Raw genomic sequence first — 56,308 nt, 5'->3', positions numbered from 1 at the left:
GCATCGCCGCGGGAATGCCGAAGAACGCCAGCAGTTCGTCGTCCCAGGTGAGGGTGCTGAGGTTCATCAGCAAGGTGCGGCTGGCGTTGGTGACATCGGTGAGGTGCAGCCCGCCGTCGACCCCGCCGGTGAGATTCCAGATCAGCCAGGTCTCCATGGTGCCGAACAGCACCTCGCCGCGCTCGGCGCGCTCGCGCAGACCCGGGACGGCGTCCAGCATCCACCGCAGCCGCGGCGCCGCGAAGTAGGTGGCCAGCGGCAGGCCGCACAGCTCGCGGATCCGGTCCGCACCCGGCCGTTCGCGCAGCTCGCTGACCAACTCCTCGGTCCGCACGTCCTGCCAGACGATGGCGCGCCCGATCGGCATCCCGGTGCGGCGGTCCCACACCACGGTGGTCTCACGCTGATTGGCGATGCCGAGCGCGACGATCTGGTTGGCGGCAACGCCGGAATCCCGCATCGCCTGCGGCACGATCCGCTCGACGTTGCGCCAGATCTCCAGCGCGTCCTGCTCGGCCCATCCCGGGCGCGGATAGTGCTGCTGATGCGGGCGCTGCGCGACGCCGACCAAGCGGGCGCGCTGGTCGAACAGGATGCAGCGGGTCGAGGTGGTGCCCTGATCGATGGACAGCACGTAACGTTGCGTCATCGGCGGCCGCCTTCAGTCGAAGTCCGCCAGTCACCGGCCTGCCGGAACTCAGTGCGGCGCACCGAGATCCCTCGAGACCGCCCGTGCGGCGTCGAGGACGTAACCGACCAGCGCCGGCCGGTGCCGCAACTGTGCGTCGCACAGTCGATCCACCCGGCCGGTGATGCCGATGGCGCCGACCACGAGACCGCCGGGCGCCCGGATCGGCGCGGCGATACCCGCCTCGCCCGACCGGAATTCCTCGGTGTCGCCTGCCCATCCGGCCTGCCGCACCACGGCCAGCGCCCTGGCCAGCGTGGCTCGGTCGACGAGAGTGCGGTGTGTGAGCGGAGCCAGTTCGCGTCCGCGTACCGTGGCGGCCAGGTCGGTGTCGTAGGCCAGCAGGACCTTGCCCAGAGCAGTGGCGTGCGGGGGCAAGAGTTCGCCGAGCTCGAGCGCCTGCTCGGTGTAGTCCGGCCGGAACACATGGTGGACCACCACCACCGCGCCGCCGATCGGGGCACCGATCCGCACCGACTCTCCGGTGCGCGCCGCGAGGGCGTCGGCCCAGTTGATCGCCCGGGAGCGCAGCTCGTTAGCGTCGAGATAGCTGGTGCCCAGATGCAGCAGCGCGGCGCCGAGCTGGTATTTGCCGGTTGCCGAGTCCTGCTCGACGAAACCGACGCCCTGCAACGTGCGCAGAATGCCGTGCGCGGTCGGCTTGGCGAGATCGAGCGCACCCGCGATGTCGCCGATGCCGAGACGACCGGATCCACGGGCCAGCAACCGCAGCACGGCCGCTGCTCGCTCGATTGATTGGATCGGACCTGGCATGTCGGGAAACCTCTCCGGCAAGTGACGATTCGACAATGTCGAATCTTCGGTAATACCTGGGTCACATCATTGAAACCCAGTGTGAGCTGCGCCATACATCCTCCTAGCGAGTCGGACGGTAGTGGCGCCGAGGTCTGGCAACCAGCCGAGCCATTCGGCATTGTCGAATACGAGCTATGTCCGACTCGGTAATCCCGCCGTAATTTCCGTTCACGCACGGTCGCGCCCGCGACCTGCGGGGCGAAACGGAGGCTCAACGATGAACTTCGGCTCAATCTTCCTCAGCGAAGCACTCGGTACGGGAGTGCTGCTGCTGCTCGGGGTCGGTGTGGTCGCGAACGTATTGCTGGCCAAGTCCAAAGGACAGGACGGCGGCTGGCTACTGATCAACTTTGGATGGGGGTTCGCGGTGCTGGCCGGCGTTTATGTCGCCTACAAGACCGGCGGCCACCTCAATCCTGCGGTCACCATCGGCATCCTGTTCAGCGGTGCCGACGAGTACGCCTCCGGTATCGCCATCTCGGGCGCCACGACGCTCGCCTATCTGAGCGGTCAGCTGGCCGGCGCGTTCCTCGGCGCGACCGTTGCCTACCTGGCCTACAAGCGCCACTTCGACGAGGAGACCGACGAGGAGAAGAAGCTCGCGGTGTTCGCCACCGGCCCCGCGATCCGCGCCTTCCGCTGGAACTTCGCCACCGAGGTGATCGGCACATTCACCCTGGTCCTGGTGATCCTCGCGTTGGGACACACCCCCAGTGGACTCGGCCCGGTCGCGGCGGCGTTCCTCGTCGTCGGCATCGGCGCATCGCTCGGCGGCCCGACCGGATACGCCATCAACCCGGCTCGCGACCTCGGTCCGCGCATCGCGCACGCACTCCTTCCGGTCAGTCAGCCCGTGCCGGCCGATGCGGCCCGGGTTCCGGTGGGTGTCGGCGCCCGCTCGTCGGTCGAGTCGCCCGACGTCAGCGCCGAACCGACCCGCAAGAACTCCGACTGGGGTTATGCCTGGGTGCCAGTGCTCGGCCCGCTGGTCGGCGGCGCGCTCGCCGGTCTCGCTGCGCAGTTCCTGTTCTGAATCCATTTCCGACAGCAGTTTCTCGAAAGGACCGCGATGACCAAGTTCGTCGGCGCCATCGACCAAGGCACCACGAGCACCCGCTTCATGGTGTTCGACCACAGCGGCAACGAGGTTGCCCGCCACCAGCTCGAGCACGAGCAGATCCTGCCGCGCCCGGGGTGGGTGGAGCACGACCCGACCGAGATCTGGGAGCGCACCCGCGCGGTCATCCAGAGCACCCTCACCAAGGCCGATCTGGTGGCGAGCGATCTGGCCGCGGTCGGCGTCACCAACCAGCGCGAGACCACGGTGGTGTGGAACCGCAAGACCGGGCGGCCGTACTGCAACGCCATCGTGTGGCAGGACACCCGCACCGATCGCATCGCCTCCGACCTCGAGAAGGCCGGGCACGGTGACACCATCCGGCGCAAGTCGGGCCTGCCGCCGGCCACCTACTTCTCCGGCGGGAAGCTGCGCTGGATCCTGGACAACGTCCCGGGTGTGGCCGAGGACGCCGAGCGTGGCGACGCGCTCTTCGGCACCACCGACACCTGGTTGCTGTGGCAGCTCACCGGCGGCGTGGACGGCGGGGTACACGTCACCGATCCGACCAATGCCAGCCGCACCATGCTGATGAATTTGGAGACGCTGGACTGGGACGACGAGCTGCTGTCGATCTTCGGCATCCCGCGCGCGATGCTGCCCGCCATCGCGCCCTCGTCCAACCCGGAGCTGTTCGGGACCACCCGCGCCGACGGTCCGTTCGGCGGTGCGGTGCCGCTGTCGGGTGTGCTCGGCGACCAGCAGGCGGCCACGGTGGGGCAGGTCTGCTTCCGTCCTGGCGAAGCCAAGAACACCTACGGCACCGGCAACTTCCTGCTGCTGAACACCGGAACCGAGATCGTGCGGTCGCAGCACGGACTGCTCACCACGGTCGCCTACCAGCTCGGCTCGGACAAGCCGGTGTACGCGTTGGAGGGTTCGATCGCGGTGACCGGCTCGGCAGTGCAGTGGCTGCGCGATCAGCTGGGCATCATCTCCGGTGCGGCGCAGAGCGAATCGCTGGCCCGGCAGGCCGAGGACAACGGCGGGGTGTACTTCGTCCCGGCGTTCTCGGGGCTGTTCGCGCCCTACTGGCGTTCGGACGCGCGCGGAGCCATCGTCGGCCTGTCGCGCTACAGCACCAACGCTCACCTGGCGCGGGCGACGCTGGAATCGATCTGCTACCAGTCCCGCGACGTCGTCGAGGCCATGCAGGCCGACTCCGGGGTGAAGCTCGACGTGCTGCGTGTGGACGGCGGCGTCACCGCCAACGAGCTGTGCATGCAGTTGCAGGCCGACTTCCTCGGTGTGCCGGTGTCGCGGCCGGTAGTCGCCGAGACCACCGCGCTGGGCGCCGCTTACGCGGCGGGGCTCGCCGTCGGCTTCTGGAACGACACCGACGAGCTCGAACAGAATTGGAACGAGGCCAAGCGCTGGACTCCCACCTGGTCGGAAGAGCAGCGCGAGCGCGGCTACGCGCGCTGGAAGAAGGCCGTCTCCCGCACCCTCGATTGGATCGACGTCGACGAATGAGGGGCGACGTCGGCCTATCCGAGAACTCCTGAGTGGAGTCAGGGGTTCGAGTCCCCTCAGCTCCACCCGCTGGCGAAGCCAGCAGGTCATCGACCTGCTGGCTTCGCTGCTGTGTGGTGGTTCAGCTCCTGGCGATGGCCGTGGGACGCCCCGAACTGTTCGGTCGGGAAACCGCGCTGATCACCAGGGAACAGGTCGGCACCCACCGCGCGGGCTGGTTCCAAGTCCAGCCGCTGTGGGATCAGGTGTCCTGATCGGCGACGCAAATAGTTGAATCCGACGTCAGAATTGAATACGGTCGGTGATCGAAACAGCATCCGAACACGAGGTGGGCCACGGGATGGAAACACACGATCTGCTGGACCGATGGCTGCGGCTCGGCAGTCGCCGAGTTGCGACGAATGGGATCGAGCTGCGCGTCGTCGACCACGGCGCAGGCCCCGCTGTGGTCTTCTGCCATGGTTTCCCTGAGCTCGGATTCTCATGGCGCCATCAGGTCTTCGCGTTCGCCGAGGCGGGTTTCCGTACGCTGACCCCCGATATGCGCGGGTACGGCGGCAGCTCTCGCCCGGACCGGATCGAGGACTACGACATCACCGCCCTGTGCGCCGATCTGGCCGGCCTTCTCGACGAGTCGGGTCTCGATGACGCGATCTTCGTCGGCCATGACTGGGGCGCGTCGGTGGTATGGCAATTCGCTCTTCGGCATCCGAGCCGGGTGCGGGCGGTGGCGGGCCTGAGCGTTCCGGTCACGCCGCGCTCCTCGGCGCCGCCGATGGCGATCCTGCGGTCCCGGCTCGGCGACGACTTCTACATGTGCTGGTTCCAGGAGCCGGGCGTAGCCGACGCCGCGCTGGCGGCGGACGTCCGGCGCACGCTGCTCCAGGACGACGTCATCAGCGCTCGCGATCTCATCGGCGCCGAGCCCGCGGTCCCGGACTGGACGAGCGAAGCCGAATTGGGCTATTACATCGAGGCTTTCACCGCCACCGGCTTCACCGGCGGGCTCAACTACTACCGCAACCTGGACCGGAACTGGGAGCTCACGGCAGACTTGGCCGACGCCGAGATCGACAAGCCCGCCCTGTTCATCGCCGGATCGGAGGATCCGGTCATCCGATTCACCCCGACCGCCAAGATGACCGCGGTGCTGTCCGACCTGCGCGGGTCGATCATCCTCGACGGTGCGGGGCACTGGATCCAACAGGAACGGGCGGCCGAAGTGAACGCCGCCCTGATCGACTTCGCCCGCAGCCTCGGCTGAATCGAATCGACCGGAACGGCAACAGCTTTCGGCGGGCCGGTCCGCTCGGGTGGCGGCGTCGCGAAATCGCTACGCCGCCGCCAGGCAGCCGCTCAGTTCCGCACGCGGGACGTCCTCGGGCGCAATTCCAGCACGCCGTACTCGGCGAATCCCAGCGACCGAGCTCGCGCAATCGATTCGTCCAAGGCCGCGGCGACGACGGCCTCGAACTCCGCCGGGCGCCGAGACACCCGATCGACGTTCATCGTCAGAAACTCGAACGAGCTCGCGACCTCACCGAGGGTGCGATTGACCAGGTACGAGATGCCGCGCATCACCTTGTCGGTGCGTCCCAGATCGCAGACGTGCACCGAAACCTCGTGACCCACCAGCACTTCCCGGTAGTAGGCGACGTGCTGCTCCATCGCGAACATCCCGAACCTGCCCGACTCGCCGTAGCCGAGCGCACGGTGCTGCTGCCACATCGCCTCGCCGTGCAGCCGGAAGTAGTGCGCCACATTCATGTGCCCGTTGCTGTCTTCGAAATCCGGCGGGATCTGCTTGGTGAACGCGGCGGGAACCGCGAGTACCTGGGCGATCTCCGGTCGCACCGCCGCCATGTTCACCCGCCTCACCGAGATCCGGTCTGGATGGCCTGCCGGTAGCGCTCCGACAGCACCGGCGGAAATCCCAGGCCGCCTTCGATGACCCGGATCGCCAGCGGCGAGACCAGCGCGCGCAGGCGTGCGCACCCGTCTTCGCCGATCGCCTCGTACGGATGGACCGCCAGTTCGTCGGTCCGATCCTCGATCCACTTGCGCCGCGCGGCGCCGTGCTCGGTCAGCGCCAGATCCTCGTCCGTCACCCAGCCCCTGGCACGGAGCCGGTCCACGCCGGAAGCCCAGTCCTGCTCGCTCCAGGATCGGCTCGCCCGCAGCACTTCCGCCGCGATCTCCCCGGTCGCGCTGTGCGTGATCAACGCCTCGATGCCGTCGAGCCCCTCCGTGGCGAGCAGGGCCACATGGGCATCACCTCGGTACTCCCGCAGCAATGTCTGCGCGTGCCAGAGCACCAGGTGCGGCTCGTCGGGCCAAGGCAGCGCCGCGTGGGCCGCGAACAGCGGACGTCCCTGGGGCCGCTCGCAGGCGCGTTCGGCGGCGCGCCGGGCGAGATCGGCGGCCTCGCGCACTTCGGCGCCGGTGACGTCATCGCCCCATACCTGCCGGAGCGACCGATCGGCGGCAGCAAACCGGGCGCGCAGGATAGCTGCGGGAGAGGCGATTTCCCACGCGGCGGGGAGGACGGCATGCACCGCGACCGGATTGAAGTTGAAGAACGCGGCGACGGTGACATCGGCCGCCACCGGGCCGAAGGCAGCGGACCTGGAGGCGAAGTACATCATCCGAAGATCCGTGATGCCCAGGTCGCGATACGCGCCGGGACCGTGCGGGGTGAAGTAGATCATGCCGTGGATCGGCTCGAGGGCGCGGAAGGTCAGGCGAGCACTGTGCGGGGAGACCGTAGTCAAGAGACTGCTCCGATATCTGATCGTGCTGGAAACTCGCCTTCGATAGTTACCCGAATCCGATGTCAAGTTCAAGAGTGCGGAGCTGTGGAAACAGTGCCACGCCGAAAGGTCAGCCGTCCCGCTTCCGCGCGCCGACGATGCGCAGGCCGAGGTCGACGTAGTAGTCGCCGATCTCCTCTGGCGACCACCGGCCGTCGTCCCGGTACCACCGCGCGAGGTCGATGCCGAGCGAGAGCAGCGCGATCGCCGCCATACGCGGATTCGGGTTGTCGAAGACGCCCGCCGTGACGCCGCGCTCGATGAGGCCACGCACCTCGCTGTCGATGACGCGCCGGACCGCTCTGATCTCCTGCTGGTGTTCCGGGCTGAGCGCGGTGAGCTCGTAATTGATGACCCTGGCCACGGTGTGCGCGCGGGCATGGTGGATCGAGAAGTCGCGCATCACTGCGATCAGCTGGTCTACCGGGTCGTCCGCCGAGGCGATCGCGGCCTGGATCGTGGCCAGGGTGTCCCGATGGCCCGCCAGTGAGACCTGATAGAGCAGCTCCTCCTTGGAACGGTGGTGCACGTAGATCGCCGCGGTGCTGAGGCCGGCGATCGATGTGATGTCGCGGGTCGTCGAGCCGTGGAAGCCACGCTCGGCAAACGCGGCGACAGCGGCCTCCAACAGCCGTGCTCGCGTCTCGTCGGCGCGCGAGCGGTCTTCTGATCCGGTCACCGGCCCAGTCTCGCATCCGCCCGCTCGAAACCGGCGGACCGGTATGGTCCACAGGGCCGTACCGCCGAGCAAAACGCCCGCTCACGGGCCGCGACGAGTATTGAATCTGAACTCGAATTCAACTACGCTCGGCTGCGAGCAGCAGTACTCGACCTGCCGGATACGTGCATTCAGCGCTCGGCCGTGCCGCCGACAGCTGCACGTGACGCCTCGTCCGGCCGCGCCCGGCGACACGGAGCGAAAGGGAATCCCCCATGACCAGTCCGACAACCGCACCCACCGAGCAGCACGTCCGGGCGACCGCCGTGCTGTTCGACTTCGGGGGTGTGCTGACGTCCAGCGTCTTCGACGCGTTCCAGTCATTCGGCGAGTCGCTCGGCTGCGATCCCCGCTTGCCGCTGCGCCTGTTCAGCGACGACGCGGAGGCGAAGGCGCTGCTGGTCGAGCACGAAGAGGGACGCATGCGCGAGCGCGAGTTCGAACAAGGCTTCGCCGCGCGGTTGCGCGCACACGGCATCGAGGTGGACGGAGCCGGGCTCGTGCGCCGCATTCAGTCCGGCCTGCGCGCCGACGACGCCATGATCGAGCTGGTGGCCGAAGTCAGGGACGCCGGATTCCGCGTGGGGCTGCTGTCGAACTCGCTCGGCGACGACTGCTATGCCGGTTTCGATCTCGCCGCGATGTTCGACGCCGTCACCATCTCCGGCGAGGTCGGCGTGCGCAAGCCGTCCCGGCGCGCGTACGACATCGCCTGCGCCCGTTTGGATGTTCAGCCCGGAGCGGCCGTCATGGTGGACGACCTGCCGCAGAACGTCGTCGCGGCCGAGCGCGCGGGGCTCACCGCCGTGTTGCACCGCGACGCGGCGGACACCGCTCGGCGGCTCTGGGCCGCTCTGGGCCGGCCGTGAGCTGATCGAAAGCCTTCCCGCAGGTCCCGCCGATTGCGATCGGGCCGGGCAGCGGTTCACCTACTTGATCGACGCCGTCGACCGCCACGGCCGCCATACCCGCGGCACGATTCAGGGGCGAGACACCTGCGGGACCACTGCGGTCATCGCCGCCGAGGCAGTCACGCGGCGGTTGGCCGCGGGCGACACCGCCGCCGGAGTGCTCACCGCAGCACAAGCATTCGATCCCGTCGGCTTTCGCGGCGCATTGTCCGGCCACGACCTGAACTGGACGATCCGCCGGACAGGTGAAAGCTCTGGTGACCGTGCGGACGAGGCCCCGCGCGGTGTCGCGCGGGGCTCCGGATGCGCCGAATTCAGAGTGCTAGCGCAGCTCCCCGACCTCGAGCAGGCCGAAATAGGCCGTCATGCCGTGCATTCCGAGCGTGCCGAGCCACGTCAGCCCTGGCGCGACGGCCACGTCGATCTTCTGGACGCCGCGAGTCACCGCGCGGCACGACCTCCAACGCCTGTCGAGCGACCCGCCCGACAGGCGAGTTCTGATCTCAGAGCGCTCCCAATTCGGGATCGCCCGCAGGCAACGCGTCGAAGACCAGCACCTCGGCCGGACCGGTGAGCGCGTCACCCAATGCCGCACCGACCTCACGCAGCGCGGCGCTCTGGCCGTGGGTGCGCAGCGCTTCCTTCGACGCCCACTTCTCGATCATCACGAATCGACCTGGTTCGCCGATCCGTCGGTGCAGTGCGTACAGCAGACAGCCAGGCTCGGCGTGCACGGCGGGCGCTGCCGCCCGCAACGTCTTCTCCACCAGCTCTTCCTGGCCAGGCTTCGCGAACATGGTCGCCACCACCACGCAGGGTTCGGCCATCGTTTCCTCCTCTTGGAGTGGGTTGTTTCGGTACTTCCGTGCGGCTACTTCCGCTTGCCCCACGAGGGGTCGCGGCGACGCAGCTCCATCTGGGCGATGGTGCGCTTGTGCACCTCGTCCGGCCCGTCCGCCAGGCGCAGCGTCCGCAAGTGTGCGTACATGCTCGCGAGGGGGAAGTCTTCGGAGACGCCGCCACCGCCGTGGACCTGGATCGCCCGGTCGACCACCTTCAGCGCGACCTCGGGCGCGGCCACCTTGATCGCGGCGATCTCGACACGCGCGTTGCGGTTGCCGACGGTGTCCATCAGATAGGCAGCCTTGAGCGTCAGCAGTCGCGCCATCTCGATCTCGATGCGTGACTCGGCGATCCAGTCCTGGATGTTGGCGCGGTCGGCCACCGGCGCACCGAACGTCGTACGCGATTGTGCCCGATCGATCATCAGGTCCAGCGCCCGTTCGGCCATGCCGATCGCGCGCATGCAGTGGTGGATGCGTCCGGGCCCGAGCCGGGCCTGGCTGATCATGAACCCGTCGCCCTCGCCGGCCAGAAGCGCGGTGCGCGGCACCCGGACGTTCTCGAACACCACTTCCGCGTGGCCTTCGCGGTCTTGATATCCGAAGACGGGTAGGTTGCGCAGGACGGTCACGCCAGGGGTGTCGATCGGGACGACCATCATGCTCTGCTGGCGGTGCACGGGCCCGTCCGGATCCGTCTTGCCCATCACGATGAGGACCTTGCAGTTCTTGTGCAAGGCGTTGGAGGTCCACCACTTCCGGCCGTTGAGCACGTACTCGTCGCCGTCGGCCTGCATGCGCAGCTCGATGTTGGTGGCATCGGAGCTGGCGACCGCGGGCTCGGTCATCGCGAACGCCGAGGCGATCTCGCCGTCCAGCAGCGGCCGCAGCCACGTCTCCTTGTGCTCGGGAGTGCCGAACAGCGTCAGCACTTCCATGTTCCCGGTGTCCGGCGCGTTGCAGTTGGTCGCCTCCGGCGCCAGATGCGCGCTGCGGCCCATGATCTCGGCGAGCGGCGCGTATTCCAGGTTGGTCAGACCGGGCCCCCACTCCGGGTGCGGGTGGAACAGATTCCACAGACCGCGCTTGCGCGCTTCGGTCTTGAGTTCCTCGAGAATCGGCGGATGGAAATGCGGATCACCGGACTCCGTCATTTGCGCGTGGTAGATCGACTCCGCGGGATAGACGTGCTCGTCCATGAAGGCGAGCAAGTCCTCCTGGTATCGGCGCGCTCGCTCCGAGAACTCGAACATGGCAACTCCTCGTTCTGACTGTTGGCTTCCTCCGCACCGTACTTGAATTTGACATCGGATTCAACTTTAGGTCGTGCGGATTCCGGGTACAGACACGAACGGTGCCGTGACATGTCATGTCACGGCACCGTTCGATGGATAGGTCGCCAGCTGCGGCTCAGTCGCCGACCCGGATGAGCGCCTTGCCGAAATTGCGGCCCGCCAGCATGGCGCGGAACGCCTCGGGGGCGTTCTCCAGCCCGGCCACGACGTCTTCCCGGTAGCGGACCGAGCCGCCGCGGATCCAGCCCGACATGTCGCGGAGGAAGTCCGCCTGCCGAGTGGGGATGAACTCGTCCTGGATGAAGCCGCGCACCGTCAGGCTCAGGGTCAAGATCTGCCGCATGAATCCGGGCAATCGGTCGGGGCCCTCGGGCAATTCGGTGGCGTTGTATTGCGCCACCAGGCCGCACACCGGTATCCGAGCGAAGCGATTGAGCAGCGGCGTGACGGCCTCGGCCACCTTCCCACCGACGTTCTCGAAATAGACGTCGATGCCATCCGGCACGGCCTCGGCGAGCCGCTCCGCGAAGTCCGGCGCACGGTGATCGACCGCGGCGTCGAATCCGAATTCGTCGAGCAGAGCGCGGCACTTGTCGGGTCCGCCCGCGATGCCGACGGCACGCGCGCCCTTGATCCGGGCGATCTGCCCGACCGCCGAACCGACCGGCCCGGTGGCCGCCGCGACGACGACGGTCTCGCCGGGCTGCGGGCGACCGATTTCGAGCAGGCCGCCGTACGCGGTGAACCCGGGCATGCCGAGAACGCCGAGAGCGGTCGAGATCGGCGCGGACTCCGGATCGAGCCTCCGTACGTGGCGGGCGGAGGCGACGGCATGGGACTGCCAGCCCGAGTACGACAGCACCACGTCCCCGGGCGCGAGCGAATCCGCCCGGGAGTCGATCACCTCGCAGACGGTGGCGCCGACCATCACGTCGCCCAATTCCACGGGAGCGGCGTAGGACTTGGCCGAGCTCATCCTGCCCCGCATGTACGGATCCAGCGACAGGTACAGCACACGCAGCAGCACCTGACCGGTGTCGAGTTCCGGTAGATCGACGGTGACGAAGTCGAAGTCGCTGTCTTTGGGCTCGCCTTCGGGCCGGGCGGCGAGTCGGATCTGGGTCGATTTCATGGATTCAGTCCTCTCCCAGTCGTAGATCGATGAGTTCGGCGAGCACCGACCGGTGACGGCCTGGGCTGCCCAGCCCGATCTGGTCGGCTTTCGCCCGCTTGAGGTAGAGGTGCGCCGGATACTCCCACGTCATGCCGATACCGCCGTGCAGCTGGACGGCTTCCTCGGCGGCCAGGACCGCGATATCCGCGCAGTAAGCGGCCGCGACGGCGGTAGCGACAGCAGCGTCGGGGTCACCGGCCGCCAGGGTGCCCGCGGCGTAACGTGCCGCGGCGCTTGCGGTCTCGATGTCGACGTAGAGGTCGGCGAGCCGGTGCTTGAGCGCCTGGAATCCGCCGACCACGCGCCCGAACTGCCGACGCACCTGGAGGTAGTCCACCGTGGTTTCCAGGCACCGGGACGCGACGCCGACCTGTTCCGACGCCAGCAGCGCCGCGCCCGCGTCCAGACCGGTCCGCAGCGCGGCGATTCCGGACTCGGCGTCGACGACGACCCGCCCTGGTACGGACTCGAGGGTGACGTCGGCGAGCTGGCGCGTCATGTCGAGCGAGACGACCGGCGCGACCGCCGCCGCTGCCATCGGAATCGCGTGAATCTCGGTGCCCGCGCCGGTCTGCACCGTGGCCAGCAGCACATCGGCGTCGAGCACGCCCGCGACGCTCGTGACGCGTCCGGTCAACCGTCCGTCCGGGTCCTTGGCGAAAGTGGGCACATCCGTCGCCGAGGCGGCGGTGAACGGCGCGAGCAGCGCCACCGTGCGCTCGCCCTCCGCCAGCTGCCCGATCAGATCGGAATCACCGGCGAGCAGGATGGTCGCGGCGATCACGCTGTTGGTGAGGAACGGGACGGGCGCGACGAACCGGCCGAGCTCTTCGAGAACGACGGCCGCGTCACGGGCGGAACCGCCCACGCCGCCGCGGTCCTCGGGGACGAGTAGCCCGGCGAGTCCGAGATCGCGAGAGAGCGACTTCCACAGGCCGGGCGTCAACGCACGGTCGCCTTCGTAGGCCCTGGCCACCGCGGCCGGATCGCAGTGAGTGGCGAGCAGGTCGCGCACCGCGTCCCGCAGCGAAGCCTCGGTGTCGGTGTCGAGCAGCAGGATGTCGTCGCTCATCGGCTGAGGTCCTTCCAGGCGATGTCCTTGTCCGCGCGCGGTTCGACCGGCAGACCCAAGACCCGCTCGGCGACGATGTTGCGCAGGATCTCCGAGGTTCCGCCTTCGATCGAATTGCCTTTGGCCCGAAGGAACCGGTAGCCGGCGCTGCGCCCGGTGAAATCGACCCGGTCCGGCCGCACCATGGTCCAGTCGTCGTAGCGGAGACCGTCCTCGCCGAGCAGTTCCAATTCGAAACCGGACAGCTGTTGGTTGGATCGGGCGAAGGAGAGCTTGAGGGCGGAGCTTTCCGGGCCCGGCTGTCCTCCGGCGACTCGCTGGCGCAGCTTCGTCGCGGCCAAGCGCGCTGCTTCGGCCTCGACCCAGAGTCGCAGCAGGCGGTCGTGCAGTTCGGGGGTGTGCTTGCCGGGGTTGTCCCGCCAGCTGCGCGCGACGACGCCGAGTACACCGCTTTCCCGTGGCATGGCGCGCCCGCCGATGGAGACCCGTTCGTTGTTGAGGGTCGTGGTGGCGACGCGCCAGCCCTCGCCCTCCTTGCCGAGCCGCTGGGTGTCGGGGATCCGCACGTCGGTGAGGAAAACCTCGTTGAACTCCGCTTCACCGGTGATCTGACGCAGCGGCCGCACCTCGACCCCCGGATCGGTCATGTCGCAGATGAAGTAGGTCAAGCCGGAATGCTTGGGGCGGCTCGGATCGGTGCGAGCGAGCAGGATCGCCAGCTGCGCCTTGTGCGCGACCGACGTCCACACCTTCTGCCCGTTGACGATCCAGTCCGCACCGTCCCGGACCGCCCTTGTACCGACCGCCGCCAGATCGGAACCGGCGCCCGGCTCGCTGAACAGCTGACACCAGATCTCTTCGCCCGCCCACAGCGGACGCAGGAAGCGCCGCTGCTGCTCCGGTGTGCCGTAGGCGAGGATCGTCGGAGCCGCCATGCCGAGGCCGATGCCGTTGAGTTCGGCGTTGTTGCCCGGGGCGCCCACTTGCTCGAACAGACCGTCCACAAAGGGCTGCATTTCCCGGTCGAGGCCGAGTCCGCCCAGCCCGACCGGGAAGTACACCCAGGCCAGTCCAGCGTCGAACCGGGCGCGATGGAAGGTCACCGCGTCCGTGGTCGACGGATCGTTGTCGGCGAGGACCGCGTGCACGCGCTGACGCAGGTCGTCTAGAACAATGTCGGTCATCGGTTGTTCCCCTCGAGGGCTTCGATTCCGGTGCGCAGCAGCGTTTCGACCCCGGATCCGACGATCTCGAAGCCGGATCCGACGGTTTGCCCGTGCAGATGGCGGTAGTGGATCCCTTCGAGGATCGCCGCCAGTTTGAAGGCAGCCAGCCCGAGATAGAAGCCGAAGTGCGCGAGGTCGCGGCCGCTGCGTTCGGCGTACCGGTCGAGCACTTCGGCCTCGGTGAGGAAGCCGGGCGCGAACGCCACGTCGCTGACGCCGGGGACACCGAGCTCGCCGAGGCGCTGGTACAGCAGCAGGAGCGCCACATCGGTGAGCGGATCACCCAAAGTCGCCATCTCCCAATCGATTACGGCGACAACCCGGTCCTCGGAGTCCACCAGGACGTTGTCGAGCCGGTAGTCGCCGTGGACGATGCCGTCCGGAGACTGCGGGGGCTGCTCGGCCGCGAGCTTGCCGTACAGCTCGTCCGCGTCGGGCAGGTCCCGGGAGTAGGAGGCGTCCAATTGCTTCTTCCAGCGGTGTACCTGCCGTGCGAGGAAGCCGCTCGGGCGTCCGAAATCCGCGAGCCCGACTTCGGCCGGATCGACGGTGTGCAGATCGGCCAGTGCGTCGACCATTCCGGTCGAAATGGTTCGCGTCCGGTCCGCGCCGATCGTCGTGAGCTCGGCCGCCAAGCGGTAGGGCGTGCCGATCACCCGCTCCATCAAATAGAACGGCGCGCCGAGGACATCGGGATCCTCACAGAGCGCGTAAGTGGCGGGAACGGGAACGTCAGTGTCGGCCAGCGCGGTCATGACCCGGTATTCCCTGGACATGTCGTGCGCGGTCGCCAGCACGTGACCGAGCGGCGGCCGCCGCACGATCCACGCCGATTTGCCGTCACTGATCTCGTAGGTCAGATTGGATCTGCCACCGGCGATCAGGCCACCCGTGAGCGGCCCGGTGAGCAGACCCGGCTCCACCTCGGCCAGCCAGGCCGTCAGGCGATCGACATCGAGGCCGGGCAGATCCGTGCCGTTGTGGTCGGTCATCAAGGCACCAGCACCGCTACGGTCTCGGCGACGCACGCGGGCTTGGCGGCCCCATCGATCTCGACGGTGACGCGGGTGACGGCCTGGTATCCCAGTGTCCCCGGCGCGAGCGAGATCAGCTCGGCGCCCGCGCGCAGCCGCGACCCCACGGGAACGGGCGCGGGAAACCTGACCTTGTTGGCGCCGTAGTTGACGCCCATCGACAGTCCCTCGACGGTGTAGATCTGCTGAGCCAGCATCGGAATCAGCGACAGCGTGAGGAACCCGTGGGCGACGGTCGTACCGAACGGTCCCGCCGCCGCTTTCACCGGGTCCACGTGGATCCACTGGTGATCGCCCGTCGCATCGGCGAAGCGGTCGATCTGCTCCTGGGTCACCGTGTGCCAGTCGCTGTATCCGAGGTGAGTTCCGATGGCCTTCTCCATGTCGGCCAAGCCCTGGAATACCTTCATCGGTCGCTGTCCTTCCGTCCTAGCACCGAGGTCCGCCGGCCACGTACACGACCTGGCCGGACACGAATCCCGCGCCCTCGCTGGCCAGGAACGACACGGTATGGGCGATGTCGTCGGGCGTTCCAGCGCGAGCGACCGGGATCTGCGCGATAACCACCTTCTTGAAATCCTCGAAGGACACGCCCATGCGTTCGGCCGTGGCCGCGGTCATGTCCGTCTCGATGAATCCTGGCGCAACAGCGTTGGCGGTGACACCGAACTTGCCGAGTTCGAGTGCGAGAGTCTTGGTGAAGCCCTGGAGACCGGCCTTGGCAGCGGCGTAGTTGGCCTGGCCGCGGTTGCCGAGCGCCGACGTGCTGGAGAGGCTGACGATCCGGCCCCACCCCTGCTCGATCATGTGGCGCTGCACCGCGCGGCTGCACAGGAACGCGCCGCGCAGGTGCACGCCCATGACGGCGTCCCAATCGTCGACGGTCATCTTGAACAGCAGGTTGTCGCGCAGGATGCCCGCGTTGTTGACGAGCACCGTCGGGGCGCCGAGTTCGGCGACGACGCGATCGACGGCCGCCGTCACCGCGGCTTCGTCGGCCACGTCCGCGCCGACGGCGAGCGCGCGGCCACCCGCGGCCACGATCTCGTCGGCCACGGGCTTGGCCGCGGCCTCGTCCAGATCGAGGACCGCGACGGCCATGCCGTCCGCGGCGAGCCGTCGCGCGACGGCCGCGCCGATACCGCGCGCCGCGCCGGTGACGACGGCGGTTCGCGGAGTCTGGTTGCTCATGATGTTCTCCTCTGTGATGCGTGTTCGATCAGGGCGCGTAGACGACGCGGCCCACGGTCTCGCCGTCGGCGAGGCGCTGTACGCCCTCGGCGATGCCGTCCAGCGTCAGCCGTTCGCTGACCAGCGGCCTGATCGCGCCCTCCGCGGCGAGCCGGGTCAGCGTCCGATGGCATTCGGCGACCGCCGCCGGTTCGTAGGCGTTGTACAGACCCCAGTGCAGGCCGACGATGGAATAGTTCTTGACCAGCGCGTGATTCAGTGCGGCCGTTTGGATTTCGCCACCGGCGAAGCCGACCACCAGGATCCGGCCTTCGAAGGCGACACACTTCGTCGACCGCGCGTAGACGTCGCCGCCGACCGGGTCGTAGACGACGTCGGCGCCCCGGTTGTTCGTCACCTCTTTGACGACCTCGACGAAATCCTGCGTCCGGCGATCGATCACCACGTCCGCGCCGAGCTTCGCGGCGTATGCCGCCTTCTCCGGACCGCCGACGACGCCGATCACCCTGGCGCCCGCGGCCTTTCCGAGCTGGATGGCGGCGCTGCCGACGCCACCGGCCGCCGCGTGCACGAGCAGGGTCTCCCCCGCTTTCAGGCCGGCGCGGCGATGCAGCCCGAACCATCCGGTCTGGTATCCGATGTACAGCGCGGCCGCTTCGGCGTCGTCCAGCGCGGGCGGCGCGGGGAAGGTCTGCGCGGCGTCCATCAGAGCGAATTCCGCGAAGCCGCCGTGCGGCAGCGCGGTTCCGCCGATCACACGATCGCCGACCTCGATCCCCGAGACGTCGGATCCCACGGCGACCACTTCACCGCACACCTCGACACCCGGCGTGAACGGCAGTGGCGGACGAACCTGGTAGAGGCCGCGACACATCAGCACGTCGGGGAAGTTCGCCGCGGCGCCGGTGACGCGGACGAGCACCTGGCTCGGACCGGGATCGGGTCGCTCCACCGTGTCGAGCCGCAGCACCGCGCCCGGCTCGCCGAGTTCGTGAACGCGCCACGCCTGCATCGTCGTCACGTCAGACACCGCCGGTGAGGGTGATGCCGCCGTCGACGACGAGTAGTTGACCGGTGAGCCAGGCGGCGTCCTCGGAGAGCAGGAAGGCGACCACGCTGCCGATGTCCTCGGGCACACCGAGCCGCTTGAGCGGATAGGCCGCGGCGACCTCGTCCTCGCGGCCCTCGTACAGGGCGGTGGCGAACTTCGTCTTCACGACGGCCGGCGCGACCGCGTTGACGCGCAGGTTCGGGCCGAGTTCGACGGCGAGTTCCTGGGTGATGTGGGTCAGCATCGCCTTGCTGGAGCCGTAGAAGCCGATGCCGGGCGCCGGCTTCAATCCGGCGACCGAGGAGACGTTCACGATCGCGCCGCCGTGCTCCTTCATCCACGCCTGGTACGCCTGCTGCACCCACGAGAGAGCGGCCAAGCAGTTGACCTCGACGATCTTGCGGGCGGCCTCGAGCGGCAGCTCCACCATCGGACCGAAGACCGGGTTGATTCCGGTGTTGTTGACGAGCAGATCCGCGCTGCCGAAGGCCTCGATCGCCCGCTCGACGGTTTCGGCCTGGTGGGCGACGTCGTCGGAGCGACCGGCGACGGCCAGCGCCCGCTCCGGACCGCCCAGCGCCTCGACGGCCTCGTCGAGCGCCTTCTCGTTGCGGGCGGTGATGACGACCTTCGCGCCCTCGTCGACCAGACGCTGGGCGATGCCGAGGCCGATGCCACGGCTGGCGCCGGTGACGATGGCGGTCTTTCCTTCGAACCTGTTCAAGGGTCGGTCCTTTCCAGTGTTGTCCGCGGTCACGACAGTCGTTCGAGCACCATGGCCATGCCCTGGCCACCGCCGACGCACATCGTTTCCAGGCCGATCTGCTTGTCGTGGAATTGCAGCGAGTTGATCAGCGTGCTGGTGATTCGCGCGCCGGTCATCCCGAAGGGATGGCCCACCGCGATCGCGCCGCCGTTGATGTTGAGCTTGTCGAGGTCGACGCCGAGCCTTCTGGCGGACGGAATGACCTGTGCCGCAAAGGCTTCGTTGATCTCGACCAGGTCGACGTCGCCGATCGTCATCCCGGCGCGGGCCAGCGCCTGTTCGGACGCCGCGACCGGGCCGAGTCCCATGATCTCCGGCGACAGCGCGCTGACGCCGGTCGAGACGATCCGCGCCAGCGGCGTCAGCCCGAGTTCGGCGGCCTTCGTGTCCGACATGATGACGATGGCCGCGGCGCCGTCGTTGAGCGGGCAGCAATTGCCCGCGGTGACCGTCCCGTCAGGCCGGAACACCGGTTGCAGCGCGGCGACCTTGTCGAGCGTGACTCCGGCGCGCGGGCCGTCGTCGGCGGAAACGACGGTGCCATCCGGCAGCGTGATCGGCGTGATGTCGCGCTGCCAGAAGCCCTTGACGAGGGCGATCTCGGCCAGATTCTGGCTGCGCACGCCGAAGGCGTCCTGCTCCTCGCGGGTGACGCCCTCGGACTGCGCCACGTTCTCGGCGGTCTGGCCCATCGCGATGTAGACGTCCGGCAGCAGGCCGTCGAGCCGGGGATCGGCCCACTCCTGGCCTCCCGCAGCGAGTTTCGCGGTTCGCTCGACAGCGTCGTCGAACAGCGGGTTCTGGGTGCCGGGCAAACCGTCCGCGCTTCCCTTCCCGTAGCGGCTGACGGTCTCGACACCGGCCGAGACGAACACGTCGCCCTCGCCCGCGCGAATCGCGTGCAGCGCCATGCGGGTCGTCTGCAGGCTCGACGAGCAGTAGCGGTTGACCGTGGTGCCAGGCACCCCGTCGAGGCCGGCGAGCACCGCGACGATCCGGCCCAGGTTGAAGCCGGACTCGCCCGCGGGCTGGCCGCACCCGAGCATCAGGTCGTCGATCGCGGACGGATCCAGCTCGGGGACCTTCGCCAGCGCCGCCCGCACGATCTGAGCGGCCAGGTCGTCGGGCCTGATGTCCTTCAGCGAGCCCTTGGCGGCCCGCCCGATCGGCGACCGGGCGATGGAAACGATGACGGCTTCGGGCATGGCCCAACCTTTCTGCGGAACTTACTAAGCGCTTACTTTCCACCGCCACCTTGCGGGACGGCTGCCGCCCCGTCAATACCGATCACCCCGGAAAACTCCTGTGACTTGCCTCACGAAAGGGGTGAAAGACCAGGTCATATCGCGAAAACGGACCCGATGTTGAACTCGAATTCAGATTTCGCTAGCGTCACCGCGACACGGCCGACCACGCGGGCGGTGGGCCTCACCCGGCCGAGCCGCGCCGCGGCAGCCACGAAAGACCCCCGAGAGGAGTCAGCGGTGAGCGTCGTACTGACCGAATTCGCCGACGGCATTGCCACCATCACGATCAACCGCCCCGAAGCGCGCAACGCGGTGAACCGCGCGGTCGCCCAGGCACTGGCGGACGCGATCGACGAATTCGAAGCCCGGCCCGACGTCGCGGTCGGCATCCTCACCGGCGCAGGCGGCACGTTCAGCGCCGGGATGGACCTCAAAGCCTTCGCCGACGGCGAGCATCCGGTCTTGCCGGGACGCGGATTCGGCGGCCTCACCGAGCGACCGCCGGCGAAACCGCTCATCGCCGCCGTGGAGGGCTGGGCACTGGCGGGCGGCTTCGAGCTCGCGCTCGCGTGCGACCTCATCGTCGCGGCCACCGACGCCAAGTTCGGTCTTCCCGAGGTGAAACGAGGCCTGATCGCGGCAGGCGGCGGCGTCCTGAGGCTGCCGAAGACGCTCCCCTATCAGCTGGCGATGGAGATCGCCCTGACCGGTGACACCCTCGGCGCGGTCCGCGCGCACCAGTTCGGCCTCGTCAACGCGATCACCGAACCCGGACAGGCCATCCGGACGGCCGAGGCGCTGGCCGCCCGCATCGCCGAGAACGGACCGCTCGCCATTCGCGGGACGAAACAAGTTCTCTCCCAAGCCATTCGATACACCGACGCGGACGCGTTCCGAGCCCAGCTGGATATCGTCCGCACCGTCAACACCTCGGCGGACGCGCTCGAAGGAGCGCGCGCGTTCGCCGACAAGCGCCCGCCTGTCTGGCGCGGCGCCTGATCCGCGCTCAGCCGGCCGCGGCTCCGATGCGCGCCGCGTTCACCCACAACCGGGTAGCGGTGCGTACCAGCTCGTCGATGCTCGCCTCCTCCCCCAGGACGAACGCGTAGTACGCCATCCGGCCCACCATGCCCGACAGCGCTCGCGCCGCCTGGTGCGGATCGAGCTCGGGATCGGCCAGCCCGCGCTCCTGCAGCTGCGCGATCGAGCGGGCGTTGCGCTCCCAGAAGGCGCGGCTGCGCCGCCGGCGAACCGCACGGAACTTCGGATCGATGGCCGCCACCTGATCGAGGATGGCCATCAGCTTCGCGTTGCGTTTGTACGTCTCGAAGTAGGCCCGGTTGCTCGCCTCGATGACCGCGGCGGGTGAGGCCTCGTCCGGCTCCAGCCGGGGCAGGCCGGGGTGCAGCATCTCGTCCTGGGCGAGGTCGAGCACCGCTTGCAGGATCTCCTCCTTGCCCGCGAAATAGGTGTAGAAGGACCCGGTCGAGCACTTCGCTTCCGCGGCGATGTCGGACAGCCGGGCCTCGAGATAACCGTCGCGTTCGAACACCGTGCGAGCCGCGGCGACCAGCGCCGCGCGCGTTCGCGCACCGCGCGCCGTGCTCGGCGGGTCGCGCAGGACCGAGGTATCGGCGAGCGAGGGGATGCCCTCCGCCGCGACGTCGTCCGGGGTCGTTCTGGTCATCACTCCGCCGTCTGCAAGAGGGCGGCCTGGTAGCGGCGCATGCCGCCCAGCCACCTGTCGTAATCCGCCCCTTTGCCGCGGTACATCTCGAGCACCTCGGGGTGCGGCAGGATCAGGAAGCGCTCGGCGTCGACGGCCTCCAGCACCACCGTCGCGACCTCGTCCGGGCTCAGCACCGCACCCGCGGTGGTGACCGCCCTGGTCGCCGCCGCGCCGAGCGCGTCTCCGGACTCGGCGCCCGCGCGCAGCAGCTTCGTCTCGACACCCATCGGGCACAAGCAGCTGACCCGAATTCCGTTGTCGCCGTAGGTGACCGATAGCCACTCGGCGAACCCGACGGCCGCGTGCTTGGTCACCGCGTACGCGGCCGAGCCGATCTGGGTCAGCAGGCCCGCCGCCGAGGCGGTGCTCACGAAATACCCTTCACCGCGTTCGAGCCAGCCGGGGACCAGCAGCTGGGCGGCCCGCACGTGCGCGTTGACGTTCACATCGATCGCGGTGTCCCAGCCCGCGTCGTCGCCCAGTCCGACCGGTCCGACGACGCCCGCGTTCGCGAAGTACAGGTCGACCGGCCCGAACTCGTCCTCCGCGCGGGCGATCAACCCGCTGATCTGCGCCGGATCGGACACATCCGCTCCGACCGCCACCGCGGAGCCGGGGGCGTCTTGCGTGATGGACCGAACGAGGGACTCGGCCGCGCCGGCGTCCAGATCGGCGACCACGACCCGCGCACCCTCGCGCACCAACAGCCGCGCGATCGCGCCGCCGATCCCGCCGCCGCCACCGGTGACAATTGCCGTTCTTCCAGCGACCTTCACGAACATCTCCTTCCGGGATTCCCCTGGCGCGCGCGATCACCCGTCGGCCACGCCGGGCCGAGCATCCAATAAACTTGAATCCTACGTCAAATTCAAGTTTGGGCAAGGGTGGCCGACGACAGAAAAGGAGCTGGCACACGGCCCGGGCATCGCCCGGCAAAGCGGAGTTCGGAGAGCGCGGATCAGTCCGCGTCGAGCCGCAGCGCGTTGACCCACAGCTGCGTGAGAGTGGTGACGAGCTTCTCGAACGGGATGCGCTGATTCTGGACGAAGGCCATGTAGGCCATCCGGCTGACCATCACCGACAAGGCGTGCGCGGTGATCATCGGGTCGAGGTCCGCGCTGGCCCGGCCGGATTCCTGTAGCTCGCTGATCATCTTCGCGTTGCGCTGCGCGAAGGCCTTGCCGCGTTCGATGCGCAGCCTGCGGAAGTCCTCGTTGATCAGGGCGACTTCCTCGAACACCGCCATCAGGCGCGCATTGCGCTTGTACGAGCGGAGATACTCCCGGTTGGCCGCCTCGATGAGGTCGCGCGGGTCGGTGACGCCCGTGCGCTCGCGGACGTGCGGGTGCAGCATCTCTTCCTGCACCTGTTCGACCACAGCGGCGAAGATCTCTTCCTTGCTGTCGAAGTAGGTGTAGAACGACCCCGATGCCGTCCCGGCGGCCTTGGAGATGTCGGAGATCTTGGCGTCGAGATACCCGTCGCGCTCGAATACCTCGCGCGCCGCGGCGATCAACGCGGTGCGCGTGCGCTCGCCGCGCTTGGTGCGCGGTACGCCTTTCCGAGGCTCGGTCTCACTCGCAACGGGCTCGGACACCAACGCTGGCCACTCACTGTCGGTCGAAGGGACGGTTGACGTGTTCACGTTAGCACCGCCCCGGCAGCGTGGGACGCACCTGCGGAATGCGCGCGAAGTAGGCCCGTACCAGCGCTATTCGGATTCCCGCCCGGACCGTTCCGCCGCCGGGGCCGAGCCCAGCCCGGACAAGCGATCTCGAACTTCGTCGCCGATTCGATAAGTGGCCATCACCACGATCGCGATCAGTACACCCGGTGCGAGTACCTGATTCGGGGCGCTGAGTATGTGCTGGTAGGCGTTGTTCAAATCGCCACCCCAGCTCGGCGTCGGCGGCTGGATGCCAAGGCCGATGAACGACAACGCGGCTTCGATGACGAAGGCGAGTCCGGAGAACAGCGTGGCCTGCACTATCACCGGTCCCACCGCGTTGGGCAGAACGTGCCGTAGCAGCGTGACGTGCGTCGGGCAGCCGGCCAGCTGTGCACCGAGCACGTACTCCGAACGCCTGACCTGCGCCACTCCCCCTGCGGTCAGCCGTGCGATGACGGGAGCGAACACGATGCCGACCGCGCACATGGCCGTCACCAGATCCGGTCCGAGCACACCGGTGATGGCAACCGCCAGTACCAGCGCCGGGAACGCCAGGAACGCATCCGCCGCGCGCAGCAACAACATTCGCAACCACGCCGGACCATATCCGGCGCCGAGTCCCCACGGCAGCCCGACCGTGAGTCCGACGCCGACCGCGATGGTCACCGCGACGAAGGAGGACCGTCCGCCCCAGATCAGCCTGCTCAGCACGTCCCGGCCGTAGCTGTCGGTCCCGAGCAGATGCGCACCGCCCGGCCCGGCGAACCTGTTCGTCAGATCCTGGTCCGTCGGGCTGTACGGCGTCACCAGCGGCGCCAGCGCCGCGAGCACGATCAGGGTGCCGAGAATCGCGAGAGCGACCCAGAACCCGGCGCGGGACCGCCGCCGGGTGTCACCGGTCGAGCGAGTTCCGGCGGTCAGTGTCACGGTGCTCATGCGTTCGCCTCCGCCCGGAGCCGGGGATCCAGGAATCCGGTGGCCGCGTCGACCACCAGGTTTATCCCGAGCACGATCACGACATAGGTCAGCACGATGCCTTGCAGCATTGGATAATCGCGGGTCTCGATGGCGGTGACCAGTGCGCCGCTCATGCCTGGCAGCACGAAGATCTGCTCGAGCACCACGGTGGCGCCGAGCAAGCCGATCGCGAGCAGCCCGTAGACCGTCACGACGGTAGTCGACACGTTGCGCAGCGCGTAACGCCACACGATCGTGCGCTCGCGCAATCCCATGGCCCGCGCGGCGCGCACATATTCGCTCGACAGCGCGTCGATCATCGCGGCACGTACCTGACGCACCACGATCGCGCTCGCGCCCGCCGCCAGTGCCGCCGCGGGGAGGGCAAGGTGGCGCAGATTCGCCACCGGATCCTTGCCGAAAGGCACATAACCCAAGGCGGGAAACAACCCGAGGCCGACGGCGAACACGTCGATCAGGACGATGGCCAAGAAGAATTCCGGGACCGCGAGGCCGATTCCGGACGCCGCGCGCACGACCCCGTCGGACCGGCCGCCCGCCCGATAAGCGGTCCAGACACCGAGCGGCACCGCGACCACGGCCGACAGCGCCAACGCTAGCCCGACCAGTTCCGCGCTGACCGGCAAGCGGTGCAGCACCTGATCGGCGACGGGCGCGTTGTTGACCAAGGAGGTCCCGAGGTCGCCGTGGACCACGCCGCTCAACCACCGGAAGTACTGTTCGTACAGCGGTTTGTCGAGACCGAGCCGCTGCTCGATGACCGCGGGATCGACATCGGTGCTGCTCACTCCGATCAGCGCCTCGGCGGGCCCGCCCGGCACGAGATGGATCAGACCGAAGGTCATCACCGTCGTCAGAAACGCGGTGATCAGGATCGACACCGATCGCCCCAGTACCGGGGCGACCGGCCGTCGGTGACGGATCCACTTCATGACACGGCCAGGTACGCGAGTTCGGGCGATCCGCTGAGCGAGGGAACTACTCCCTGCACGCGCTGCGTGTAGGCGACCACTGCGGGACCGTGATAGAGCGGGATGAATTCGGCTTGTTCGACGATGATCCGGTTGATCTTCTTCGCGACCTCGAGCTGTTCGCCGTCGGTGTAGGTGTTGTTGAGCTGCGCGATGAGCTCGTCGAGTTGCGGATTCGGCGCGGCATTCTGCCGGTAGTAGGAGGTCGGACCGAGCAGGGCGCTGTAGTTGAGCGGCGCCGACGCCTGCGAAGGCCATCCGACACTGAAAACGTCCGCGCCGTTGTGCGCTACGAACTGTGAAATAGCCTGCGGACCAGGAACATTGGTGAATTCGACGTTGATCCCGACAGCTTTCCACTGCTCGGCGACCAGTAGTGCGTTGGTGGAGAACGGCGGCGCGGCGGCGGAGATGCCTCGCACCTGCACGCCGTTCGGGTAGCCGGCCTCGGCGAGCAACCGCCGCGCCTTGTCCGGATCGTAGGGCCAGGCGTTGTCGGTGGCGGAATCGTGGAAGGTCGCCCCCGGCGGGTAGACCGACCAGGCGGGGGTGCCCGCGTCGCTGTTCAGCGCGGCCGTGGCGATCGCCTTGCGGTCCAACGCGTACTCCATCGCCAACCGTACCTTCGGGTTGTCGACCGGGTGGTTCTTGGTGTTGATCACCACCGCGGTGAAGCCGAGTTGCTGATGCCGGTCAACGGTGATGCCCGGCAGGCGCTCGAGCGCGGGCGCCGCGGATTCGCCGATCCCGAAAGCGAAATCCGCTGTCCCGGAGGTCAAGGCGTTCGTCAGCGCCGTGTCACTGGTGATGATCGCGATATCGATGCCCGCCGCTCGCGGTGCGGGGTCGCTCATGGGCTGGTAACCCCCGAACCTCGTGAAGGAGTATTCGCTGTTGGGCACCGCGCGCGCGAACTGGTAGGGCCCGGCGCCGACGGGATGGTTACCGAATTCGTCACCGTACTGTCGCAGCGCGGCCGGCGAGACGACGAAACCCAGACGGGTGCTCAGGTAGCCGGGTAGGCCAGAAGTCGGGCTGCTCAACTTGATCGATACTGTGTCCGCGCCCTGGACGTCGATGCTCTTGATCGACGGAACGGACACCAGACCGGTGCCGAGACAATGCTGCATGCTGGCCTTCACCGCCTCCGCGTCCACGGGTGTGCCGTCGTGGAAAGTCAGGCCAGATCGGAGTTTCATCGTGAAGGTGAGTTTGTCGGCTCCGGCGAACTCCCACGAGGTGGCGATTCCCGGTTGGGGTGCGAGAGTTTGCGGGTCGGTGTCGATGAGCGGGGCGTAGAGCAACTTGAGATAGGTCAGGTCGTAACCCGAATTGCCCCGGCAGGGGTCGAGCGAACTGGGCGTCTGCCGCGTGGCGACCTTGATGCTCGCGTTCGGATCAGGCGCGGACGTGGACGGGTCGCCGCTGCAAGCGCCGAGCGCGAGAGCGAGTGCGGCCGCCGCCCCAGCGGCGATCAGTTTTCGGTTCATCGCGATTCTTCTTTCCGGTCCGCGGCGGGACCAAGCGCGGATTGCCACGCCTCGATGGCTTCCTGGCGAAAATGGCATGCTGCCGAATGGCTTTCGGTGTCGTCGGTCAGTGCGGGGGCGGTCGTCGCGCAGCGATCGGTGGCCAGATGGCACCGCGTGCGGAATCGGCAGCCCGACGGGGGGTTACGTCGATCGGGAATCTCGCCCCGCAGCAGCAGCCCGCGCCTTTCCCGGCGCACCCGAGTCGGCCGGGGCACGGCCGCGAGCAGGGCCTGGGTGTAGGGATGCCGTGGCGATTCGAGCACCGACGCGGTCGGTCCCAGCTCCACCAGCCTGCCCATGTACATGACGCCGACTCGATCGGCGATGCGCGCCACCGAACCCAGGTCGTGCGAGATGAAAACGTAGGTCAGCCCGTGCTCGTCGCGCAGTTCGGCCAGCAGCGCGAGCACTTCGGACTGCAGGGAGACGTCAAGCGAGGCAACCGGTTCGTCGCACAGGATCAGCTCCGCGCGCGACGCCACCGCCCGGGCGATGGTCACGCGCTGCCGTTGACCGCCGGACAGCTGCGCGGGCTTGCGGTCGGCCAGTTCCTCGCCGAGGCCGACCCGGCGCAGCAGCTCGACCGCTGCCGGGCGCGTCGATCGCGGTATCCGCAACCGGCGCGGCGCCATCGGCTCGGCGACGCACTGCCAGACCGCCAGCCGAGGGTCGAGCGCCGACCGCGGGTCTTGAAAGATCACGTGGGATCTCCCCGCGGTGCGGCCGTTCGCGCCCGGGACGCGGTCGATCGATCCCGCGGCCGGCTTGACGATTCCGGCGAGAGCGTGCGCCAGCGAGGTCTTTCCCGATCCGGATTCGCCGATCACGGCGAACGTTTCGCCGCGGTACAGAGAAAAGCTCACAGAGTCGACCGCGCGCAACCGGTCGGCGCCGCCGCCGTAGTCGACGACCAGATCGCGGACGTTCATCAGGATCTCGGTCATCAGGCCACCAACCCGGCCAGTTCGAGGTCGCCGGCGCGCAGGCAGCGCGTCGCCGAGCGAGCGTCGCCGATCAGATCCGGATGTGTCGTCCGGCAGGCATCTATGGCGTACTGGCACCGGGTTCGGTAAACGCACCCGTTCCCGTCGGCCGGGCACTCTCGCGCCGACCGCACGACCGTCGGTGTCGTCGCGCGACTCGACGCCTGGAGCAACGCCTGCGCGTAAGGGTGGGCCGGACGGCGCAGCAACTCGTCGCGGGCGGCGATATCGACGACTTCTCCCGAGTACATGGTGACGACGCGATCGCAAAGTTCGGTGATCACACCGATGTCGTGGCTGATCAGCAGCACGGCCAGATCCTCGTCAGCGGTGAGCCCCCTGAGCAGCTCGAGGATCTGTGCCTGGATGGTGACGTCGAGCGCGGTCGTCGGTTCATCGGCGATCAGCAGTTTGGGCCTGCACGCCAATGCCATCGCGATCATGACCCGCTGGCACATGCCACCCGACAGCTCGTGGGGATAGGAGCGAATCAGGCGCCCCGAATCGGCCAGACCGACCTTTTCGAGCAACTCCGCGGTCCGTGCGCCGATCTGGGAGGATGACATCTTCTCGTGCGCCCGAAGCACATTCGCGATCTGGCGCCCGACAGTCATGACCGGATTGAGCGACGACCGCGGCTCCTGGAATATCATGCCGACTTCGCGTCCGCGAAGGGCACGCAACCTGTCGGGCGTCGCCGTCAGGAGATCCTCGCCGCAGAAATCGATGCGGCCCGTCACCAGGGCACCCGGAGGGTGGAGCCCGAGGACGCCGAGCCCCGTCAGTGTCTTCCCGCTGCCGCTCTCCCCCACTAGCCCGACGACTTCGCCGGGGGCCACTTCGAACCCGACGTCGCGGAGCAGGCCGCCCACCGCGGGCAACGACAGCGACAGTTTTTCCACCCTCAGCAAGGCGGCCATATTCTTCTCTCAATCTTCCTGTCGGCCAGGATGTTCCGGTGGCGATCGACCTGCCGATCGCCACCGGGCCCGCGGCGCGGGATCAGCCGAGACTGAAGGGCTGTCCCCAGAAGACGACGATCTCCCTGGCGCGCGGTGTGTCGACCTCCACCCGGACGAACGAGCGAGCCTGCGCGTAGCCCGCGCATCCGCTCAGTGCGATGGTCGAGTTCTTCCAGGTCACGCTGCCGCTCGGGCCGCGGAACTGGATGTAGGGCACGTGCACCTCGTCGCCGAACAGATCCGGCCCCTCGATGTCGAGCAGGTAGAACGTCTTCGCCTGTCCAGGGCCGAGACTCAGCGTCCCGCCCGCCCCGACCCCGCCGGAGGGCCGCTGGCCTTCCCAGTCGGAGCTGTAGGTGCCGTTGCCGTTGACGCCGCCGCCACCGATGTTCACCTGGCAGCCGACGACGTAGCCGGGCCGGATCTTCCCGCCGACAGCGTTGCCCGCCACCTCGACCTGGGCACTGGCCGAAACCCACGCGTTGCGGTGCAGCGGAGTCGCGGCCATCGGCGGACTGATGAGTGCGGACTCGTCCACCATGCGGACGGTGACGGCGGTGCCGTCGGGCAGCGTCTCGGTGATGCTGCCGCCGGGCAGGGGAACGAAAGTGTCGGCCTCGGCCTGGCCGGTGGACAGCAGTCCCGCGGCGGTGAAGGCCGCCGCGCACAGAACAACGGCGCGCACGGCTTTCTTACGGTCGAACATAGCTACTTCCTCTTCGAGTTCGTCTCAGCGACAAGTGTTTCCAGGGATTTCGACCGCGTCAGCCGATGCTGAACGGAGCACCGTACAAGATGGTCTTCGAGTAGTGATCGCCGACGATCTCGACGACCGCGTACGACCGGGCCTGCGCGTAGCCGCCGCAGCCCTGGATCTCCATCTCGACGTCGCGATAGCCGAGCGTGTAGACGCCGGGCGCCAGAACGTCCTTGAACCCGACTTGCACGAGTTTGATTTCGCCCGGCCCCAACTGGATTCCGCCGGATCCGCTGAGGCTGAAGCCGTTGGTGGTGATGTTGCCGGACAGACCCGCCGAGATGGCTTTGTCGCCGATGCTCACCTGGCAACCGATGATGTATCCCGCGTTGACCTGGGACGCGCCGTGGGTCGAGGAATTGTTGGTGCCCGGCCAGTTCTCCGGCGTGCTGTACGGGCCAGGCTTCTCGATGACCGGGGCGACGCTGACGTCGGCGGTGATCGTTCCCGATACCCACACCACGCGGCCCGCGCCGTTGGCTGCCATCGATGGCGACACGACGGCCCGTTCGGCCGTGCGGTCGATCCGCACACCCGGTCCGTGCTCGGTCCCGTCGGGGAGCGGCACGAACACGTCCGCGTGCGCGGCGCCGGTCGAGAACAGTCCCACCGCCGTCGCGGCGGCGAATCCGACGCCCGCGACGCGCGTGATCACGCGGCCGTACCGGCCCGATGCGTCGGCTGGGATTCCGGGCGCGCCGGGAACGGCGAGCAAGGAGGTGAACTTCATCAGAATTGACCCTCATCTCGGTCGAAATGCGGTGGTGGGCATCGAGATGCCCCTCGCGCGGCGCGACGTACGCCGCACACCACGTCACCGATGTCATCGCGAATCTCGCATCGCATCGCCCGCGTCGTACACCACGAGCGATGGTCGCCTACCTGCCCCGCCGGAGGGTGCAGTGTGTGACGGCCAACACATCGGCTGGCCGGACTCTAATTGAATTTGGCGTCAAGTTCAATGAGTTTTCGCCGCATGTTTCCGGCGCCATCGCCCGCACCCCCCTCGCTTTCCCATGATTGAAGTTGACACCAAATTCAGATAGGCTGCCTTCGGACGTGACCCCCGTCACATGCCTTCCCATAGCCGGTCTCTACCTGTCTGGATGTGCCATGACCAATGTCGCCGACCGTTTCTGGCAGCACGCCGCCGAGCGCCCCGACGCCATCGCGCTGCGCATCGGGGACCAGCGCATCACCTATCTCGACCTCGCCCATCGCAGCGCCGCCTTCGGTGGCCTTCTCACCGATTCCGGCGTGGCAGCCGGCGACCGCGTGCTGCTCGTTGCGCCGACCGTCCCGGAGTTCGTCGTCGCCTACCTCGGGGCCCACCTCGTCGGGGCCGTCGCCATTCCGGTGAACACCATGGCCACCGCGCCCGAAATCGGCTATGTGCTGGACGATTCCGGCGCCCGGCTCGCCATCGCCTGGCACGGAGCGCAGGCCGCGGCACGGCAGGCGGCGGCCGAGCGCGACATTCCGTTGCTCGTGCTCGAACCCGGCGCGTTCACCGAGCCGACGCGGGTGGTCGCCGAACCGGTCCGGCGCGACCCCGACGACACCGCGATCCTGCTGTACACCTCGGGCACCACGGGCAAGCCGAAGGGCGTCGAGCTCACCGTCTCCAACCTGATCGAGACCGCGCGAATCTTCATCGACCAGCTGCGACTCACACCGGACGAACGGTTCGGCACCGGGTTGCCTCTGTTCCACGTCTACGGCCAAGCGGTGTGCCTGATCACGGCGCTGCACGCGGGATGCTCGTTCTCGATGGTGTCACCCTTCCATCCGCAGGCGATGATCGAGATGATCAGAGACCACCGACTCACCGTGGTGTCCGGCGTGCCGACGATGTGGAACGCCATGCTGCACACCGACGGTGACTACGGACCGGACGACTTCGCCAGCCTGCGCCTGGCCGCCTCCGGTGGAGCGTCGCTGCCCGCCGAGGTCATCCGCGCGTTCTCGGATCGGTTCGGCTGCGCCATTCTGGAGGGCTACGGACTCACCGAATCCAGTGGCGCCGCGACCTACAACGCGCTCGATCGTGAGCAGCGGGTCGGATCGGTGGGAACCGCGCTGCCGGGGACCTCGATCGAAGTGCGCGATCCGGAAGGCAAGGTGCTGCCCGCGGACACCGTCGGTGAGCTCTTCCTGCGCGGGCCCAGTGTCATGAAGGGGTATTGGAACCGCCCCGATGCCACCGCCGCCGAACTGTCCGGTGGGTGGTTGAAGACCGGCGACCTGGGGCGCGTCGACGCCGACGGTTACGTCTATATCGTCGACCGTGCCAAGGACCTGATCATTCGCGGCGGATACAACGTCTATCCGCGTGAGGTCGAGGAGGTGCTCTACGAGCACCCCGAGATCGTGGAAGTCGCGGTCATCGGCATCCCGGACGACCACTACGGCGAGGAGGTCGGTGCTGTTGTCGCCGCCGCCGCGGGAACGCGACTCGATCCGGAGGAGCTGCGAACCTGGGCGAAGGAACGCCTGTCCGCCTACAAGGTCCCGCACCGCTTCGCCTTCGTCGACCAGCTGCCCAAGGGCGCCACCGGCAAGATTCTCAAGCGCGCGCTCGATGTCAGCGTGTTCACCGCCGCGCCGGAGAAAGCCTCCCGATGACACTCGTCCCGCATGACGCGAAAACCCAGATGGCGCCCAAGTGGAACTATCGCCCCATCAGCGAGGACGTCATCCCCGCGCTGCTGGCGAAGGGGCTCACCGACGACGACATCGACGCGATACTGGTCCGCAATCCGCGTCGCTACTTCGAGAAATGAGCGGCGCGGCCTGCTCCGGGTGGTCGGCGCGCCACGGCGCCGCAGGATACGTCGGCCTTCGTACCGCCGCGGCCGCGCGAACCGCCGCACCCGGTGCGGCGGAACCACCACCCTGTCCACGCAGCACCGGTCACACGGAGGACGATCGACCCGATACCAACCGACCCGAACCTTGACGCGCTCAGCGGCTCTGTCCCGCTACACCGCCACGTCGATGACCACCTCGCTGGTGCTCGACGCCATCGAGCATGCGATCTGGACCCACAGGAGACAGGATGGGACGTGAAAGATGTTGCCCACCATCATGATAACGGGTCGCAATACATGTCCATCGCCTTCACCGAACGCCTTGCCGAAGCCGGGATCCACCCCTCGGTCGGGGCGGTCGGCTCGTCCGACGACAACGCCCTCGCCGAGATGATCAACGGCCTGTTCGAGACCGAACTGATCAAGCGTCGGGCGCCGTGGCGCACTGTCGACCAGGTCGAGCTGGCCACCGCCGAATGGGTCGACTGGTTCAACCACCGCTGGCTATACCAGCACTGCGGCGACATGCCACCCGCCGAGATGGAAGCCACCTACTATCGGTCAGAGCGCCCGCTTCAGCCCGACGTGACTGTTGTCGTACCCGAGCCGCGCATAAAAGGCGTGAGCCCGCTCGCGGACACGGTCTGTGGTGACCTGCGCGAGCGTCGCACCTCGGTGCCTGCCGTGGTCGTGTGCCCACTCGAGCATCGCGGTTCCGATGCCGTGAGAGCGTTCCGAGGCAGCGACCCGGACTCCCTCGATCTGGAGGCGGGTGGCGCCGCCGCGGGACAGCCCCGGGATGATGGTGAGCTGCATGGTGCCGACGATCCGGTCGCCCTCGTCCCGGACCACGGCCAGATAGTGCGACGGGTCCCTGGTGACGGCGTCGTATGCCTCCTCGTAGCGGGCAATTTCGAAACCTTCGCGGGTACGGCCGATCTCGTCGTCGGAGAGCAGCGCGACCAACGCTGGCACGTCGGCACGCCCCGCCCGCTGCACACGATAGATCCGGTCGCCGAGTCGGAGCCGACCACCGACCGAAGCCCGCGCCCGTGACTGCAGTCGGGCGATCAGCGTGTCCAGCCAGGCGCCGACGTGCCGCCGGGCTTCGGGAGTGTCCGGATACCGGCAGCGCAGGTGCAGACCCGCCTCGTCGAGGATGAACCAGAGCATCACGCCGTCGGTCCGAATCGTCGCGCCGACGTACTGCGCCTCCAATCCGGTCGCGTCGATTCGCACCGGCAGCCGACGCAGGTCCAGCCACGAAATCGCGAACATCCCCGGCGCCTCGGGCATCCCGCCCCACGGACGCAGGATTTCCTCCAGTGGCCAGGACCCCATCCGGACGGCCTCCTTCACCGCCTCCGCGCTGGCACGGGGATCGGGGTCGGCCGACTCGAGCACCGAGTTGGTGATGAACCACCCCACCGAGTCGTGCCAGGTGGTGTCGTACCGACTGTGCACCGGAAACACGGCCCGCAGTGCGGTGCCGGCCAACTCGTGAGTCACCTCGGTCATCGCCCCCACCACCAGCGCCAAGGTCGAGACGCCGTCGTCGCGGGCCTGCGCCGAGAACGCGGCGCTGTCGTCGACGTCGAGGACATCACGCACCTCCACGCGCTCCTCCTGCAACGTCGCCTCACCCAGCGGCAGCGGGAACCGTGGCATCACATCGCCGCTGCCCGCCAGCACCTCCGCCCAGCGGCGGTGCACCTCGTCGGGTGCCGGCGGGAGGTCCCGCAGTGCGCGGGTGTGCTCCGCGAAGGCGGGTGCTGGCGGCAACGACGGTGCACGACCCTTCTGCACCGCGGCCAGCGCGGTGAGCAGGTCGCGCGCGATCACCAGCATCGACCACATGTCGACATGCGCATGGTCGGCGGCGACCACCACGGTCGGCCCTACCGCGGTCTCGAGCACGCAGAGCCGGTACGACGGACGACCGTATGGTGAACAAGCACGGTCGAGCACGGCGCGGAGCGCATCGTTGACCGCCTGCCCCGGAGCGATCACATGCTCGACCCAGCCGCCGGGGCGGATATCGACCTCGTGCAACCGAGGCTCGCCGTCCTCGCCCGGCACGAAGACCGACCGCAGCGTGCCGTGCCGCTCGATCACCGCCAGCCAGCAGGTCGCGAGCTCGTCGGGCGGTACCGGCGCGGAGAGCCTGAAGGACAACGCCATCCAGGATCCCGCTCGGTCGCCGGCGCCGACGTGGCGCCGCTGGTCGAAGGACACGGGAAGTGACCGGCCCACCCGACCCGCAATGACGTCGAAGCCCAGCAGGCGGCCGAACGGCAGGCGCAAGTGCGCGACGTTGGTCAGCCGCATGACGGTATCCTAGGCTCCTTCCCGAGCGATCGCCGTCTCACCAGCACCCTGGAGCCGCCGTGCCGACCTTCCGTGTTCCCGGCGCCGACCTCGCCGTGGAACTGAGCGACGAGGGCGGCCACCCCGTCGTCCAACTCCACGGCCTCACCTCCAGCCGCCACCGCGACCGTCTGATGGACCTCGATCTCGGCCGCGGACTCAGCGGAACCCGACTGCTGCGGTACGACGCGCGCGGCCACGGCCACTCGACGGGCCGTACCGTCCCCGAGGACTATCGGTGGCCGGTCCTGGCCGATGACCTGCTGAAACTGCTCGACCACTGGTTCCCGGGTGAACAGGTGCACGGTGTCGGTCCTTCGATGGGCACCGGGACACTGCTGCATGCCGCTGTCCGCGATCCTGCCCGATTCGCCGGTCTCACCCTGCTGGTGCCCGCGACCGCCTGGCGCACCCGCGCCGCGAAGGCCGAGATCTACCGGAAGAATGCTCGCTTGATCGAGGAACAGGGACTCGACGCCTTCCTCGGTGCCGATCTCACCGTTCCTCGCCCGCCGGCCACCGTCGGAACGCCGGAAACCGTGCCGGATGTCGCCGAGCACCTACTGCCCTCACTGTTCCGCGGGGCAGCGATGAGCGACCTGCCCGCCCCCGAGGCAATCGCCGCGATCGAGGTGCCGACCACGGTGTTGGCCTGGATCGACGACCCCGCCCATCCGGTGTCGACCGCCGAGGCGCTGGTGGACCTGCTGCCGACGGCCACACTGGAGGTGGCGCACACACCGGCCGATCTCGCACGCTGGCCGAGCATCCTGTGCGAGGACGTAGCACGACACGGGTAGGCACGACGCCCTAGCGATTCGTTCTGGGGCCAACCGCCCGACCCAGGGATTCGTCGTCACAAGAAGGATGAGGTCCACAACGCACTGGTTCTGCACCACGTCCTCAGCGGCGGCCGGCTCAGCTTCCGGTACTTCGACTGGCGTCGGCCAGCGCACCGAAATCGCGTCTACGTTATGCCTTCGCACTTCAATGAAATGTTCTCGACCTCACAGCTCGACGAATGGGAGGAGAAGTGGTCGCGGCTGCGCCCCCGATACACGGTGACGCGGAGACCCTTCTCGCGGGATTGACCACCCGACTCAGGCTGGCCAGCAAAGCAGAAGCTGGGCGGTCAGCGGCCTGATGGCAACTGTGGATCCGCTCGATTGGCGGCTGACCCGGCACGACTCGTCCGCGAACGCCCCCGGGGCACCTCGATCTGCACCTGCCCGGTCGCCTCGGTCAACACCGTCTTCGAAGGGCTGCCGTTACCCGCATTGCCCATTCCCGTTCGGTCGGGGCCTAGCCCCTCTCGAAGCCCAGAGGCTCGGTGATCTTGTCGTTCAATGTCGTCCCCACGACGGTCATGGTGAACTGTGTCAACAGTCCGCTTTGAGCCCGCTACTGCCACCAATTCTGGGTGCTCGGGTACCGGCGTGGTTGCATGTGGGGGCGCGGCGGACGAGATGGAGGGCGTATGGGATACGACTGCACGTTGCACCTGGTGGACGAGGACGCGATCAGGGAGCAGTTCGTGCCCCGCTTGCTCGGGAGTTCGACCGAGCCGACCGCATTGGATCGAGTGCATCCGAAAGCGGCGGACGTGTGGCGGCAGGTACGCGAGCTGCTGCTCGGGACGGATGGGCACGCGGCGGCGGAGGCCGTGTCGGTGGCAGCGGTCATGTTCAGCGCCTCGATGCTGCCGTACCGCTACGAGCGGGGGCTGGCGCTGAGCCTGGCATTCGAAGCGGGACGGGTGTTTCCGGACGCGGTGTTCGAGCCGAAAGTCGAGTACGCGCCGGACGCGCTGTTCGCCGATGTGGTCGCGGCGCATCCGCAGGTACGGGGATGGTTCTCCTCGGGCTGGTTCGGCGGGAACTATACGACGGGGCTCTATGTGCCCGCCGAATATGTCGCCGAGGTGCTGGCCTGGGTGCAGGAGCAGCTCGCGCCGTTGCCCAAGGGTGCCCAGCGGAACTACCGAGGGATCGTGGCGACGCTGCGCGCGGCGGTGGATCGCAAGCTCGGATACTGGGAGGCAACGGATCTCGCGGTGCCCGCGGCGGGTGAGTTCCCCGGCGATCCGGAACTGATGTGGGCGCAGTACCTCGGCAACGACGGCACGGCTGTCGCAGCGGTGGAGACAGCACCGGCATCGCGCATCGCGAGTGTGCTCGACGACATTGTCGACGGCTTCCTGATGTCGCACAGCGACGGCAAGTCACCACAGGTGGAACTGTGGGACCTCGAGTCGTGGCCGCCGCGATTGGCGTTGCAGCGCAACGAATTCTGGGTCGCGGCCGCACGGGCCTCCGAGGGCGGATGGCTGGCGTACTCCACCGTCGACACCAAGGCACGCCCGCGCGTGTTCGCGCCGATCCTGGTGGACGGTGACACGGATGCACCGCGGGTGCTACCGGCCAAGGGACCGGACGGGGCCGACCTCTACTCCCACGAGTGCTACTTCCTCGGCACGCGCCCCGTGGTGTTGCACGAGGTGAAGAGTCACCTGCTGAGATTCGGCGGCATGCAACTCGGCGACCCGCTGCCCGGCCCGCTGTGGCTCACGGAATCCGGTGCCTGGGAACAGATTCCGGGCATCACACCGGGCACCGTGGTGAAGAGTTCACTCGGCGACGCCGCCCGCCCGGTCACCGGGGCCGCGCGACTGGCTGACGGTAGCACCGTCCTGATCTGGGACGGCAACGGCTACGAACTCGACCCCGCAGGCACCGGCTGCGTGCGCACCTTCGAGATGGCCGCACAACGCTCCTTCGTCGGCTTCACCTCGGCGCCCGCGGGCACCGACGGATTTTTCTACCAGTCCGGCCGCGACCTGCACGAGATCCATCGAGGCGGCACACCAATCCGGCACGCCGAAGCCTGGGCCAACGTCATGGACGTCCGCCCGGGACCGGACGACAGCCTCCTCCTCAAATTCGGCAGCAACGACGAAGGCAACGTCGGCGCCCTCTACTTCCCGAACGACCGTACCCACATCCCCCTCACCCCAGAAATGTTCGGCGACAAATCCAGTTACTCGGCCCTTTACTGGAGCCGATCGACCAACCGAATAGTCGCCATCGGCGGCGGTTTCGTCGCCGTTGCGGTAGAAACCGTACTGTCACAACCGAGATCGGCGGTACCCGAACTTCCCGACGAGGACTAGCACGACGCGGCAGTACGTCGCACCCACCCCTACGCATACAAGGGCCCCATCACCCACGACACGTGCGGACGGAAGATGCAAGGCAACTGGTTTCACGGCGCAGCCGTCTATCGATGCCGCTATCCCGCGAATACGCCCTCGAACACCCCCTCAACATCTTCCTGAAAGAAGACATACTCACCGACCCCGTCGACACCTGGCTCGCGGAGATATTCGAACCCGAACGAGTCGAACACACACTCACCCAACTCGAAGCCGCCCAACCCGACGCGATGGCGACGCCGAACCTGCTGCAACAATCGATCACCGAATGCGACCGCAAACTCGCCAAACACCGCGCCGCCCTGGAAGCCGGGGCAGACCCCGCGATGGTTGCCGCGTGGAGCAGCGATATCTACCGCGAACGAGCCGCCCTCATCGCTCAACTCACCGCAACCACACATAACACCCGCCCACCCCCAACGCATGAGCCTCGATGAAATCCGTCAACTGGTCGACGCCCTGGGCGGGCTGCTGGCGATCCTGCGCGCCGCCGACCCCGGCGACAAACTCGAGGTATATCGGGAACTCGGACTCAAACTGAACTACAACCACGAAACCGAGGAAGTCACGGCGTACGCCAACCCGCAACCGCAGGTTGGCGTACTGTCTGTGTCCGGAGGGGGACTTGAACCCCCACGCCCGATAAAGGGCACTAGCACCTCAAGCTAGCGCGTCTGCCATTCCGCCACCCGGACCGGTGGTGCTCAGCAAGGTTATCGGATGTGGCGGCTGGGGCCAAATCGCGGTACGAGTCGCTGGTCACCGGGTGGTTCGGGGGTGGATGGGAGGCGGGTCAGCGCAGCTCTTCGAAGGTGCGCTCGAAGGCGAGGGCGCCGTGGCCGTCGGCGACCTGGCGGTCGATGAGGGACTTGATCGGGCCGATCACATCGAGCGCGACGCCGGCGTCGCGGCTGGCGCGCACGATGGCGTCCATCGCGGCCTTGTGGAAGTTCAGGTGCTGGACGTCGGTGGTGTAGTCGCCGCCGTCGATGATCCGGCCGTACTCCGGAATGAGCTGGGCCATCGCCGTCACCCACGCGGTCGCGCGTTCGGCGAACGCGCTTGCGGAGGCCCCGGTGGAGCGCACCAGCGCCGCGCCGTGGAGGAAGCCGGCGAACATCGAGTACATGTTCGAGAGCAGGGCGAAGTCCCAGGTCGCGGCGAGGCCTGCGTCTTCGCCGAAATAGTCTGCGGCGGCGGCGGATTCGAGCGTCTCGCGGTTGTCGTCGAAGACCTTGCGCGACCCGCTGTACAGGATGGACGCGCCGGGCTGCCCGATCATCGGCGGCACCGCCATGATGCCGCCGTCGAGGTAGTCGATGCCGTGCTGTTCGGCCCATCGGCCGAGTTCGCGGGCTTCCTCGGGCGCGGTGCTGGTCAGGTTGATCACCTGCTTGCCAGACAGTCGCTCGGCGACCGGGTCGAGCGCGGCGTGCACCGAGGCGTGGTCGAGCAGCACGACCACGATCACCTCGCCCGCGCGCACTGCCTCGTCCACGGTGGCGACGCCGACCGCTCCGGCCGCGACCAGGTCGGCGTCCTTGCCAGGGGTCCGGTTCCAGACGGTGGTGGGTCGTCCGGTCTTCAGGAAGGCCGCCGCGAGGGCCTGGCCCATCGCGCCGAGTCCGAGGACCGTCACCGGGTTCTGCTGGTTCTCCGCCATCACGGGTCAACTCCTTGGGTGGGAAACGTTGTGGTCAGCGCGCTGGAATCAACAGTGCGCGAGGGACGTTGGGTCGACAAGTACCTACTATTCGGTCGGGTACTTACCAACACGTGTGTGAGCAGCTAGCGAGGTGCGGCAGTGGGCGCGAAGAGATCAGGACCATATTTCTGCGGCATCGACGCGGCCATGGACGTGATCGGCGGCAAGTGGAAGGCGCTGATTCTGTGGGAACTCGAGGAGTACGGTGTGCGCCGTTTCGGTGAGCTGCGCCGCGGCCTGCCCGGCGTCTCCGAGAAGATGCTCATCCAGCAGCTGCGCGAGCTCGAGGAGGACGGCATCGTCACTCGCGAGGTCTTCCCGGAAATCCCGCCGCGCGTGGAGTATGAGCTCACCGAACTCGGTTCGGCCCTCAATCGCGCCCTCGAACCACTGGGCGCATGGGGCCGCGACCGGATCGAGCGCATCGGCGCCGACCGGGTGCATGTCCCCGTGTGACCTGGCGATTTGGTGATCACCCCGGCCACCCGTTTATGATCATGATCCGCTGGCGACGCCAAGTCGTCACGGGCACAACAGAACACACCGGTCCGGGTGGCGGAATGGCAGACGCGCTAGCTTGAGGTGCTAGTGCCCTTTATCGGGCGTGGGGGTTCAAGTCCCCCTTCGGACACTCGATGCGCGGTTTCGCGGCAGATATGCCACGAAACCGTGTTTTGGTTTGCGCGGCGACGTGCCACACCTCCAAAGCGTGTCCGTTCGAGCTCTCGCGTTCCCGGCTGTCGGCTCGGTATGGCAACGGTCCGGCTGGCGCATCTCCGCGAAACGCCGACGGCCGACTTTGGACCAGGCGAACAGATCGCCGGAGCCAGCCTGCGCGGATGGCGAATCGATCACCGGCATCGTGCTCGCTGCCGCGCCCGGCCGCGGGCAAGCCGCATCCATGTCAACCCGAATTGGCATGACGTGTATCACATGCAGCTGGCAAACCTGCTGGGTGTGCGGCGGCGCAGCGCGGCACCTGCGGTTTTCTAGGGCAACTTCCGCATTTCCTCTATGCACAGTTAACCGACTGTGCGTAAACTGTGACCAAGCTGATATCAAAGAGGCGGCCGGGAAGGTTCGGCAGCCGCGCAGACGCTAGGTCTCCACGACCGCACGCCCCGCAGCTGCCATGAGGTCGGCGAGCAGAAGTCCGCAATCGACTCACTCGCGATCCCAGTCCTCCCCTCTCGTCTTCATAGTGAAGATCGACCCCCCGCGACACCGCGGCGGGCAGAGCGATAACGAGACGGTCCCCACGATTGCGTGGCGTGCCGAACAGTCGAGCGTTTCCACAACTTCAGAACTGCTGCATCGGCGAGCCTCAGCGGCTCATGGTTCTCGGGTCCGCGCTACCCGACCACGTTGCCGGAACTCGTTCCCCTGTTTCCGAGAATCCGATTCACAAGATCACTACCACACGCGAAGGAGCTGCAATGCCCGATACGATCGAAGACGCACTACATCAGGATTTCAAGCGCTGGAGCGAGCTGGTCGACCGCGCCGCACACGCGGACAACGAAGTCGAAAGGGAGAAGCCCGCTTTGGCCGCGGCAGAGCTGGAATCGAAGTGGACCCGCACCGCCACCGAAGTCTGGCGAACCCTGCACGACCAATGGTGCGAAAGCATCGACCAGACGCCGGCAAGGGTGAAGTCCGAATACGCTCTGCTTTGAGCCATGCGACTTCTACACCGGTTGCGGGCTGAGCGTCGCTGAGCGCGACGACGTGCTCGCCTCCGACGTGGAGAACGCGGCGCAGCGTCTTCGATGAGCGGTCACTGGCCGGTCGGCGCGTTGGGTGTCGAAACGGGACCACCCAGGGCCTGAGCTTTCAGCTGTTCGAATTCCGCGTCGGTGATGACACCGGAGTCGCGGAGTGCCTTGGCGTCGGCGATGCTCTCGGCGGGAGACTTGCCCGCGACTTGCCGGATGTACTGATCGGTGGCCTGCTTCGCCTCGGCCTGCGCCTGTTGGGCGCGCAGCGCCATGCCCCGCCCGCGCACGATCAGGTACACGAACGCCGTCAGGTACGGCAGCACCACCAGCGCGATCACCCACAGGGCCTTGGCGATGCCGGAGACGGTGTGGTCGCGGAACAGATCGATGAGAATCTGGAACAGCACGATCAGGTACGCCACGAAGGCGAACACGAGGATCGTGTACCACACGTAATCCCAGAACGAATCCATGCTGTGAACCTCCTCGGATGGATCTTTTCCGCGTCGTTGCCAGCCGTGGATCCCGGCCGCGGAGTAACCGGACTGCCGGTCGGCCTTTCGATCGAAAACAAACTCTTGTCTTCTTTGTGGTTCGTCCACGCTTCGGCGACAGCGCAAAGGTGTGGTTCGAAAATAGGCGCACGACGATGTCGGCGCCAGGCTTCGGCGAAATTGCCGAGCAAATGGTATGGATGATCGTGACTGCTAAAATCGCCGTGTGAACACCGCCAAGAGGCGGTCTGATCGGCCGTTGTGCGGACCACTTCTTCGCAACTCTCCATCGGAGAGCGGTCTGCTTGTTCCCGCCAACACCGCTGGAGACGGAGGCGGATATGACCACAGGTGACGGGGACTGGTCCAAGCCCGAGGCGATGGCCATCCCGAAGGAAGGCTATTTCGCGCTCGAGCAGGGGCGGTACGGGCCGGTATTTCCCCGCACACCGGCCAATTACGGCTTCTCGATCATCGCGAAGGTCAAACCCGGTCGTGAGGCGGCGATCCGGGAGTACGGCAAGCAGATCGAGGCCGCGGTCGCGGAAGATCCCACCGTTCTGGCGCCGCTGCGGCTGCACTACTTGCGGTGGGTGCTGTTCGACCTCGGCGACGGCTTGTGTTTCCAGTACCAGGGGATCTTCGACACCGACTTCGACAAGTACGTCGAGGACGCCATCGCCCTGTTCTTGTCGACGGGTATCACGACCGTGTTCGTGAACCTCGAAGGGTTCCCGGAGGACTGGAGGACCAATACCGAGGCGGTCGTGAAATTCTTCCGTGAGCATCAATTCCCGAGCTTCCTGGAGTACGGCGAGTACCCGTATGTGACGGCGGACGAGATCAAGAAGGCACTGCGCGTCAAGGCGGCGTTCTCCGGCATGCTCGACCAGATGCAGTAGAACCACGAGGTTCGTTGATGCTCGAACTCGACGATATCCAGCACCTTGTGCTCACCCGGGTGCCCGCGCTGGCCGGACGCTATGAGTTCCTGTCGTTCGCCAGTGGCGACGGTGGACGGGCGTGGCTGTCGGGCATGGTCGACCAGGTGGCCTCGGCGGCCGACGTACAGCGCTCCGTGCACACCGATCGTCGCTGGGTGACACTCGCGTTCACCTGGACCGGGCTGCGCGCGCTCGGCGTGCCCGAGCAATCGCTGGCGACGTTTCCCGAGGAGTTCCGGCAGGGCATGGCAGCGCGGGCGAGCATGCTCGGTGACACCGGACTCGCGCACCCCGACCACTGGGTCGGCGGGTTGGCGGATGACGATCTGCACGCGATCGCGATCCTCTTCGCCGGTGACGACGCCGAGCGCGCACGCTGGGTTGATGCGCACGATCGACTGGTCGCCGACCGCGCCGGAGTGACGGTGCTGTCGTCGCTGGACGTCGGGGCGGTCCCGCCGTTGGATTACGCGCACGACCATTTCGGCTACCGCGACCGGTTGTCGCAGCCGGTGATCGAGGGCTCCGGCGAACAGCCGACGCCGGGCACGGGCGCCCCGATCAAAGCAGGGGAATTCATCCTGGGATATCCCGACGAGGACGGTCCCCCGGTGGAACTGCCACAACCGGAGGTGTTGTCGCGCAACGGCACCTACCTGGCCTACCGGCGCCTGGAGGAACACGTCGGGCGATTCCGCGACTTCCTCGCCGAGCACGCCGACTCCCCCGAGGAACAAGAATTGCTGGCCGCGAAACTGATGGGCCGCTGGCGTAGCGGCGCCCCCTTGGTGCTCGCCCCCGAGCAGGACGATCCCGAACTCGGGGCCGATATGCAGCGCAACAACGACTTCGGCTACAAACACATGGACCCCTATGGCTATGCCGCGCCACTGGGTTCGCACATCCGCAGGCTGAATCCCCGAGACACCGCGGTGAACATGCAACGTCGGCGCCTGATCCGCCGCGGCGCCACCTACGGACCACACCTTCCCGAAAACGTTCCCGACGACGGCGCCGAGCGCGGAATCGCGGCCTTCGTGCTGTGCGCGAGCCTGGTGCGCCAATTCGAGTTCGCCCAGAACGTGTGGGTCAACGACAAGACGTTCCACGAGCTCGGCAACGAGCGCGATCCGATCATCGGCAATCAAGACGGCACCCTGGAATACAAGATCCCCAAACGCCCGATTCGCCGAACCATCAAGGGATTACCGGCATTCACAACTCTCAGGGGTGGCGCGTATTTCTTCATGCCCGGTCTTCGCGGCCTGCGTTACCTCTGCACCCGAGCCGACAGCGAGGTAGCACCATGACCGCGGCGCGCACGTACAACCAATCCCAGCTGCCACGCCCCTACACGCCCGGCGGACGCCGATTGAGCATCTACTGGACCTGGAGCTACCCGTGGGAAGCCCAGCGCGACCCCGCCGCGCTGGACAACCGTTTCTCCACCATGACCGAAGTGCGCCAGGCGACTTGGCCTGCCTACGAGACACCCGAGTACGACGCCGCCCACTTCCTGCAAGGCATCGCGGGAACGTTGGAGCTGTTCCACCGCTCCACGCTCCGTTTTCAGGAGGTCGCCGAAGAAGCCACCGGCCATCCCGTCGCGGTCTTCCAGCGCATTGATCAAGCCGGGTTCGAACTACCCATCGATGAACGCGTCCTCGCCGACACGGACACCCTCATGGTCTTCGGCCTCGACCACGTCCTGGGTCAGGCGGCGGCCAAGCCCGAGGAGATCGCGGCGATCCAGGAGTGGTTGCGACGCGAAGGCACCTGCCTGCTCCTCGCGCCGCACCACGACGTCGGCTGCACCGACGACCTCCGGCAACGCCAAGTCGAATACGAACACCACGGCGACCCGCTGGTGCCACGCCAACAACGGTTCAGCGCCTACACCCGCTCGCTCATGGAAGCCCTCGACGTTCCGGTGCGCAACATGTACGGACTTCGCCCCGCCGTCGTCGAAGACACGAAATCCATTGCGCCACTTGTCACTTTCCGTGACCGCGACGCCTTGCACCTGCTCGACGACGTCACCACTTTCAACTTCCATCCCCACCTCCCGCACTACCACCTCACCGAGCCCGCGAGCGAGTCCGTGCGACTGCTCGCGCGCCAACCCATCGACCTCGACCGACCGCACCCCTTCACCGCCGAAGGCAACACCGAGTTCAACACCCTGATCTGGTTGCCGCCCACCGATCACCGCGCCGGTGACATCGTCATGATCGACTCCACCAACTTCACCACCTTGTTCGGCGGAACCGAAAGCCTCACGAACCTCTGGCGCAACCTCGCACTCATGAAGTGATGCCGCATCGAAAACGGCATCGCGCACACCGAACCCCCGGAATCACTACCTGATCGCGACGACCAACGCGTCGTTGATGGACCGCCACGCCACACCCGCCTCCAGGAACCCGGCCTCCTTCAACCGCGAGCAGTGCCACGCGATCGGATGTTCGTCTCCCCCGCTGTGCTGATCGAAGATCGCGCGGCTACCCGCGTATTCCTCGGCCAGAGCTGGATCGCGTCCTACCTGGGCCCACCACTGCTCGAAGTCGAGTGCGCCGGTGATGCGGGCGCGTTCCTGATGGGACTTCTGGATGGTTTCGTCGAGCGCGTTGAGCAGTGGAGTATCGGGGTCGGGCATGTGATCGGCATTGGCGAAGACTCCGCCCGGTCGAACCAATTTCGCGAGGTCGGTGTACAAGCGGGTCAGCGGATCGGTTTTCATCCAATGCAAGGACGTCGCGGTGAGCACAGCATCGAACGACTCGTCCGGCAGGGAATCGATCCAACCGGGTTCGGCCACGTCGGCCGTCACGAAGGTGATCCGTGAATCCCTGTCGAACGATCCCCGGGCTATCGCGAGCATCGTCGGATCGATGTCGACGGCGACGGATCTCGCTTCCGGGAATCGCGCGAACAACCGTCGGCTGATGCTGCCGGGTCCGCAGGCGAGGTCCAGCACTCGCGGAGTCGGCCCCGCCGCGGCGGCCACCACATCCAGCATCACCCGGAATCGTTCCTCGCGTTCGGGCAGATAGAACTCCTGCTGCGTATCCCAGCTTTGCTGCCACGACTCCCAGTCCACAACGCCTCCGTATCCAGAAACAACTAGAAATGGCTGCCGAACAGTGGTGCGCACGAACGCCGGATCACTACCGGCCGAATGCGGGAGAGAATTGATTCTCGGCTGCAAACGTTACACAAATCCACCGCCGTGAAGTGATGACAACACACCGGGGGTGCTGTTGAGTCGAGATATGCGGTCGACGAGGTTGTTCGGCAAGCTGGCGAAGGATCTCGCCGCGCGGATGGAATCGGCCAGCGGCTGGCCTCGCACCCTCCGGCGAATCGTCGACGGGTTCGTCGAGATCGAGATAGTCGACCGATCGATGACCCTCGCGGCCCAAATCTTCACTTCGGTATTGCCCGTGCTGATCGCCGGGTCTTTCCTGCCCTACTGGGATCTGGCGGGTCGGGCGATCAACGACCAGCTCGGCTTCGACACGGAGATTCTCGTGTCCGGTGTGGGCACCTTCACGGTCACCGATCCCACCTTCGCGGCGTTCGGAGTCGTCGGATTGCTGATGGTCCTCATCAGCGGCACCTCGTTCGCCAAAGCGCTGGCGCGAATCTACGCGAAGATCTGGAACGTGCCGTCGATCCGGGTGCGCAACGCGTGGCGATGGCTCGTCGTCCTTCTCCTCGTTGCCTTCTCGGCCGTGCTCCTCGGCGCGATCAGGGAACTGACCGGGCTGCGCTACGTCGGTGTGCCGCTCGCCATCGCGGGTGAGCTGGCGGTCTGGATGCTCGTCTGGACTATCAGTCCGTACCTGCTCACGATGGGAAAGCTGTCCGGCCGTGTCTTGTGGATGACCGGGGCGCTCACAGCGTCCGGCCTGACGGTCGTCCGAGCCGCGGGAAGGCTCGTGCTGCCGAGGATCACCGATACCGCGTACACGAGGTTCGGACTGCTCGGGCCGGTGTTCACGTCGATCAGCTGGCTGTTCGTGCTGTCGGCGGTGGTGGTCGGCGCCGCGACGATCACCAAGGCGCTCGCCCTCGACGAGTCCCCGCTCGGTCGGTATCTTCGCGGACCGGCCACGGGCGATCGGCAGGAGCCGCAGCCGACCGACTCCCCCGCCATCCGGCGAGTCCCGGCCATCACCGAGGACGAGCCGCGCGGGTCAGGTGTCGGCTCGCTCCGTGGCCTCGGCATGCTGCCGGGCGGCAGCGGGACGGATCAGCAGTTCCAGCGCGAGCAACGCCAGCAGCGCGCCGAGGACGATCCACACGACCACGAGCCCGGTGGGATAGCGCCAGAACACCAGCACGAGGGCAGCGATGCCGATGACCGTCCAGCGTAGCGCCGGGCGAACTCGAAAAGCCCACCGCTCCACCGCATTCGGCGGCCGCGATCGCCGCACCGCGTCCATGCCGCGCCCGAACCGACGGCGCATCGCCGTGGCCGAGGCGGAATCTCCGGTGAGGTAGGCGCCGAGCGCGATCGCCAGGCCGAGCACGGCGACTCCGCGCAGCGCGGTCCGCAGCGGCACGAGCACGGTGTCGATGATCGCGGTGGCCGCGTCCGGTGACAGCACGTCAGCGGGCATGTCCTCCAGATACAGTGCGCGGGCGACGATCAGCGCGATCGCGAGGACCAGCATGCCCGCCGCCAGCGCGAGCCCGACGAAGACCAAGGCGCGTCTGCGGCCGCCCGCGGGCGCCGCGGCGATCGCGGCCACGGCGATCGCGATCGTCACCCACGGCAGTACCGCCGAAGCCTTGTCGAGATTGTCGACCGCGCGCTGTGCCCGGACCAGCTCCGGGGATCGGAACAACACGAGCTGTTTGTCGACCGCGGGGATTTTCTCGGCGAACGTGAAGCCGCGATCGAGCAGCCGTGCCTTCACGTTCTCGATCACCGTCCCCAGCGAAATACTCACCGTGCCGTTCTCGTCGACGGTCACCGACTCGGGGCCGGCGACATGACCGGTCGCCACCGCCACCAGCTTGGTGTGAGCCGCGCGGTTGGCTTGTATCCACAGATCCTCGAACTCGTCGCTGCGCACGTATGACAGCACCGTCTCGTGGACGAAGTCGCGTGTCTGCTGGGCGATCACCGGCGCGAGCCCTTCGACCGCGCGATCGACGCGCGGCCGGTTCTCGACCGCCGGAACGGTCTCGGTCAGGGCGGCCAGCGCGTCCGCGGTCATGCCTTCGATGTCGACGCGGACGAAGATCTCGTCGGTGATGGTGTTCGCGACTTCGTTCTGCAGGGCTGGGTCGGAGGCCAAGGGCGCCATCGTGGTCACATACCGGTCCGTGTCGAGGATCTGGCTCCGTACGTACCGGGCCAGCACAGTCGTGATCGCCAGCATGGCGACCAGCACCACCAAGACGGCTACGGCGGTCCACCGCCACGCGTGCCGCCGCGGCCGTGCGCCGCCGCGACCCTCCGCTCGCAACGCGGCCACCTCCGCGCGAAGCCGGTCGAGTTCGGCGCGTTCCTCGGTGCTCAGCCGTTCGTCGGGCGCGTCCCCCGGCACGTTGGCATTCATCGATATTCCAACTCCTGGAACGGACTCGGGCAAACACGGCAGCGTCGTGGTCGGCAACCGCCATAATTCTCTGAAGGACTTGTCTACAGAAGGCCTTTTCTGTTTCACCCATGTGGAAATGGGGAAGCGCCCTGCACGGTCCGGTTTGCGGCTGCGGTGCAGTGACCCGGGCTGATCAGCGGCGTACGCTATGCCTGAGAGTAGCACCGCGCACGGTGCGTTCGAGAACGATCTTCACCCCGCACAACCAGCCGAAACCGCTGCCACATCGAGAGCGATATGTAAGCGAGCCAAGCTGATACGGCTCTTTCTCATGATGGAAAGAGGGTTGCCGTGACCGAAACCGATATCGACGCGTTAGGCCCGGTCGATTATCTCGTGATCGAATTTCCCGCCGATCGACCTCCGGACGGTTCGGCGCTTCCCCTGCTGCGCGACCTCGTCGAGCGCGGCATCATTCGAGTGCTGGATCTGGCGTTCGTCCGAAAGGATGCCGACGGTTCCCTCGCCGGAATCGACATCACCGACGTGGGCCTCGAAGGGGACCTGGACATCACCCTGTTCGCCGAGGCGGGATCAGGCCTCCTGGACGAGGCCGACCGCAGCGAAGCAGCCGGGGTGCTCCAGCCGGGATGCTCGGCGGCGATCTTGGTCTACGAGAACAGGTGGGCAGCGCCCTTCGCGTCCGCACTGCGCCGCAAGGGCGCCCAGCTCGTCGCTTCCGGGCGGATTCCGGTGCAAAGCCTGCTGTCGTCGCTCGAACTGCTCGAGACGGAAAGTCGATAGGGAGGGTGTCATGCCAGGATTGCTTCGCGGCGTAGCCCGCACCGCAGTAATCTCCGGAACCGCGACCGCCGTATCGAACCGGGTCTCCCGGCGCCAGGGCGAGCGGTGGGCGGCGCAGGAGCAGGCGCAGCCCGACCCCTATGACCGATACGCGCCACCGCCCACACCGCCACCGAGCGGCGGCACCGACATGGACCGAATCACGGCGCTGAAAGAACTCGCCCAACTCAAAGCGCAAGGGGTGCTCACCGAAGCGGAGTTCGAAGCGGAGAAGGCGCGAATCCTCAGTGGGTGAGCAGGATCTTGACGATCACGACGGTCGCGGCGACCACCGTCAGCAAGACCGCGGCCAGCACGGATGCCCGAGTCGGGCGCTCGCCTTTGAGCCGACCGATGACGAACACGATGCCGCCGATGCGGACCAGCACAGCGAGTTCCGCGGCGACTTGGGCGGTTCTCGGCTCGACCCATCCGATCCAGCCAATCGCCAGAACGACGCACGGCAGTACCGCCGAACTGAGAATCGGGACGGAGTTGCGCAATTCGCGCAGTGTCTCGACTCGCGTCGATGGACTTCGATGACGCACGCTGTGTCCGACCGCTTCGGCGAAGACGTGCGCGACGAACGTGGACAACGCCGTCCCGAGGACCACAAGGATTCCGACGTACTTCTCGCCCGTGGTTACCGGAACCAGCGCTGCAAGAACCAGAACATTGCCGTAGATGTAGGCGCTGATGCGGCTCGCCGCGTTGTCGCGATCCAGCGGCCTGGTGCGCGAGAACAGCGGGCCGTGCAGCAGCGCGTGCGAGCTCGATGACACATCGTTGTCAGACCGCATCGGACGCTCCGGCGGGATGCGCCACGTCGTCTCGCGGCAGCGCTGTGGCGGCGAGGAGGCCGGCTATGGCGATGATCGCGAGTGTGGTCATCGCCGCGGCGTAGGCGTGACTCGACAGACCCGCGACCAGGATGGTGCCCGCGATGGCGGTGCCGAGCGAGGAACCGAGATTCGAGACGCAACGCGACAACCCTGATATCTCGCCCTGCTGGTCTTCACCGAAGCTGGACTGGACGATATCGACCGACGGCGTCAACATCACGCCGAGTCCCAACCCGATCAGCAGCAGCCCAGGCGACAACGCCCAGGGGGTTTCGAAGCGGCCCGCCAGCGCGAGCAATGCGCTGATACCGACGATGGTCACCAGAAATCCCGCGATAATCAGGGTGCGTTGCGAACGTCTGCGCGCCAACCGTGCCGCGCCGAGCGACGTCACCAGCAGCCCGACCGTGGCCGCGGTGAAGATCACGCCGGTCTGAATGGCGTTGTAACCGCGAACGACTTGCAGGTACGCGGCGACCACGAACGAGGTTCCCATCAGCACCAGCCACTGGATGTTCTGCGTGACGAGACCGAGGTTGGACGTGCGGTTGCGGAACAGGCTTGTCGATATCAATGGCACGCGGCCCGCCTTCTCCTTCGCGCGGATCGAGAGGAAGAACGACACCAGCACCACCACGCCCGCCGCGATCAGCACGAGCATGAGCCGGATGTCGTTGTCGGCGGCAAGGATTCCCATGACCAGCAGCACCAGTCCGACCGCCGACAGCACGGCGCCCAGGATGTCGAATGGCACGGTCGGGTCCGGGCGCACCGGATCTTCGATGCGGCGGCCGAGCAGCACGATCGCCGCGACCACCAGCGCTTGGAACGCGAACGCCGCGCGCCAGCCGATCCCCGAGGTGATGAGTCCGCCGAGGAGCGGTCCCGCCGCGGCGCCGATCCCGCCCAGTGCCATGATCGCGCCGAAAGCCCTTGCCCTGGAGGTGGCTTCGGTGAAGAACAGCGTGGTCAGGATGTAGACGGGCGGGATCAGCATCGCGGTGCCGATGCCTTCCAAAATGGAATTGCCGAGAACCAGCACGCCGAGCCCCGGTGCGAGCGCGCTCAGCACCGCGCCGACGCCGTAGATGACCAGACCCGCCATGAAACAGCGTTTGCGGCCGTACCGGTCGGTGATCTTCCCGCCCGGAATCATCAGGGCGGCCATCACCAACAGGAAGATCGTGATGACGGTCTGCACACCCTGCACCGTGGTGTTCAGATCGGCGCTGATGTCGTTGATCATCACGTTCATGTTGGAACCGGCGAAACTGCAGATGAACTGCGCCAGTGCCAGCGGAACCAGCACCCCGCGGGGTGGGGCGAGCGCACCGGTATCGGCCATCGGCTACTCACCTATTCGGTCGTCGCCGATCCGGCTTCGGCGCGGTCGAGTTGTTCGTCGAGGGCCATGGCGGTGGCGACGAGGGCGAGATGGGTGAAGGCCTGGGGGAAGTTGCCGAGCTGCTCGCCGGAGGGGCCGATCTCCTCGGCGAAGAGCCCGACGTGGTTGGCGTAGGTGAGCATCTTGTCGAACGCGTAGCGGGCCTGGGTCAACCGGCCCGAGCGTGCGAGCGCCTCGACATACAGGAAGCTGCACAGGTTGAAGGTGCCCTCGACGCCGCGCAAGCCATCCGGAGACGCCTCCGGGTCGTAGCGATAGACCAGGCTGTCGCTGACCAGTTCGCCGTCCATGGCGTCGAGTGTGCTCAGCCATGCCGGATCCAGCGGCGACAGGAAGCCCATCCGCGGCATCAGCAGCAGCGACGCGTCGAGCACGTCCGTGGCGTAGTGCTGCACGAACGCCTGCCGTTTCGAGCTCCAGCCCCGATCGACGATCTGGGCGAAGACCGCATCCCGCGCCCGCGTCCAGCTCGCCACATCCGCGGGCCGGGAGTAGTCGGTGGCCAACCGGATGCCTCGATCGAACGCGACCCAGGTCATCAGCCGGCTGTAAGTGAATTCCTGTTGGCCGCCGCGGGTTTCCCAGATGCCCTCGTCGGACCGGTCCCAGTGCTCGGTCAGCCAGTCGAGGAGATTCGCGAACACCCGCCATCCCCAGATGCCGCCGATGTCCGAGGACTGAGCCATGGCGTCGGCGGCCTCGCCGTAGATGTCGAGCTGAATCTGATCGGCCGCCGCGTTGCCGACCCGCACCGGCGCGGATCCGCGGTAGCCCTCCAAGTGGTCGAGTACCTCTTCCTCCAGGCGCGGGTCGCCATCGATCCGGTACATGATCTGCAGCGGTTCACCAGAGGCGGTGTCGCCGGCCTCGAGACGGTCGCGCAGCCAGCGCCGGAAGGCGTAGGCCTCTTCGGTGAATCCCAGATCGATCAGGGCCCGCACCGACAGTGAGGCGTCCCGGACCCAGGTGTATCGGTAGTCCCAGTTGCGTTCGCCGCCGACCTGTTCCGGTAAGCCCATGGTGGCCGCGGCGATCGGCGCGCCGGTCGGCAGGTAGGTGAGCAGCTTCAAAGTGATCGCCGAGCGGTTGACCATGTCCCGCCACCGGCCCCGATACGTGGACGAACGCAGCCAGGACTGCCAGAAACGGCGACACCGCTCGAGGTCGGCGATGGTGTCGTCGCGCTCCGGTGCGGCGGGGGCGGGCCCCTCGCTCCCCATGCTCGTCAAGACCACCACCGCGGTCTCGCCCTGCGAGAGCGTGAACCGTGCCGTGACGTCGCCGTCTTCGGCGTGCAGCGTCACCGGATCGCTCGCTTGTAGATGCAGGTCCGTATCCGGCCCGTAAAAGACCGCCGTTCGTTCGCCGCGCTGTTCCAGTGTGTGCTCGGCCCTCCCGTAGTCGAATCGGGGGCGGCAGGTCAGTGTGAATGTCAGGGTTCCGCGCACCACGCGGACCACTCGCACCAGCCGGTGTCGGTCGGTGGGTACGGGCTCCCGGATCGGCTCCATGAAATCGCCGACCTCGCCCACGCCGTCCGGCGCCATGAACCGGGTGACGAGAATGGCGGTGTCCGGCAGATACAACTGGCGAACCGCGGCGTCCTCGGTGGTGGATTCCACGGCCAGCCGGCAGAATCCGCCGCGCTCGCTGTCCAGCAGCGAAGCGAAAACGCTCGGCGAATCGAACCTGGGCGTGCACCACCAATCGATGGTTCCCGCCGAGGACACCAGGGCCGCGGTCTGCAGATCGCCGATGATGCCGTGCTCGGCAATCGCTGGATAGGCATTCACAAGCGCTCCTTCGGTAAGGGTGAATTGGACGTGGCACAGTTCGCGGGCTGCCCGCCCGAACGTCGCACACCACCCGTTCGGAAGCGCTCCCCTTCAGTGTGCGCCCGCACGAGACCGAACGGGGAAGGTGCGCGGAAATCGGACCGACACCGTACGGTGGAATTGCTGATGATATTGTGGTCTGGATCACACACAATGGCGTGTGTGATCCCGTTATCGATGGGCCTATTACCGCATCGACCGATGGGATGTCCGAGGAAACTCGAGCCCTAGTCGCCGAAATCCACAAGGAGCCGCCTGGCCAAGCGAGTCGTCCTCCACAGACGCGGAAGGCGCAGGATTCGCGGGCTGCTTGCCAGCTCGAATTCGTATGCGTTTCCGCGCTTCTGGGGAAGCGTTCGGGATATTCGAAAAACCGTCCCGCTCATACTCTTCGCACACCACCTGGATCGCCGTACGCGGCGCCGTCCGGCGGGAGATCCGAGGAAACCCGGATCGCTCGACCGGAACCAGTCGAGGCACCCCTACCGCTCCGGCAGGCACGGGGAGCCGAGTGAATCGCGAATCCACGAACCAGCGGAGGTGTGAACCATGACCAGGCCAACCGAAACCAACGACTATCCCGTCAGCCAGGCCGTCGCGGCCGGGACGTCGATCGGCGCGGCATTCCTGCTGATGATCACCGGCATCGTGTCGATCCTGCAGGGAATCTCCGCGATCGCCAAAGACGAGATCTACGTGGCCGGGCCCGAGTACATCTATCAGTTCAACACGACCGGCTGGGGCTGGGTGCATCTGATCCTCGGCATCCTCTTGGTGCTCGCCTCGCTCGGATTGATGGCGGGCGCGGGCTGGGCCAGGGTGGTCGCGGTGATCCTCGCGGGCTTGTCCCTCCTCGGAAACTTCCTGTGGCTCCCCTACTACCCGTGGTGGTCGGTACTGGTGATCGCACTCGACGTCGTGGTGATCTGGGCCGTGACGACCTGGCAGCCGAATCGCGTCTGATTCGGCCGGATTCACGCCGCCGCCGCACCCGAGCGCATGGGGTGGCGGCGGCGTTTCACGTCCGGTCTTCGGCGCCGCTGCGCTGGCCAGGTTCGGTCGAGCAGACTGAAGGGATGACGCGCCCCGAGCTGAATGCCCGACCGCAGTGGCGACGGACCGGGAACGCGAAGTTCCCCGTTGCCGCGGTCGTGGACGGCTCGTGGTGGGTCCTGCGGCTCAACGGGTTTCCCGATCACCCGCTCTGGACGCTCTTCGTCGACGGCACGCGGCGTTTTGACGTCGACGACGCGCCATCGGCATGGCGACCACGCCTTGGCGAGTCCACTCCCCTGCTGGACTCTGTGACAGCCGAGAAGGTCGTGGCGCCGATCCGGCGCTTCGTCGCATACGGCAGCGAAGTCGGCGATCCGTGCGACAACCCGTTCTGTTGCGGTTGACGCGACTCTGCACGGCGTGCGGCGAATCCTGCCACGCCTCAGCGCGCCCGGAATCGAATCCCACACCGGAAGGTCCCAAACCTCTCAGTAACCGTGTTACTCTACCGCCCGTTGCGCTGTGACGGGTGTCATGCATCCGGCGCCGTGCGACACAGGACACTCCGGCGACGGCGTCGGGGGTGAACTTCACGGAGAGTTTTCGATGCAGCGAGTGCACGGAAGGCGGTCGCTATCGCGGTCCGCCAGGATGGCGGCGGCGGTGGCCGTTGCCTGCGCCACGGCGGTGGCGGGGGTCGGGGTGGACGTCACGGAAGCGGCGGCCGACGAGGTCAGCGCCTTCTACACACCACCGGCGCAGATCCCGGCGGAACCGGGCTCGATCATCAAGACCCAGCCGATGCCGCTGTTCGCGACCGCGCCGACCCTCGAGGGATGGCCGGGCCAGGCGCAGCACGTCATGTACACCACGCGATTCCAGGACGGGTCGCCGGTCGCGGTGACCGGAACGTTCATCGACGCCACCGGCCCGTGGCAGGGGCCGGGACCGCGCCCGACCGTGGTCATCGGTCCGGGCACCTCGGGCCAAGCCGACCGGTGCGCGATGTCGGTGGCGTTCTCGACCGGAATGGCGCTGTTCACCGATCCCTCGCCGGGACTGTCGGCGAATCAGGAACTCCCGTCGTCGGCGGTGTGGAGCTCGCTGGGCGCCCGGGTCTTGGTGACCGACTACATCGGCCTCGGCACGCCCGGTATTCATACCTTCGCCAATCGCATCGAGGGCGCGCACGCCCTGCTCGACGGCGCCCGGGCGGCCAACCATCTGGCGGGCGTCGGACCGGAAACCCCCGTGGTGTTCTGGGGTTACTCGCAGGGTGGCGGCGCGGCGGCCGCGGCGGCGGAGATGCAGCCGAGCTACGCGCCGGAACTGAACCTCAAGGGGACATGGGCCGGCGGTCCCGTCGCGGATCTGGCGAAGATTCTCGAGCGCATCGACGGCGCGCTGATCGGCGGCGCCATCGGCTTCGCCATCAACGGCATGCTCGCCCGCTACCCCGACCTGCACACGGCGGTCGACCGGGTGACCAGCCCCGCCGGCCGCGCCATGCTGGACACGCTCAGCACCTCGTGCATCGGCGACGTCATCACCCATCACCCGTTCCTGCGGACCAACTCGATGACGATCGACGGCCGATCGCTCACCGAACACCTGCACGCGATCCCGGAAGCGGCTCCCGCCCTGAGCGAGTTGCGCGTCGGCACCATGAAGCCCGCCACGCCGGTCCTGATCACCAGCGGCCTCAACGACGACACCGTCCCCTACAACCAGGCCCGCCAACTCGCCGAAGACTGGTGCGCCAAGGGCGCCACCGTCACGTTCCGCACCAACGACCTGCCGCCGATCTTCCCTGGCGCCACGATCCCCAATCACTTCGGACCGGAACTCATCGACGGCTTCGGCCCCGACAATGCGATCACCTACCTCCTCGATCGCCTCGCCGACAAGCCCGTGTCCGGCTGCACCATCGACTGAATTTCCCCGGCGCCCAGGGACATCGGTGTCCCTGGGCGTGGCACGACGATCCCGACGAAGGTCCTGTGATGACTGCTATCTCGCGCCGGTCGATGTTGACCGGCGCCGCTGCGGCGGGCGCCGTATTGTTCGGTGTCCGCTCGATCGGTGCGCCCGCTCCGGTCGCCGCGCGGGTCAACTCCGTCCCGCTGACCTACGAAGAGCATCGCGTCGTGGTGGTCGGCTCCGGCTTCGGCGGCGGAGTCAGCGCGCTGCGCCTGGCGGAAGCGGGCGTGCCGGTGACGGTGCTCGAGCGCGGATTGCGCTGGCCCACCGGCCCGAACGCCGAGACGTTCCCGCGCGCTTCCGCCCCGGACAAGCGGTTGCTGTGGTGCCGGTCGAGCCCGAACCTCTTCGGTGCGCCATTGCTGTTCGAGCCCTACACCGGCCTGGTCGAGGCGGTGCCGGGGGTGAACATGACGGCGCTGTGCGCGGCGGGGGTCGGCGGCGGGTCGCTGGTCTACCAGGGCATGTCGCTGCAACCCGCGGAAGCGGTGTTCGACACGCATTTTCCGCAGGAGCTGGACTGGGCGACCATGAACCGGGTGCACTACCCGCGGGTGGCGAGGATGCTCGGCCTGGCCGAAGCGCCCGACG

Annotated in this window: 57 protein-coding genes, 2 tRNA genes and 2 pseudogenes (2 of these 61 cut by a window edge); 25 read left to right on the top strand and 36 right to left on the bottom strand. The window is 67.3% G+C overall.

The features are described from left to right. On the bottom strand, window positions 1–649 hold the 5' portion of the coding sequence (glpK, locus tag AB0H49_RS05480) for a glycerol kinase GlpK (protein ID WP_357247455.1). Its footprint begins 866 nt before the window's first position; the window shows 649 of its 1,515 coding nt (coding positions 1–649); the start codon lies at window positions 647–649; its stop codon lies beyond the left edge, outside the window. 48 nt (window positions 650–697) lie between these two features. Then, window positions 698–1,462, bottom strand: coding sequence for an IclR family transcriptional regulator (locus AB0H49_RS05475; protein ID WP_357247452.1), 765 nt, complete (start codon window positions 1,460–1,462; stop codon window positions 698–700). Window positions 1,463–1,721: 259 nt separating this feature from the next. Between AB0H49_RS05475 and AB0H49_RS05470 the strand changes: the two genes are divergently transcribed. The 4 genes from AB0H49_RS05470 (at window position 1,722) to AB0H49_RS05455 (ending at window position 5,358) form a co-directional block, all read left to right on the top strand. Next, a complete protein-coding gene (locus AB0H49_RS05470) occupies window positions 1,722–2,537 on the top strand; it encodes an MIP/aquaporin family protein (RefSeq protein WP_355001475.1) in 816 nt (271 codons plus the stop codon). 36 nt (window positions 2,538–2,573) lie between these two features. Beyond that, window positions 2,574–4,094: a glycerol kinase GlpK gene (gene glpK, locus AB0H49_RS05465; protein ID WP_357247449.1), complete on the top strand. Its 1,521-nt coding sequence runs from the start codon at window positions 2,574–2,576 to the stop codon at window positions 4,092–4,094. Between the two features lie 116 nt (window positions 4,095–4,210). Then, window positions 4,211–4,348 carry a hypothetical protein gene (locus AB0H49_RS05460; protein ID WP_357247446.1) on the top strand — a complete coding sequence of 46 codons (138 nt, stop codon included), beginning with the start codon at window positions 4,211–4,213 and terminating at the stop codon, window positions 4,346–4,348. A gap of 86 nt (window positions 4,349–4,434) precedes the next feature. Beyond that, window positions 4,435–5,358: an alpha/beta hydrolase gene (locus tag AB0H49_RS05455; protein WP_357247965.1), complete on the top strand. Its 924-nt coding sequence runs from the start codon at window positions 4,435–4,437 to the stop codon at window positions 5,356–5,358. 92 nt (window positions 5,359–5,450) lie between these two features. Here AB0H49_RS05455 and AB0H49_RS05450 read toward each other — a convergent pair whose 3' ends face one another. The 3 genes from AB0H49_RS05450 to AB0H49_RS05440 all read right to left on the bottom strand — a co-directional run bounded on the left by AB0H49_RS05450 (window position 5,451) and on the right by AB0H49_RS05440 (window position 7,583). Further along, complete coding sequence (locus AB0H49_RS05450; RefSeq protein ID WP_357247443.1) at window positions 5,451–5,957, bottom strand: thioesterase family protein; 507 nt, start codon at window positions 5,955–5,957, stop codon at window positions 5,451–5,453. Between the two features lie 11 nt (window positions 5,958–5,968). Beyond that, a complete protein-coding gene (locus AB0H49_RS05445; protein ID WP_357247440.1) occupies window positions 5,969–6,865 on the bottom strand; it encodes a hypothetical protein in 897 nt (298 codons plus the stop codon). A 109-nt stretch (window positions 6,866–6,974) separates the two neighbouring features. Further along, complete coding sequence (locus AB0H49_RS05440) at window positions 6,975–7,583, bottom strand: TetR/AcrR family transcriptional regulator (RefSeq protein WP_355001480.1); 609 nt, start codon at window positions 7,581–7,583, stop codon at window positions 6,975–6,977. 254 nt (window positions 7,584–7,837) lie between these two features. Here AB0H49_RS05440 and AB0H49_RS05435 point away from each other — a divergent pair, with 254 nt between their 5' ends. Continuing rightward, window positions 7,838–8,491: an HAD family phosphatase gene (locus AB0H49_RS05435; protein ID WP_357247437.1), complete on the top strand. Its 654-nt coding sequence runs from the start codon at window positions 7,838–7,840 to the stop codon at window positions 8,489–8,491. 364 nt (window positions 8,492–8,855) lie between these two features. On the opposite strand, the gene AB0H49_RS05430 is transcribed toward AB0H49_RS05435, so the two are convergent. From AB0H49_RS05430 to AB0H49_RS05375, 12 genes are all read right to left on the bottom strand, one after another. Next, window positions 8,856–8,978: a hypothetical protein gene (locus AB0H49_RS05430; protein ID WP_357247435.1), complete on the bottom strand. Its 123-nt coding sequence runs from the start codon at window positions 8,976–8,978 to the stop codon at window positions 8,856–8,858. 58 nt (window positions 8,979–9,036) lie between these two features. After that, window positions 9,037–9,360: a putative quinol monooxygenase gene (locus tag AB0H49_RS05425; protein WP_068053700.1), complete on the bottom strand. Its 324-nt coding sequence runs from the start codon at window positions 9,358–9,360 to the stop codon at window positions 9,037–9,039. 44 nt (window positions 9,361–9,404) lie between these two features. Continuing rightward, window positions 9,405–10,628: an acyl-CoA dehydrogenase family protein gene (locus AB0H49_RS05420; RefSeq protein WP_357247431.1), complete on the bottom strand. Its 1,224-nt coding sequence runs from the start codon at window positions 10,626–10,628 to the stop codon at window positions 9,405–9,407. Window positions 10,629–10,785: 157 nt separating this feature from the next. After that, a complete protein-coding gene (locus tag AB0H49_RS05415; protein WP_355001483.1) occupies window positions 10,786–11,802 on the bottom strand; it encodes an NADP-dependent oxidoreductase in 1,017 nt (338 codons plus the stop codon). Between the two features lie 4 nt (window positions 11,803–11,806). Next, complete coding sequence (locus tag AB0H49_RS05410) at window positions 11,807–12,916, bottom strand: acyl-CoA dehydrogenase family protein (RefSeq protein ID WP_357247428.1); 1,110 nt, start codon at window positions 12,914–12,916, stop codon at window positions 11,807–11,809. Then, entirely contained in the window at window positions 12,913–14,100 is a 1,188-nt protein-coding gene (locus tag AB0H49_RS05405; RefSeq protein ID WP_357247425.1) for an acyl-CoA dehydrogenase family protein, read from the bottom strand. Before AB0H49_RS05405 ends, AB0H49_RS05410 begins: the two co-directional genes overlap by 4 nt. Then, the gene (locus tag AB0H49_RS05400; RefSeq protein ID WP_357247422.1) at window positions 14,097–15,134 is read right to left on the bottom strand and encodes a phosphotransferase family protein; all 1,038 of its coding nucleotides are present in this window, start codon (window positions 15,132–15,134) and stop codon (window positions 14,097–14,099) included. The genes AB0H49_RS05405 and AB0H49_RS05400 overlap by 4 nt, the downstream gene beginning before the upstream one ends. Beyond that, a complete protein-coding gene (locus AB0H49_RS05395; protein WP_357247419.1) occupies window positions 15,134–15,586 on the bottom strand; it encodes a MaoC family dehydratase in 453 nt (150 codons plus the stop codon). Before AB0H49_RS05395 ends, AB0H49_RS05400 begins: the two co-directional genes overlap by 1 nt. Before the next feature lie 19 nt (window positions 15,587–15,605). Further along, a complete protein-coding gene (gene fabG, locus AB0H49_RS05390) occupies window positions 15,606–16,367 on the bottom strand; it encodes a 3-oxoacyl-ACP reductase FabG (protein ID WP_355001488.1) in 762 nt (253 codons plus the stop codon). 28 nt (window positions 16,368–16,395) lie between these two features. After that, entirely contained in the window at window positions 16,396–17,379 is a 984-nt protein-coding gene (locus tag AB0H49_RS05385) for an NADPH:quinone oxidoreductase family protein (protein ID WP_355001714.1), read from the bottom strand. Window positions 17,380–17,389: 10 nt separating this feature from the next. Further along, complete coding sequence (locus AB0H49_RS05380) at window positions 17,390–18,142, bottom strand: SDR family oxidoreductase (protein WP_355001489.1); 753 nt, start codon at window positions 18,140–18,142, stop codon at window positions 17,390–17,392. Window positions 18,143–18,171: 29 nt separating this feature from the next. Then, window positions 18,172–19,389, bottom strand: a complete 1,218-nt coding sequence (locus AB0H49_RS05375; RefSeq protein WP_355001490.1) for an acetyl-CoA C-acetyltransferase — start codon at window positions 19,387–19,389, stop codon at window positions 18,172–18,174. A 279-nt stretch (window positions 19,390–19,668) separates the two neighbouring features. Between AB0H49_RS05375 and AB0H49_RS05370 the strand changes: the two genes are divergently transcribed. Next, window positions 19,669–20,430, top strand: coding sequence for a crotonase/enoyl-CoA hydratase family protein (locus tag AB0H49_RS05370; protein WP_355001491.1), 762 nt, complete (start codon window positions 19,669–19,671; stop codon window positions 20,428–20,430). A gap of 7 nt (window positions 20,431–20,437) precedes the next feature. Here AB0H49_RS05370 and AB0H49_RS05365 read toward each other — a convergent pair whose 3' ends face one another. The 10 genes from AB0H49_RS05365 to AB0H49_RS05320 form a co-directional block, all read right to left on the bottom strand. Further along, window positions 20,438–21,118, bottom strand: coding sequence for a TetR/AcrR family transcriptional regulator (locus AB0H49_RS05365; RefSeq protein ID WP_355001492.1), 681 nt, complete (start codon window positions 21,116–21,118; stop codon window positions 20,438–20,440). After that, entirely contained in the window at window positions 21,118–21,936 is an 819-nt protein-coding gene (locus AB0H49_RS05360) for an SDR family oxidoreductase (RefSeq protein ID WP_355001493.1), read from the bottom strand. Before AB0H49_RS05360 ends, AB0H49_RS05365 begins: the two co-directional genes overlap by 1 nt. Window positions 21,937–22,118: 182 nt before the next feature. Next, window positions 22,119–22,757, bottom strand: a complete 639-nt coding sequence (locus AB0H49_RS05355; protein ID WP_355001494.1) for a TetR/AcrR family transcriptional regulator — start codon at window positions 22,755–22,757, stop codon at window positions 22,119–22,121. A 114-nt stretch (window positions 22,758–22,871) separates the two neighbouring features. Beyond that, a complete protein-coding gene (locus tag AB0H49_RS05350; protein ID WP_355001495.1) occupies window positions 22,872–23,765 on the bottom strand; it encodes an ABC transporter permease in 894 nt (297 codons plus the stop codon). Next, window positions 23,762–24,739, bottom strand: coding sequence for an ABC transporter permease (locus AB0H49_RS05345; RefSeq protein ID WP_355001496.1), 978 nt, complete (start codon window positions 24,737–24,739; stop codon window positions 23,762–23,764). Before AB0H49_RS05345 ends, AB0H49_RS05350 begins: the two co-directional genes overlap by 4 nt. Beyond that, complete coding sequence (locus AB0H49_RS05340; protein ID WP_357247411.1) at window positions 24,736–26,268, bottom strand: ABC transporter substrate-binding protein; 1,533 nt, start codon at window positions 26,266–26,268, stop codon at window positions 24,736–24,738. The genes AB0H49_RS05345 and AB0H49_RS05340 overlap by 4 nt, the downstream gene beginning before the upstream one ends. Beyond that, window positions 26,265–27,254 carry an ABC transporter ATP-binding protein gene (locus AB0H49_RS05335; RefSeq protein ID WP_357247408.1) on the bottom strand — a complete coding sequence of 330 codons (990 nt, stop codon included), beginning with the start codon at window positions 27,252–27,254 and terminating at the stop codon, window positions 26,265–26,267. The genes AB0H49_RS05340 and AB0H49_RS05335 overlap by 4 nt, the downstream gene beginning before the upstream one ends. Beyond that, entirely contained in the window at window positions 27,254–28,213 is a 960-nt protein-coding gene (locus AB0H49_RS05330) for an ABC transporter ATP-binding protein (protein WP_357247405.1), read from the bottom strand. Before AB0H49_RS05330 ends, AB0H49_RS05335 begins: the two co-directional genes overlap by 1 nt. An 82-nt stretch (window positions 28,214–28,295) precedes the next feature. Beyond that, window positions 28,296–28,961 carry an MspA family porin gene (locus tag AB0H49_RS05325; protein ID WP_355001499.1) on the bottom strand — a complete coding sequence of 222 codons (666 nt, stop codon included), beginning with the start codon at window positions 28,959–28,961 and terminating at the stop codon, window positions 28,296–28,298. 58 nt (window positions 28,962–29,019) lie between these two features. Next, window positions 29,020–29,742: an MspA family porin gene (locus AB0H49_RS05320; protein WP_357247402.1), complete on the bottom strand. Its 723-nt coding sequence runs from the start codon at window positions 29,740–29,742 to the stop codon at window positions 29,020–29,022. A 383-nt stretch (window positions 29,743–30,125) separates the two neighbouring features. On the opposite strand from AB0H49_RS05320, the gene AB0H49_RS05315 reads away from it, so the two are divergent. The 3 genes and pseudogenes from AB0H49_RS05315 to AB0H49_RS05305 all read left to right on the top strand — a co-directional run. Continuing rightward, window positions 30,126–31,637: a long-chain fatty acid--CoA ligase gene (locus AB0H49_RS05315; RefSeq protein ID WP_357247399.1), complete on the top strand. Its 1,512-nt coding sequence runs from the start codon at window positions 30,126–30,128 to the stop codon at window positions 31,635–31,637. A 14-nt stretch (window positions 31,638–31,651) separates the two neighbouring features. Beyond that, window positions 31,652–31,795: pseudogene (locus AB0H49_RS05310) on the top strand (phosphotriesterase-related protein); the annotation flags it as partial. Between the two features lie 205 nt (window positions 31,796–32,000). Continuing rightward, window positions 32,001–32,380 (top strand): annotated as a pseudogene (locus AB0H49_RS05305) (integrase core domain-containing protein); the annotation flags it as partial. Between the two features lie 3 nt (window positions 32,381–32,383). Here AB0H49_RS05305 and AB0H49_RS05300 read toward each other — a convergent pair. Beyond that, a complete protein-coding gene (locus tag AB0H49_RS05300) occupies window positions 32,384–34,150 on the bottom strand; it encodes a GNAT family N-acetyltransferase (protein ID WP_357247396.1) in 1,767 nt (588 codons plus the stop codon). Between the two features lie 59 nt (window positions 34,151–34,209). Between AB0H49_RS05300 and AB0H49_RS05295 the strand changes: the two genes are divergently transcribed. The 3 genes from AB0H49_RS05295 (at window position 34,210) to AB0H49_RS05285 (ending at window position 37,837) form a co-directional block, all read left to right on the top strand. Next, a complete protein-coding gene (locus AB0H49_RS05295) occupies window positions 34,210–34,989 on the top strand; it encodes an alpha/beta hydrolase (protein WP_357247393.1) in 780 nt (259 codons plus the stop codon). 677 nt (window positions 34,990–35,666) lie between these two features. After that, window positions 35,667–37,358, top strand: a complete 1,692-nt coding sequence (locus AB0H49_RS05290) for a hypothetical protein (protein WP_357247390.1) — start codon at window positions 35,667–35,669, stop codon at window positions 37,356–37,358. 62 nt (window positions 37,359–37,420) lie between these two features. Beyond that, on the top strand, window positions 37,421–37,837 hold the full coding sequence (locus tag AB0H49_RS05285) for a hypothetical protein (RefSeq protein ID WP_357247387.1): 417 nt from the start codon (window positions 37,421–37,423) through the stop codon (window positions 37,835–37,837). 173 nt (window positions 37,838–38,010) lie between these two features. Here AB0H49_RS05285 and AB0H49_RS05280 read toward each other — a convergent pair. Then, window positions 38,011–38,095 (bottom strand) — tRNA-Leu (locus AB0H49_RS05280). A 98-nt stretch (window positions 38,096–38,193) separates the two neighbouring features. Then, window positions 38,194–39,063 (bottom strand): NAD(P)-binding domain-containing protein, encoded by an 870-nt coding sequence (locus AB0H49_RS05275; RefSeq protein WP_357247962.1) that lies wholly within the window; start codon window positions 39,061–39,063, stop codon window positions 38,194–38,196. Window positions 39,064–39,204: 141 nt separating this feature from the next. On the opposite strand from AB0H49_RS05275, the gene AB0H49_RS05270 reads away from it, so the two are divergent. From AB0H49_RS05270 to AB0H49_RS05260, 3 genes are all read left to right on the top strand, one after another. Continuing rightward, window positions 39,205–39,561, top strand: coding sequence for a helix-turn-helix domain-containing protein (locus AB0H49_RS05270; protein ID WP_355001507.1), 357 nt, complete (start codon window positions 39,205–39,207; stop codon window positions 39,559–39,561). Between the two features lie 90 nt (window positions 39,562–39,651). Further along, a tRNA-Leu gene (locus AB0H49_RS05265) sits at window positions 39,652–39,736 on the top strand. A gap of 805 nt (window positions 39,737–40,541) precedes the next feature. Then, window positions 40,542–40,781, top strand: a complete 240-nt coding sequence (locus AB0H49_RS05260) for a hypothetical protein (RefSeq protein WP_355001508.1) — start codon at window positions 40,542–40,544, stop codon at window positions 40,779–40,781. A 101-nt stretch (window positions 40,782–40,882) separates the two neighbouring features. Here the strand turns inward: AB0H49_RS05260 and AB0H49_RS05255 are convergent, their stop codons facing one another. After that, complete coding sequence (locus AB0H49_RS05255) at window positions 40,883–41,296, bottom strand: SHOCT domain-containing protein (RefSeq protein ID WP_355001509.1); 414 nt, start codon at window positions 41,294–41,296, stop codon at window positions 40,883–40,885. A gap of 17 nt (window positions 41,297–41,313) precedes the next feature. Between AB0H49_RS05255 and AB0H49_RS05250 the strand changes: the two genes are divergently transcribed. The 4 genes from AB0H49_RS05250 to AB0H49_RS05235 all read left to right on the top strand — a co-directional run bounded on the left by AB0H49_RS05250 (window position 41,314) and on the right by AB0H49_RS05235 (window position 44,575). After that, complete coding sequence (locus AB0H49_RS05250; protein WP_357247383.1) at window positions 41,314–41,547, top strand: hypothetical protein; 234 nt, start codon at window positions 41,314–41,316, stop codon at window positions 41,545–41,547. A 111-nt stretch (window positions 41,548–41,658) separates the two neighbouring features. Next, window positions 41,659–42,219 (top strand): hypothetical protein, encoded by a 561-nt coding sequence (locus AB0H49_RS05245; RefSeq protein ID WP_357247380.1) that lies wholly within the window; start codon window positions 41,659–41,661, stop codon window positions 42,217–42,219. Between the two features lie 17 nt (window positions 42,220–42,236). Continuing rightward, complete coding sequence (locus AB0H49_RS05240; protein WP_357247377.1) at window positions 42,237–43,571, top strand: peroxidase; 1,335 nt, start codon at window positions 42,237–42,239, stop codon at window positions 43,569–43,571. Beyond that, a complete protein-coding gene (locus AB0H49_RS05235) occupies window positions 43,568–44,575 on the top strand; it encodes a hypothetical protein (protein ID WP_357247374.1) in 1,008 nt (335 codons plus the stop codon). The genes AB0H49_RS05240 and AB0H49_RS05235 overlap by 4 nt, the downstream gene beginning before the upstream one ends. Window positions 44,576–44,620: 45 nt before the next feature. Here the strand turns inward: AB0H49_RS05235 and AB0H49_RS05230 are convergent, their stop codons facing one another. Continuing rightward, window positions 44,621–45,361, bottom strand: a complete 741-nt coding sequence (locus AB0H49_RS05230) for a class I SAM-dependent methyltransferase (protein WP_357247371.1) — start codon at window positions 45,359–45,361, stop codon at window positions 44,621–44,623. Window positions 45,362–46,460: 1,099 nt separating this feature from the next. Then, window positions 46,461–47,834, bottom strand: coding sequence for a hypothetical protein (locus tag AB0H49_RS05225; RefSeq protein ID WP_357247959.1), 1,374 nt, complete (start codon window positions 47,832–47,834; stop codon window positions 46,461–46,463). 333 nt (window positions 47,835–48,167) lie between these two features. On the opposite strand from AB0H49_RS05225, the gene AB0H49_RS05220 reads away from it, so the two are divergent. Continuing rightward, on the top strand, window positions 48,168–48,620 hold the full coding sequence (locus AB0H49_RS05220; RefSeq protein WP_357247368.1) for a DUF6325 family protein: 453 nt from the start codon (window positions 48,168–48,170) through the stop codon (window positions 48,618–48,620). A gap of 10 nt (window positions 48,621–48,630) precedes the next feature. Then, window positions 48,631–48,915, top strand: coding sequence for an SHOCT domain-containing protein (locus tag AB0H49_RS05215; protein ID WP_355001517.1), 285 nt, complete (start codon window positions 48,631–48,633; stop codon window positions 48,913–48,915). Here the strand turns inward: AB0H49_RS05215 and AB0H49_RS05210 are convergent. From AB0H49_RS05210 to AB0H49_RS05200, 3 genes are read right to left on the bottom strand one after another with little or no spacing between them, the layout of a single operon-like run. Then, entirely contained in the window at window positions 48,905–49,441 is a 537-nt protein-coding gene (locus AB0H49_RS05210) for a hypothetical protein (protein WP_357247956.1), read from the bottom strand. The two genes, AB0H49_RS05215 and AB0H49_RS05210, sit on opposite strands and share 11 nt — an antisense overlap. Window positions 49,442–49,448: 7 nt before the next feature. After that, on the bottom strand, window positions 49,449–50,846 hold the full coding sequence (locus AB0H49_RS05205; RefSeq protein ID WP_357247365.1) for an MFS transporter: 1,398 nt from the start codon (window positions 50,844–50,846) through the stop codon (window positions 49,449–49,451). An 11-nt stretch (window positions 50,847–50,857) separates the two neighbouring features. Beyond that, window positions 50,858–52,699 carry a glycoside hydrolase family 15 protein gene (locus tag AB0H49_RS05200; RefSeq protein WP_357247362.1) on the bottom strand — a complete coding sequence of 614 codons (1,842 nt, stop codon included), beginning with the start codon at window positions 52,697–52,699 and terminating at the stop codon, window positions 50,858–50,860. A gap of 591 nt (window positions 52,700–53,290) precedes the next feature. On the opposite strand from AB0H49_RS05200, the gene AB0H49_RS05195 reads away from it, so the two are divergent. The 4 genes from AB0H49_RS05195 to AB0H49_RS05180 all read left to right on the top strand — a co-directional run. Beyond that, window positions 53,291–53,704 carry a hypothetical protein gene (locus AB0H49_RS05195; RefSeq protein WP_355001520.1) on the top strand — a complete coding sequence of 138 codons (414 nt, stop codon included), beginning with the start codon at window positions 53,291–53,293 and terminating at the stop codon, window positions 53,702–53,704. A gap of 113 nt (window positions 53,705–53,817) precedes the next feature. Next, on the top strand, window positions 53,818–54,141 hold the full coding sequence (locus AB0H49_RS05190; protein WP_357247359.1) for a hypothetical protein: 324 nt from the start codon (window positions 53,818–53,820) through the stop codon (window positions 54,139–54,141). Between the two features lie 259 nt (window positions 54,142–54,400). Beyond that, window positions 54,401–55,672: a lipase family protein gene (locus AB0H49_RS05185; protein ID WP_357247356.1), complete on the top strand. Its 1,272-nt coding sequence runs from the start codon at window positions 54,401–54,403 to the stop codon at window positions 55,670–55,672. Between the two features lie 68 nt (window positions 55,673–55,740). Beyond that, window positions 55,741–56,308, top strand: partial view of a GMC oxidoreductase gene (locus tag AB0H49_RS05180; protein WP_357247353.1) — the 5' end (the start) only. 1,028 nt of this gene lie beyond the right edge of the window; 568 of the gene's 1,596 nt are visible here — the first part of the coding sequence; the start codon lies at window positions 55,741–55,743; the stop codon falls past the right edge of the window.

The sequence above is a fragment of the Nocardia sp. NPDC050713 genome (genome assembly GCF_040654315.1).
In the GTDB taxonomy this organism is placed as follows: domain Bacteria; phylum Actinomycetota; class Actinomycetes; order Mycobacteriales; family Mycobacteriaceae; genus Nocardia.
This window is presented reverse-complemented; position numbering and strand designations above follow the sequence as displayed.

Bases quoted from the DNA above. Each gene is read 5' to 3' on its own strand.
- AB0H49_RS05300 (WP_357247396.1), bottom strand. From the start codon at position 34,150: ATGCGGCTGACCAACGTCGCGCACTTGCGCCTGCCGTTCGGCCGCCTG.
- AB0H49_RS05400 (WP_357247422.1), bottom strand. From the start codon at position 15,134: ATGACCGACCACAACGGCACGGATCTGCCCGGCCTCGATGTCGATCGC.
- AB0H49_RS05475 (WP_357247452.1), bottom strand. From the start codon at position 1,462: ATGCCAGGTCCGATCCAATCAATCGAGCGAGCAGCGGCCGTGCTGCGG.
- AB0H49_RS05250 (WP_357247383.1), top strand. From the start codon at position 41,314: ATGGATCTTTTCCGCGTCGTTGCCAGCCGTGGATCCCGGCCGCGGAGT.
- AB0H49_RS05345 (WP_355001496.1), bottom strand. From the start codon at position 24,739: ATGAAGTGGATCCGTCACCGACGGCCGGTCGCCCCGGTACTGGGGCGA.
- AB0H49_RS05450 (WP_357247443.1), bottom strand. From the start codon at position 5,957: ATGGCGGCGGTGCGACCGGAGATCGCCCAGGTACTCGCGGTTCCCGCC.
- AB0H49_RS05320 (WP_357247402.1), bottom strand. From the start codon at position 29,742: ATGAAGTTCACCTCCTTGCTCGCCGTTCCCGGCGCGCCCGGAATCCCA.
- AB0H49_RS05260 (WP_355001508.1), top strand. From the start codon at position 40,542: ATGCCCGATACGATCGAAGACGCACTACATCAGGATTTCAAGCGCTGG.
- AB0H49_RS05470 (WP_355001475.1), top strand. From the start codon at position 1,722: ATGAACTTCGGCTCAATCTTCCTCAGCGAAGCACTCGGTACGGGAGTG.
- AB0H49_RS05340 (WP_357247411.1), bottom strand. From the start codon at position 26,268: ATGAACCGAAAACTGATCGCCGCTGGGGCGGCGGCCGCACTCGCTCTC.
- AB0H49_RS05455 (WP_357247965.1), top strand. From the start codon at position 4,435: ATGGAAACACACGATCTGCTGGACCGATGGCTGCGGCTCGGCAGTCGC.
- AB0H49_RS05395 (WP_357247419.1), bottom strand. From the start codon at position 15,586: ATGAAGGTATTCCAGGGCTTGGCCGACATGGAGAAGGCCATCGGAACT.
- AB0H49_RS05325 (WP_355001499.1), bottom strand. From the start codon at position 28,961: ATGTTCGACCGTAAGAAAGCCGTGCGCGCCGTTGTTCTGTGCGCGGCG.
- AB0H49_RS05290 (WP_357247390.1), top strand. From the start codon at position 35,667: ATGGGATACGACTGCACGTTGCACCTGGTGGACGAGGACGCGATCAGG.
- AB0H49_RS05190 (WP_357247359.1), top strand. From the start codon at position 53,818: ATGACGCGCCCCGAGCTGAATGCCCGACCGCAGTGGCGACGGACCGGG.
- AB0H49_RS05335 (WP_357247408.1), bottom strand. From the start codon at position 27,254: ATGACCGAGATCCTGATGAACGTCCGCGATCTGGTCGTCGACTACGGC.
- AB0H49_RS05215 (WP_355001517.1), top strand. From the start codon at position 48,631: ATGCCAGGATTGCTTCGCGGCGTAGCCCGCACCGCAGTAATCTCCGGA.
- AB0H49_RS05425 (WP_068053700.1), bottom strand. From the start codon at position 9,360: ATGGCCGAACCCTGCGTGGTGGTGGCGACCATGTTCGCGAAGCCTGGC.
- AB0H49_RS05255 (WP_355001509.1), bottom strand. From the start codon at position 41,296: ATGGATTCGTTCTGGGATTACGTGTGGTACACGATCCTCGTGTTCGCC.
- fabG (WP_355001488.1), bottom strand. From the start codon at position 16,367: ATGAGCAACCAGACTCCGCGAACCGCCGTCGTCACCGGCGCGGCGCGC.
- AB0H49_RS05245 (WP_357247380.1), top strand. From the start codon at position 41,659: ATGACCACAGGTGACGGGGACTGGTCCAAGCCCGAGGCGATGGCCATC.
- glpK (WP_357247449.1), top strand. From the start codon at position 2,574: ATGACCAAGTTCGTCGGCGCCATCGACCAAGGCACCACGAGCACCCGC.
- AB0H49_RS05275 (WP_357247962.1), bottom strand. From the start codon at position 39,063: ATGGCGGAGAACCAGCAGAACCCGGTGACGGTCCTCGGACTCGGCGCG.
- AB0H49_RS05385 (WP_355001714.1), bottom strand. From the start codon at position 17,379: ATGCAGGCGTGGCGCGTTCACGAACTCGGCGAGCCGGGCGCGGTGCTG.
- AB0H49_RS05365 (WP_355001492.1), bottom strand. From the start codon at position 21,118: ATGACCAGAACGACCCCGGACGACGTCGCGGCGGAGGGCATCCCCTCG.
- AB0H49_RS05205 (WP_357247365.1), bottom strand. From the start codon at position 50,846: ATGGCCGATACCGGTGCGCTCGCCCCACCCCGCGGGGTGCTGGTTCCG.
- AB0H49_RS05405 (WP_357247425.1), bottom strand. From the start codon at position 14,100: ATGACCGACATTGTTCTAGACGACCTGCGTCAGCGCGTGCACGCGGTC.
- AB0H49_RS05315 (WP_357247399.1), top strand. From the start codon at position 30,126: ATGACCAATGTCGCCGACCGTTTCTGGCAGCACGCCGCCGAGCGCCCC.
- AB0H49_RS05240 (WP_357247377.1), top strand. From the start codon at position 42,237: ATGCTCGAACTCGACGATATCCAGCACCTTGTGCTCACCCGGGTGCCC.
- AB0H49_RS05410 (WP_357247428.1), bottom strand. From the start codon at position 12,916: ATGAGCGACGACATCCTGCTGCTCGACACCGACACCGAGGCTTCGCTG.
- AB0H49_RS05350 (WP_355001495.1), bottom strand. From the start codon at position 23,765: ATGAGCACCGTGACACTGACCGCCGGAACTCGCTCGACCGGTGACACC.
- AB0H49_RS05420 (WP_357247431.1), bottom strand. From the start codon at position 10,628: ATGTTCGAGTTCTCGGAGCGAGCGCGCCGATACCAGGAGGACTTGCTC.
- AB0H49_RS05330 (WP_357247405.1), bottom strand. From the start codon at position 28,213: ATGGCCGCCTTGCTGAGGGTGGAAAAACTGTCGCTGTCGTTGCCCGCG.
- AB0H49_RS05225 (WP_357247959.1), bottom strand. From the start codon at position 47,834: ATGAATGCCAACGTGCCGGGGGACGCGCCCGACGAACGGCTGAGCACC.
- AB0H49_RS05435 (WP_357247437.1), top strand. From the start codon at position 7,838: ATGACCAGTCCGACAACCGCACCCACCGAGCAGCACGTCCGGGCGACC.
- AB0H49_RS05195 (WP_355001520.1), top strand. From the start codon at position 53,291: ATGACCAGGCCAACCGAAACCAACGACTATCCCGTCAGCCAGGCCGTC.
- AB0H49_RS05375 (WP_355001490.1), bottom strand. From the start codon at position 19,389: ATGCCCGAAGCCGTCATCGTTTCCATCGCCCGGTCGCCGATCGGGCGG.
- AB0H49_RS05415 (WP_355001483.1), bottom strand. From the start codon at position 11,802: ATGAAATCGACCCAGATCCGACTCGCCGCCCGGCCCGAAGGCGAGCCC.
- AB0H49_RS05235 (WP_357247374.1), top strand. From the start codon at position 43,568: ATGACCGCGGCGCGCACGTACAACCAATCCCAGCTGCCACGCCCCTAC.